Annotated in this window: 55 protein-coding genes and 1 tRNA gene (2 of these 56 only partly in view); 25 read left to right on the top strand and 31 right to left on the bottom strand. The window is 61.9% G+C overall.

The annotated features are described in order from the left end of the window. The 4 genes from ABM428_RS04060 to ABM428_RS04045 form a co-directional block, all read left to right on the top strand. Window positions 1-924: the 3' portion of an ABC transporter permease gene (locus ABM428_RS04060; protein WP_005851551.1), read on the top strand. It extends 207 nt beyond the left edge of the window; only the last 924 of its 1131 coding nucleotides appear in the window; its start codon lies beyond the left edge, outside the window; its stop codon occupies window positions 922-924. Further along, window positions 924-1892, top strand: coding sequence for an ABC transporter permease (locus ABM428_RS04055; protein ID WP_005851549.1), 969 nt, complete (start codon window positions 924-926; stop codon window positions 1890-1892). The genes ABM428_RS04060 and ABM428_RS04055 overlap by 1 nt, the downstream gene beginning before the upstream one ends. 79 nt (window positions 1893-1971) lie before the next feature. Then, a complete protein-coding gene (locus ABM428_RS04050; protein ID WP_005851548.1) occupies window positions 1972-2880 on the top strand; it encodes a sulfite exporter TauE/SafE family protein in 909 nt (302 codons plus the stop codon). Continuing rightward, window positions 2877-3647: a TIGR02186 family protein gene (locus ABM428_RS04045; RefSeq protein ID WP_132997150.1), complete on the top strand. Its 771-nt coding sequence runs from the start codon at window positions 2877-2879 to the stop codon at window positions 3645-3647. Before ABM428_RS04050 ends, ABM428_RS04045 begins: the two co-directional genes overlap by 4 nt. Here ABM428_RS04045 and ABM428_RS04040 read toward each other — a convergent pair. The 3 genes from ABM428_RS04040 to ABM428_RS04030 form a co-directional block, all read right to left on the bottom strand. Continuing rightward, window positions 3644-5179 (bottom strand): ATP-dependent RecD-like DNA helicase, encoded by a 1536-nt coding sequence (locus tag ABM428_RS04040; RefSeq protein ID WP_037964998.1) that lies wholly within the window; start codon window positions 5177-5179, stop codon window positions 3644-3646. The genes ABM428_RS04045 and ABM428_RS04040 overlap by 4 nt on opposite strands. A 178-nt stretch (window positions 5180-5357) precedes the next feature. Further along, window positions 5358-6638: a crotonyl-CoA carboxylase/reductase gene (ccrA, locus tag ABM428_RS04035; RefSeq protein ID WP_009826059.1), complete on the bottom strand. Its 1281-nt coding sequence runs from the start codon at window positions 6636-6638 to the stop codon at window positions 5358-5360. Between the two features lie 164 nt (window positions 6639-6802). Further along, entirely contained in the window at window positions 6803-8149 is a 1347-nt protein-coding gene (locus ABM428_RS04030; RefSeq protein WP_132997151.1) for a 1-acyl-sn-glycerol-3-phosphate acyltransferase, read from the bottom strand. Between the two features lie 181 nt (window positions 8150-8330). Between ABM428_RS04030 and ABM428_RS04025 the strand changes: the two genes are divergently transcribed. From ABM428_RS04025 to deoD, 3 genes are all read left to right on the top strand, one after another. Then, on the top strand, window positions 8331-10322 hold the full coding sequence (locus ABM428_RS04025; RefSeq protein WP_373276851.1) for a methylmalonyl-CoA mutase family protein: 1992 nt from the start codon (window positions 8331-8333) through the stop codon (window positions 10320-10322). Between the two features lie 85 nt (window positions 10323-10407). After that, entirely contained in the window at window positions 10408-10722 is a 315-nt protein-coding gene (locus ABM428_RS04020) for an H-NS family nucleoid-associated regulatory protein (RefSeq protein ID WP_132997153.1), read from the top strand. A gap of 82 nt (window positions 10723-10804) precedes the next feature. Further along, complete coding sequence (gene deoD / locus ABM428_RS04015) at window positions 10805-11515, top strand: purine-nucleoside phosphorylase (protein WP_132997154.1); 711 nt, start codon at window positions 10805-10807, stop codon at window positions 11513-11515. Between the two features lie 81 nt (window positions 11516-11596). On the opposite strand, the gene ABM428_RS04010 is transcribed toward deoD, so the two are convergent. The 11 genes from ABM428_RS04010 to ABM428_RS03960 form a co-directional block, all read right to left on the bottom strand. Then, on the bottom strand, window positions 11597-12439 hold the full coding sequence (locus tag ABM428_RS04010) for a DUF1989 domain-containing protein (RefSeq protein ID WP_132997155.1): 843 nt from the start codon (window positions 12437-12439) through the stop codon (window positions 11597-11599). 51 nt (window positions 12440-12490) lie between these two features. After that, complete coding sequence (locus ABM428_RS04005) at window positions 12491-12706, bottom strand: hypothetical protein (RefSeq protein WP_132997156.1); 216 nt, start codon at window positions 12704-12706, stop codon at window positions 12491-12493. Window positions 12707-12767: 61 nt separating this feature from the next. Then, the gene (locus tag ABM428_RS04000; protein WP_132997157.1) at window positions 12768-13547 is read right to left on the bottom strand and encodes a succinate dehydrogenase iron-sulfur subunit; all 780 of its coding nucleotides are present in this window, start codon (window positions 13545-13547) and stop codon (window positions 12768-12770) included. A gap of 53 nt (window positions 13548-13600) precedes the next feature. Further along, window positions 13601-14416 carry an FkbM family methyltransferase gene (locus ABM428_RS03995; protein ID WP_132997158.1) on the bottom strand — a complete coding sequence of 272 codons (816 nt, stop codon included), beginning with the start codon at window positions 14414-14416 and terminating at the stop codon, window positions 13601-13603. Then, window positions 14416-14751: a hypothetical protein gene (locus ABM428_RS03990; RefSeq protein WP_064216137.1), complete on the bottom strand. Its 336-nt coding sequence runs from the start codon at window positions 14749-14751 to the stop codon at window positions 14416-14418. Before ABM428_RS03990 ends, ABM428_RS03995 begins: the two co-directional genes overlap by 1 nt. Before the next feature lie 82 nt (window positions 14752-14833). After that, window positions 14834-16639, bottom strand: a complete 1806-nt coding sequence (gene sdhA, locus ABM428_RS03985; protein ID WP_005851527.1) for a succinate dehydrogenase flavoprotein subunit — start codon at window positions 16637-16639, stop codon at window positions 14834-14836. 31 nt (window positions 16640-16670) lie between these two features. Beyond that, complete coding sequence (sdhD, locus tag ABM428_RS03980) at window positions 16671-17042, bottom strand: succinate dehydrogenase, hydrophobic membrane anchor protein (RefSeq protein ID WP_037964988.1); 372 nt, start codon at window positions 17040-17042, stop codon at window positions 16671-16673. A gap of 11 nt (window positions 17043-17053) precedes the next feature. Beyond that, window positions 17054-17437, bottom strand: a complete 384-nt coding sequence (gene sdhC, locus ABM428_RS03975) for a succinate dehydrogenase, cytochrome b556 subunit (protein ID WP_353628194.1) — start codon at window positions 17435-17437, stop codon at window positions 17054-17056. 432 nt (window positions 17438-17869) lie between these two features. After that, the gene (gene mdh, locus ABM428_RS03970) at window positions 17870-18832 is read right to left on the bottom strand and encodes a malate dehydrogenase (RefSeq protein WP_037943261.1); all 963 of its coding nucleotides are present in this window, start codon (window positions 18830-18832) and stop codon (window positions 17870-17872) included. 189 nt (window positions 18833-19021) lie between these two features. After that, window positions 19022-20044: a PRC-barrel domain-containing protein gene (locus tag ABM428_RS03965; RefSeq protein ID WP_180828701.1), complete on the bottom strand. Its 1023-nt coding sequence runs from the start codon at window positions 20042-20044 to the stop codon at window positions 19022-19024. Between the two features lie 120 nt (window positions 20045-20164). Next, on the bottom strand, window positions 20165-20341 hold the full coding sequence (locus ABM428_RS03960) for a hypothetical protein (protein ID WP_005851518.1): 177 nt from the start codon (window positions 20339-20341) through the stop codon (window positions 20165-20167). Between the two features lie 174 nt (window positions 20342-20515). Here ABM428_RS03960 and ABM428_RS03955 point away from each other — a divergent pair, with 174 nt between their 5' ends. From ABM428_RS03955 to lpdA, 13 genes are all read left to right on the top strand, one after another. Next, window positions 20516-21373: a CoA ester lyase gene (locus tag ABM428_RS03955; protein ID WP_064216135.1), complete on the top strand. Its 858-nt coding sequence runs from the start codon at window positions 20516-20518 to the stop codon at window positions 21371-21373. A gap of 5 nt (window positions 21374-21378) precedes the next feature. Continuing rightward, on the top strand, window positions 21379-21936 hold the full coding sequence (locus tag ABM428_RS03950) for an NnrU family protein (RefSeq protein WP_009826045.1): 558 nt from the start codon (window positions 21379-21381) through the stop codon (window positions 21934-21936). 18 nt (window positions 21937-21954) lie between these two features. Then, window positions 21955-22158, top strand: a complete 204-nt coding sequence (locus ABM428_RS03945) for a DUF1737 domain-containing protein (protein ID WP_009826044.1) — start codon at window positions 21955-21957, stop codon at window positions 22156-22158. Beyond that, a complete protein-coding gene (locus ABM428_RS03940) occupies window positions 22158-23195 on the top strand; it encodes a MaoC family dehydratase (protein WP_353628193.1) in 1038 nt (345 codons plus the stop codon). The genes ABM428_RS03945 and ABM428_RS03940 overlap by 1 nt, the downstream gene beginning before the upstream one ends. A gap of 281 nt (window positions 23196-23476) precedes the next feature. Next, a complete protein-coding gene (sucC, locus tag ABM428_RS03935; protein ID WP_005851509.1) occupies window positions 23477-24670 on the top strand; it encodes an ADP-forming succinate--CoA ligase subunit beta in 1194 nt (397 codons plus the stop codon). Window positions 24671-24761: 91 nt separating this feature from the next. Continuing rightward, window positions 24762-25223: a succinyl-CoA synthetase subunit beta gene (locus tag ABM428_RS03930; RefSeq protein WP_132997162.1), complete on the top strand. Its 462-nt coding sequence runs from the start codon at window positions 24762-24764 to the stop codon at window positions 25221-25223. Further along, complete coding sequence (locus ABM428_RS03925; RefSeq protein ID WP_340244634.1) at window positions 25220-25906, top strand: hypothetical protein; 687 nt, start codon at window positions 25220-25222, stop codon at window positions 25904-25906. The genes ABM428_RS03930 and ABM428_RS03925 overlap by 4 nt, the downstream gene beginning before the upstream one ends. 43 nt (window positions 25907-25949) lie before the next feature. Then, window positions 25950-26837, top strand: coding sequence for a succinate--CoA ligase subunit alpha (sucD, locus tag ABM428_RS03920; RefSeq protein ID WP_009826038.1), 888 nt, complete (start codon window positions 25950-25952; stop codon window positions 26835-26837). Between the two features lie 76 nt (window positions 26838-26913). Further along, window positions 26914-29877, top strand: a complete 2964-nt coding sequence (locus ABM428_RS03915) for a 2-oxoglutarate dehydrogenase E1 component (RefSeq protein ID WP_353628192.1) — start codon at window positions 26914-26916, stop codon at window positions 29875-29877. A gap of 2 nt (window positions 29878-29879) precedes the next feature. Continuing rightward, on the top strand, window positions 29880-31409 hold the full coding sequence (gene odhB / locus ABM428_RS03910) for a 2-oxoglutarate dehydrogenase complex dihydrolipoyllysine-residue succinyltransferase (protein WP_005851503.1): 1530 nt from the start codon (window positions 29880-29882) through the stop codon (window positions 31407-31409). Window positions 31410-31439: 30 nt separating this feature from the next. After that, entirely contained in the window at window positions 31440-31826 is a 387-nt protein-coding gene (locus tag ABM428_RS03905) for an MAPEG family protein (protein WP_353628191.1), read from the top strand. A 12-nt stretch (window positions 31827-31838) separates the two neighbouring features. Continuing rightward, complete coding sequence (locus ABM428_RS03900; protein WP_005851499.1) at window positions 31839-32234, top strand: MAPEG family protein; 396 nt, start codon at window positions 31839-31841, stop codon at window positions 32232-32234. Window positions 32235-32381: 147 nt separating this feature from the next. Continuing rightward, the gene (lpdA, locus tag ABM428_RS03895) at window positions 32382-33770 is read left to right on the top strand and encodes a dihydrolipoyl dehydrogenase (protein WP_132997165.1); all 1389 of its coding nucleotides are present in this window, start codon (window positions 32382-32384) and stop codon (window positions 33768-33770) included. A 110-nt stretch (window positions 33771-33880) separates the two neighbouring features. Here lpdA and ABM428_RS03890 read toward each other — a convergent pair whose 3' ends face one another. From ABM428_RS03890 to ABM428_RS03880, 3 genes are read right to left on the bottom strand one after another with little or no spacing between them, the layout of a single operon-like run. Then, on the bottom strand, window positions 33881-34612 hold the full coding sequence (locus ABM428_RS03890; protein ID WP_132997166.1) for a 1-acyl-sn-glycerol-3-phosphate acyltransferase: 732 nt from the start codon (window positions 34610-34612) through the stop codon (window positions 33881-33883). Continuing rightward, complete coding sequence (locus ABM428_RS03885) at window positions 34612-35517, bottom strand: ABC transporter permease (RefSeq protein WP_005851493.1); 906 nt, start codon at window positions 35515-35517, stop codon at window positions 34612-34614. The genes ABM428_RS03890 and ABM428_RS03885 overlap by 1 nt, the downstream gene beginning before the upstream one ends. Beyond that, complete coding sequence (locus tag ABM428_RS03880) at window positions 35514-36191, bottom strand: cell division ATP-binding protein FtsE (RefSeq protein WP_037944903.1); 678 nt, start codon at window positions 36189-36191, stop codon at window positions 35514-35516. Before ABM428_RS03880 ends, ABM428_RS03885 begins: the two co-directional genes overlap by 4 nt. 165 nt (window positions 36192-36356) lie before the next feature. Here ABM428_RS03880 and ABM428_RS03875 point away from each other — a divergent pair, with 165 nt between their 5' ends. After that, the gene (locus ABM428_RS03875; protein ID WP_037943241.1) at window positions 36357-37265 is read left to right on the top strand and encodes a zinc-ribbon domain-containing protein; all 909 of its coding nucleotides are present in this window, start codon (window positions 36357-36359) and stop codon (window positions 37263-37265) included. A 52-nt stretch (window positions 37266-37317) separates the two neighbouring features. Here the strand turns inward: ABM428_RS03875 and ABM428_RS03870 are convergent, their stop codons facing one another. The 5 genes from ABM428_RS03870 to argH all read right to left on the bottom strand — a co-directional run bounded on the left by ABM428_RS03870 (window position 37318) and on the right by argH (window position 43130). Further along, the gene (locus ABM428_RS03870; RefSeq protein ID WP_353628190.1) at window positions 37318-39909 is read right to left on the bottom strand and encodes a TIGR02302 family protein; all 2592 of its coding nucleotides are present in this window, start codon (window positions 39907-39909) and stop codon (window positions 37318-37320) included. Window positions 39910-39948: 39 nt separating this feature from the next. Next, a complete protein-coding gene (lysA, locus tag ABM428_RS03865) occupies window positions 39949-41214 on the bottom strand; it encodes a diaminopimelate decarboxylase (RefSeq protein WP_132997168.1) in 1266 nt (421 codons plus the stop codon). Between the two features lie 148 nt (window positions 41215-41362). Then, window positions 41363-41566: a hypothetical protein gene (locus tag ABM428_RS03860; RefSeq protein WP_132997169.1), complete on the bottom strand. Its 204-nt coding sequence runs from the start codon at window positions 41564-41566 to the stop codon at window positions 41363-41365. After that, complete coding sequence (locus tag ABM428_RS03855) at window positions 41563-41742, bottom strand: hypothetical protein (RefSeq protein ID WP_005851482.1); 180 nt, start codon at window positions 41740-41742, stop codon at window positions 41563-41565. Before ABM428_RS03855 ends, ABM428_RS03860 begins: the two co-directional genes overlap by 4 nt. Continuing rightward, window positions 41739-43130, bottom strand: a complete 1392-nt coding sequence (argH, locus tag ABM428_RS03850) for an argininosuccinate lyase (RefSeq protein ID WP_005851479.1) — start codon at window positions 43128-43130, stop codon at window positions 41739-41741. Before argH ends, ABM428_RS03855 begins: the two co-directional genes overlap by 4 nt. A 22-nt stretch (window positions 43131-43152) precedes the next feature. Here argH and ABM428_RS03845 point away from each other — a divergent pair, with 22 nt between their 5' ends. Next, window positions 43153-43722, top strand: coding sequence for a TlpA disulfide reductase family protein (locus tag ABM428_RS03845; RefSeq protein ID WP_009826027.1), 570 nt, complete (start codon window positions 43153-43155; stop codon window positions 43720-43722). A 33-nt stretch (window positions 43723-43755) separates the two neighbouring features. On the opposite strand, the gene ABM428_RS03840 is transcribed toward ABM428_RS03845, so the two are convergent. Beyond that, window positions 43756-44829, bottom strand: a complete 1074-nt coding sequence (locus ABM428_RS03840) for a Hint domain-containing protein (protein ID WP_132997170.1) — start codon at window positions 44827-44829, stop codon at window positions 43756-43758. Window positions 44830-44922: 93 nt separating this feature from the next. Further along, on the bottom strand, window positions 44923-45840 hold the full coding sequence (locus ABM428_RS03835) for a lipid A-modifier LpxR family protein (protein WP_353628189.1): 918 nt from the start codon (window positions 45838-45840) through the stop codon (window positions 44923-44925). A gap of 184 nt (window positions 45841-46024) precedes the next feature. On the opposite strand from ABM428_RS03835, the gene ABM428_RS03830 reads away from it, so the two are divergent. Beyond that, window positions 46025-46549, top strand: a complete 525-nt coding sequence (locus ABM428_RS03830; RefSeq protein WP_174226595.1) for a winged helix DNA-binding protein — start codon at window positions 46025-46027, stop codon at window positions 46547-46549. Here ABM428_RS03830 and eda read toward each other — a convergent pair. Both eda and edd read right to left on the bottom strand, forming a co-directional pair. Beyond that, window positions 46546-47193: a bifunctional 4-hydroxy-2-oxoglutarate aldolase/2-dehydro-3-deoxy-phosphogluconate aldolase gene (gene eda / locus ABM428_RS03825; RefSeq protein WP_005851466.1), complete on the bottom strand. Its 648-nt coding sequence runs from the start codon at window positions 47191-47193 to the stop codon at window positions 46546-46548. The genes ABM428_RS03830 and eda overlap by 4 nt on opposite strands. 21 nt (window positions 47194-47214) lie before the next feature. Further along, complete coding sequence (edd, locus tag ABM428_RS03820; RefSeq protein ID WP_206338394.1) at window positions 47215-49017, bottom strand: phosphogluconate dehydratase; 1803 nt, start codon at window positions 49015-49017, stop codon at window positions 47215-47217. Window positions 49018-49186: 169 nt separating this feature from the next. Between edd and ABM428_RS03815 the strand changes: the two genes are divergently transcribed. Next, window positions 49187-50062 carry a BadF/BadG/BcrA/BcrD ATPase family protein gene (locus tag ABM428_RS03815; RefSeq protein WP_005851462.1) on the top strand — a complete coding sequence of 292 codons (876 nt, stop codon included), beginning with the start codon at window positions 49187-49189 and terminating at the stop codon, window positions 50060-50062. After that, window positions 50059-51189, top strand: coding sequence for an N-acetylglucosamine-6-phosphate deacetylase (gene nagA / locus ABM428_RS03810; RefSeq protein WP_353628188.1), 1131 nt, complete (start codon window positions 50059-50061; stop codon window positions 51187-51189). Before ABM428_RS03815 ends, nagA begins: the two co-directional genes overlap by 4 nt. 85 nt (window positions 51190-51274) lie before the next feature. Here the strand turns inward: nagA and ABM428_RS03805 are convergent, their stop codons facing one another. The 5 genes from ABM428_RS03805 to selA form a co-directional block, all read right to left on the bottom strand. Continuing rightward, window positions 51275-51796: a UGSC family (seleno)protein gene (locus ABM428_RS03805; RefSeq protein WP_258182285.1), complete on the bottom strand. Its 522-nt coding sequence runs from the start codon at window positions 51794-51796 to the stop codon at window positions 51275-51277. A gap of 24 nt (window positions 51797-51820) precedes the next feature. Continuing rightward, window positions 51821-53410, bottom strand: a complete 1590-nt coding sequence (locus tag ABM428_RS03800; RefSeq protein WP_353628187.1) for a TlpA disulfide reductase family protein — start codon at window positions 53408-53410, stop codon at window positions 51821-51823. A gap of 63 nt (window positions 53411-53473) precedes the next feature. Next, a tRNA-Sec gene (locus ABM428_RS03795) sits at window positions 53474-53568 on the bottom strand. Between the two features lie 41 nt (window positions 53569-53609). After that, window positions 53610-55481 (bottom strand): selenocysteine-specific translation elongation factor, encoded by a 1872-nt coding sequence (gene selB / locus ABM428_RS03790; RefSeq protein ID WP_353628186.1) that lies wholly within the window; start codon window positions 55479-55481, stop codon window positions 53610-53612. Next, on the bottom strand, window positions 55478-55565 hold the 3' portion of the coding sequence (selA, locus tag ABM428_RS03785; RefSeq protein ID WP_132997569.1) for an L-seryl-tRNA(Sec) selenium transferase. 1304 nt of this gene lie beyond the right edge of the window; only the last 88 of its 1392 coding nucleotides appear in the window; its start codon lies beyond the right edge, outside the window; the stop codon is at window positions 55478-55480. The genes selB and selA overlap by 4 nt, the downstream gene beginning before the upstream one ends.

The following is a 55565-nucleotide window of genomic DNA, read 5'->3' as shown; positions in this document are numbered from 1 at the left end:
TGCGTTGCCATCGCCTTTCACGCGCGGCTGTTCAATATCGGTGGTGAAGGCCAGGCGATGCTGGGCGGTTTGGGCGTAGCGCTGGCCTGTCTGTATATCCCGTGGCCCCATTGGTCGCTGGCCCTGATCGGTGCAGCTGCGATGGCTGCCGTGTTCGGTGCCGCCTGGGCCGCGATTCCCGCGTTCCTGCAGGCCAAACGGGGCAGCCATATCGTGATCACCACGATCATGTTCAACTTTATCGCGGCGGCAGTGCTGAACTATATTCTGGTCAACATGTTGCGCCCCCAAGGCAGCATGGACCCCGCAACGGCACGCTTTCCTGACGCGACCAAACTACCGACGCTGCATGATATTCTTGCCCCGCTGGGGATCGAGTTTTCCAAGGCAGCGCCCGCCAATATCTCGCTTCTGGTGGCGGTTGCGGCCTGTATCTTCCTGTGGGTGCTGATCTGGCGCACGCGGCTGGGGTATGAGATCCGCGCCTATGGCCATTCGGAATCGGCCGCGAAATACGCCGGTATCTCTCCGGTCAAGATCACAATGATCGCGATGATCATCTCGGGTGGTTTGGCGGGCATGATGGCGATCAACAACGTCATGGGCGAGGCTGAACGGCTGGTGCTGAACGCCACGGAAGGCGCGGGCTTTATCGGCATCGCTGTGGCGCTGATGGGGCGCAGCCATCCTCTGGGCGTTTTCCTTGCCGCGATCCTGTTCGGGTTCCTCTATCAGGGTGGTGCTGAACTGGCGCTCTGGACCTCGATCCCGCGCGAGCTGATCGTCGTCATTCAGGCGCTGGTGATCCTCTTTACCGGAGCGCTGGATAACATGGTGCGTATGCCGCTCGAGAAAATCTTTCTGGCGCTGCGCGCCGCACGGGCCCCCAAGCCCGAACGCAAACCGGTGGAGCCTGCTGAATAATGGATTATATCACGCTCATCCAACTGTTCGACAGCACCGTGCGCCTTGCCACACCGCTGCTACTGGCCTGCCTTGCCGGTCTGTTTTCCGAACGCGCCGGTATTTTTGACATCGGCCTTGATGGCAAGATGCTGGCGGCGGCGTTCTTTTCGGCGGCCGTGGCGTCGCTGACGGGGAACGTCTGGCTGGGGCTGCTGGCCGGCATCGCCGCGTCGATGGCGCTGAGCCTGCTACACGGGCTTGCCTCCATCACCTTCCGCGGCAACCAGCTGATTTCCGGCGTCGCGATCAACTTTCTTGCCGCCGGTCTGACGGTGCTGATCGCGCAGGACTGGTTCCAGCAAGGCGGGCGCACGCCGTCGCTGATCGGCGGGGCGCGGTTCAATCCGATCACCCTGCCCTTTGCCGATGACATCGCCCAGACCCCGATCATCGGCCCGCTCTATGCCGAGCTGATCTCGGGCCATTCGATCCTTGTCTACCTCGCCTTCCTCGCGGTCCCTGCGACATGGTGGCTGCTGTATCGGACGCGCTTTGGCCTGCGTCTGCGCGCTGTGGGCGAAAACCCCGCGGCGGTGGATACCGCAGGGGTTTCCGTTATCGGGCTGCGCTATGCCGCGGTGCTGATCTGTGGCGTGCTTTGCGGTATTGCCGGTGCCTACCTTAGCACGGCGCTGCAGGCTGGCTTCATCAAGGATATGTCCGCAGGCCGTGGCTATATCGCGCTGGCGGCACTGATCTTTGCCAAGTGGCGCCCGTGGTACGCGCTGTGGGCCACGCTGCTGTTCGGCCTGTTCGGCGCGCTGGAAACCCGCCCCGACGTGATCGAGGCATTGGTGAACTTCAAGGTTCAGGGCCAATTGCTGGCCGCACTGCCCTATGTGATGACCGTGATCATTCTCGCGGGTTTTGTCGGCAAGGCGATCCCGCCCCGTGCCGGTGGCGAACCCTACGTCAAAGAGCGTTAACGCTCCCCGCGCCGTCGCAAATTGCGGCGGCGCAGCATCCACGATTGATTTCAACCTTTGGATCGGTCTAACTGCTTCTATGCAAATTTACCTGCCCATTGCCGAGCTGTCGGTCAACGCGTTCCTCCTTTTGGGGTTGGGCGGGATTGTGGGCGTTCTATCCGGCATGTTCGGCGTCGGGGGCGGATTTCTGATCACGCCGCTGCTGTTCTTTATCGGCATTCCCCCTGCGGTCGCTGTGGCGACAGGCGCGAACCAGATCGTTGCCTCCTCCTTCTCGGCGCTGCTGGTGCATCTGAAACGCAAGACGGTGGATCTGCGCATGGGCAGCGTGCTGCTGGCGGGCGGGCTGGTCGGGGCCGCGGCGGGCGTCACCATCTTCAACTACCTCAAATCGCTGGGTCAGGTCGATCTGCTGGTCAACCTGTGCTATGTCGTTTTCCTTGGCATCATCGGTGGGCTGATGCTGATTGAATCGCTGAATGCGATGTACAAGACCCGCAGCGGCAAACGCCCCCCGCGTAAGAAACACACGTGGATCCAGAAGCTGCCGTTCAAGATGCGCTTTCGGGTCACGGGGCTTTATATCTCGGTCATTCCACCGCTGCTGGTCGGGGCCTTTGTCGGGCTTTTGGCCGCGATCATGGGCGTGGGCGGCGGCTTTATCATGGTACCGGCGATGATCTATCTGCTGGGGATGCCGACCAAGGTGGTTGTGGGGACATCGTTGTTCCAGATCATCTTTGTCGCCGCGTTTACCACGATGCTGCACGCCACCACCAACTATACCGTCGACATCGTACTGGCCGTGCTGCTGCTGATCGGCGGGGTGATCGGCGCGCAGTTCGGGACCAGCCTTGGCACCAAGCTCAAGGCGGAACAGCTGCGGATCCTGCTTGCACTTCTGGTGCTGGTCGTCTGCGGCAAGCTGGCGCTGGAACTGTTGCTGCAACCGGCAGAGCTCTATTCCGTCGGGTTCACATCATGATCCGTCTGCGTGCCCTTTTGATGTCAGCGCTGGCCTGCCTGTCATTCTCCGCCACTGCGGATGAGGCGATCGTGCTGGGCCTGAACCAAAGCGAAGTCTCTATCTCCACCAATTTCAACGGGTCCGAGATCATCATCTTCGGGGCCGTCAAACGCGAGACCCCGATCCCCGAAGGCCCCGAGCTTGAGGTCGTGGTGACCGTGTCCGGCCCGTCGGCCCCGGTCACGGTACGGCGCAAGGAAAAGACCTTTGGCATCTGGGTGAACACCGCTGCCGTCGAGGTCGACCGTGCCCCCAGCTTCTATGCCGTCGCCACCAGTGGCCCCTTGCAGGACGTGCTGAACCGCACCGAGGACCTGCGCTATAAGATCTCTGTCCCGCGGGCGATCCGGTCGGTCGGTGCGCCGATGAATATCGAGGATTCCGCCGCCTTCTCGGACGCGTTGGTGCGCATCCGCAGCAAGGCGAACCAGTATCAACTGGACGAGCAAGGCGTGACCGTGGACGAACAGACCCTGTTCCGCGCCACGGTGCAGCTGCCCGCCTCCTTGATCGAGGGCGATTACAACACCCGCATTTTCCTGACCCGTGGCGGGTCCGTCGTGGCGCAATACGGGACGTTGATCGACGTGCGCAAGGTCGGGCTGGAACGCTGGCTTTTCAACCTGTCGCGGGAAAATGCGCTGGTCTACGGTCTGCTATCGCTGGCCATCGCTATCGCGGCGGGCTGGGGGGCCTCTAGCCTTTTTGCGGCGCTGCGCCGCTAGGCCGGATCATCCGTCTGTGTCTCAAGGCTCAGCGGGGCGGCAGGGGCCGCGCGCAAATCATCCACCCGCAGCATTCCGGACGGTTTCGACAGGCGGTTGCGCACGACCCAGATCAGCCGCTCTTGCGCACGGGTGATCGCCACATAGGCCAGCCGCTTCCACAGCGGCTGCCCCGCCTCTGACCGGCCCATCCGCGCCGCTGCATAAAGGTCGGGCGCAAAGACCTGCACCGTGTCCCACTGGCTGCCCTGCGCCTTATGGATCGTAACCGCCGCCCCATGCAAAAACGTCGCCCCCATGCGCGCGGCAAAGGGGATAAAGGGTTCTTCCTCGTCCGGTTTTTCGATCTTCACGATCGACGCGGCAGAGATTTGCGGGTCTTCCGCTCCCATCACATGCAGGCGGCTAAAGCCCGGCTTGCGCCCTGCCCCCAGATAGACGACCTGCGCGCCCTTGATCAGGCCGCGCGCTTCAAGGTCGAGCCGTTTCTTGCGGTGTTTCAACGGCAGCTCGATCCCGTCGCAGATCAGCGGCTCCCCCTCCAGCAGCGCGTCTTCGGGCGCGCCATAGACCGACCGGAATGCGTTGATCAGCCGGATGCGCGTGGCATTGCGCCAGACCAGCACAGGCGACCGCGCCATCAAGTCCACTTCTACCCGCTGGCCCCAGACGACACGGTCGTCCTTCTTTGACGCGTCTTCGACCATACGCTCGAACTGTTCAAAGCTCAGGTCAGGGTCGGCAAGCGCATGGGCCAGATCAAGGATCGGGTTGTCGGCCTGCTGCCGGTGAATTCGGCTAAGGTTCAGCACCCGTTCCTTGGGCAGCTTTTCAAACACCATCGTGCCCGACTGCCCCACCGGGGCCAACTGCGCCGGATCGCCAAACAGCAGCAACGTCGGGAAGATCTCTTTCAGATCCTCGAACTGTTTGTCGTCCAGCATCGAACTTTCATCGACAAACCCGATATCCAGCGGTTCTTCGCGACGCTTCCATCCGGTGATGAAATCGCTGCCGCGCAGACCCGCAGCGGCCAAGGCACCGGGAATGGATTTGTTGTTCTCGTAGAACGCGAAGGCGCGGTCCAGCGAGACTTCGTTCATCCCCTCGATCACCGGGCGTTCACCGCTGCCCGCCAGCCATTCCGCGATGCGTTCGTATTCGGGGTCATAGACCGGCGTATAGAGAATGCGGTGGATCGTCGTCGCGGGCACACCGCGCAGCCGCAGGACTGATGCCGCCTTGTTCGTGGGGGCCAGAATGGCAAGGGTGCGCTTGTCTTTCTTCTTGCGCTCGTAATCGCCCGAAACGATGTCGACGCCGGCATTTTCCAGCGCCTTGTACAATTCTGCCAGCAGCAGTGTTTTGCCCGACCCCGCCTTGCCGGTCACCGCTAGCACTTGGTCCGCCCCGCCCGCAGGGGGCATCAGCAGATTGTCATCCAGATCGATGCCCGCATGGCGCAACATCTCGGTCACGCTGTCAAAGGCAGCCGCCTGATCGGCGGAATAGGTAAGGGCAGGTACTGTCATGGCGCGACCCTAATTCAGCGCGGCACCGGGGGCCAGATGGCATCGCCGCTATTCGCGCAATCAGCCCGTGCCAAACCGCCGCGTGATGCCGGATACGACAACACCCGCGCACCGATGGATTGGTGCGCGGGTGTCTGGTCAGCCGGTTGTCAGCACCCCCTGAACGGGGGCCACCGACTTATTTCTTCGCGTCCAGCGCGTCTTCGAGCGTGCGCAGGCCGGTCTTGGGCGATTGCACCAGTACCGACATGTTGCCCGGCTTATGCTCGTTCGCCATCATCTTCATATGCGCGTCGGGCAGATCGGCCCAGGTGAACACTTCGGACATGCACGGATCAAGACGGCGCTCCACCATCAGTTTGTTGGCGGCGGACGCCTGCTTGAGGTGGGCAAAGTGGCTGCCCTGCAAACGCTTCTGGTGCATCCACATATAGCGCACGTCGAACGTCAGGTTGAAACCCGAAGTCCCCGCGCAGATCACGACCATGCCGCCCTTTTTGCAGACGAAGGTGGAAACAGGGAACGTCGCCTCGCCGGGGTGCTCAAACACCATGTCGACGTTCACGCCCTTGCCTGTAATCTCCCAGATCGCGGCACCGAACTTGCGCGCCTCTTTGAACCAAGCCGCATATTCGGGCGTGTTCACGGTGGGCATCTGGCCCCAGCAATTGAAGTCCTTGCGGTTCAGAACGCCCTTGGCGCCCAGATCCATCACAAAGTCACGTTTGGATTCGTCCGAGATCACGCCAATCGCATTCGCGCCAGCGGTGTTGATCAGCTGAATCGCATAGGACCCCAGACCGCCCGAAGCGCCCCAGACCAGCACGTTCTGGCCCGGTTTCAGGTCATGAGGCTCGTGGCCGAACAGCATCCGGTAGGCGGTGGCCAGCGTCAGCGTGTAGCAAGCGGCCTCTTCCCATGTCAGGTGCTTGGGACGTGGCATCAGCTGCTGCGCCTGCACATTGGTGAACTGGGCGAAGGATCCGTCGGGGGTCTCGTAGCCCCAGATACGCTGGCTGGGGGAATACATCGGATCGCCGCCGTTGCACTCTTCGTCGTCGCCGTCATCCTGGTTGCAGTGGATCACGACTTCGTCGCCGACCTTCCAGCGTTTGACCTTGTCGCCAACCGCCCAGACGATGCCCGACGCGTCAGAGCCCGCAATGTGGAAGGGCTGCTTATGGCCGTCGAAGGGGCTGATGGGTTTGCCCAAGGCAGCCCAGACACCGTTATAGTTCACACCCGCCGCCATCACGAGGACAAGCACCTCGTGACTGTCGAGCGTCGGCACGTCCACGACCTCTTCGAGCATCGCGGTATTGGGGTTCCCGTGGCGTTCCTTGCGGATGGTCCATGCGTACATCTGCTTTGGAACGTAGCCCATCGGCGGGATTTCCCCGATCTCGTAAAGGTCTTTTTCCGGTGCGTCGTATTGCGCGATATTCGTGTCCAAGGCCATGTCGGTCTCCACAGTCAGAATAGGTTTGTGCCGCAGTGCAGAATCGCGGCGTCTACTGGTGGAATATGATCCTTCGCGCAACAATGCAACACCATTTGACCTGTAATTGTAATTTTATGACTTTGCAGTCGCAGCAATTTCGGCAGTAGTTTCGCTTGTGTGACCTATCTGTCAAAGAAATGGGCGATAGAGTTGGCGTAGAACCGCAAGGCGGGGCGTTGCCCGTCGGCGGGGGCATAGCCACGATCCGACGCCGTGATCATCCCGCGCTGCACCAGATGATCGCGTGCTCTGGCGACATTGGCGGCGAAGTCCTGCGCCACAACCGTAGCCTCGTCAGAGGCCCGCGCGGCCATGCCTTGCATTTCCTGTTCCAGCGCGACGCCATCCAGCGGCTTTTCCGCCAGCAACAGCACCCGCGCCAGCAAGGGCACGAACAACAGTGGCATCTCGTGTTCGATCCGCCCCATCAGATCCTGCGCCAGCCCGTCCACATTCGGCGCGTCGCCATAGTCGCGCAAATGTACCGGCGTGCCGAACACGACCACCGCCTCACCGAAGCGCAGGAATTTGCCGCGCAGACGCAGCCAGATCTTGCGAACAATGAATTTCAAAATGACCGAGATTTGGGCATCGAAGCGGCGGGTGCCTGCCTCGTCCGCAGCAATCAACACGCGGTCTTCCAGCACGCGGTCATAGTTGATCGCCACCGGTACAAAGACGACATCGCGGTCTTTCAACTCGGCCTCAAGCACATAGCCAAGCAGACCCATCTTGGGCGGCATCAACTTGCCGTTCAGGCTCAGCCCGCCCTCGGGGAAGATCGCCTGGGTCACCCCGCCTTCGGTCGCCATCTGCACATAGCGGGCCAAGACCTTGCGATACAGCGCGCCGCGCGATTTGCGCCGGATGAAATACGCCCCCATCGACCGTATCAACCGGCTGAGCGGCCAGACACGCGCCCATTCCCCCACGGCATAGCTAAGCGCCGACGCCTCCCCCGCGAGGTAGGTCACCAGCACGTAGTCCATGTTGCTGCGGTGGTTCATCACAAAGATGACCGTGGCGTCTGACGGGATACCTTCGATCACCGCGTCGTTTTGCGATCCGGTGCGCACATCATACAGCGCATTCGCCAGAAACCGCGCCAGCCGGATGCCAAAGCTGAAATAGGCAAAGGCGCTAAAACTCGGGACGATCTCGCGGGCATAGCGGCGCGCCTGTTCGGAGGCGACGTTCTCGGGGATACCTTCGGCGCGCGCGTGATCCACAATCGCCTGACTGATCTGCGGGTCATAGATCAGACGCTGGATCATATCGTGCCGCCGCGCCAGCTTGAACGGTTCAATCGGGCGGGTCAGCCGCGTGTTCAGCTGTGCGACAGCTTTCTCCAGCCGTCTGCGAAAGAACCACCGGACCGAGGGCAACAGGAAATGGCTAAGTGCGGTCACAGCCGCGAACAGCAGGATCACCGCGAAAAGCCAGACGGGAAGTTCAATCGTTTGCGTCATCGCCCAACCCTTGCAGGACCCGCGCTGTCTGGGCAACATAAAACAGTCAACCACACATAGGGCACCCCTAGACAAGGCACACGCGACCCTAACGCAGCGGCTTTCGCCCATGCCGCAATGCAGCGAATTGACAGAGCCTGATTATTTCACGTATCAATCGACCAGCGCAAGAATATTACCCATTCGATTCACGAAAGGCCGCCCCATGTCGCAACCGCAAAAAGACCGCCCCTGGCTGATCCGCACCTACGCCGGACACTCCACCGCCGAGGCATCCAATGCGCTGTACCGCGCGAACCTTTTGAAAGGGCAGACCGGCCTGTCGGTCGCCTTCGACCTGCCCACCCAGACCGGATATGACAGCGATCACATCCTGTCGCGCGGCGAAGTCGGCAAAGTGGGCGTGCCCGTGGCGCATCTGGGCGATATGCGCAGCCTGTTCAAGGATATCCCGCTTGAGCAGATGAACACCTCGATGACGATCAACGCCACGGCGCCGTGGCTGCTGGCGCTGTATATTGCTGTGGCCGAGGAACAGGGCGCGGATGTGTCCAAGCTGCAAGGCACCGTGCAGAACGACCTGATCAAGGAATACCTGTCGCGTGGCACCTATATCTGCCCGCCTGCCCCGTCTCTCAAGATGATCGCGGATGTGGCCGAGTATTGCTATACCAACGTGCCCAAGTGGAACCCGATGAACGTCTGTTCCTACCACCTGCAAGAGGCCGGTGCCACGCCCGAGCAAGAGCTGGCCTTTGCCCTTGCCACCGCCACCGCCGTGCTGGACGCCCTGCGCCCCCGCGTACCCGAAGAGGACTTCCCCACGCTGGTGGGGCGGATCTCTTTCTTTGTGAACGCGGGCATCCGCTTTGTCACCGAGATGTGCAAGATGCGCGCCTTTGGCGACCTTTGGGACGAAATCTGCCGCGACCGCTATGGCGTTGAAGACCCGAAGTATCGCCGCTTCCGCTATGGGGTGCAGGTAAACTCCCTCGGGCTGACCGAACAGCAGCCCGAAAATAACGTCTACCGCATCCTGATCGAGATGCTGGCAGTGACCCTGTCAAAGAACGCCCGCGCCCGCGCCGTGCAGCTGCCCGCGTGGAACGAAGCGCTTGGCCTGCCGCGCCCGTGGGACCAGCAATGGTCGATGCGGATGCAGCAGATCATGGCCTACGAGACCGACCTGCTGGAGTTTGACGACCTGTTCGATGGCAACCCCGCCGTGGACCGCAAGGTCGAAGCCCTGAAAGAGGGCGCACGGGCCGAGCTGGCGAACCTTGACGATATGGGCGGCGCGATTTCGGCGATTGACTATATGAAGTCCCGTCTGGTCGAAAGCAACGCCGACCGTCTGGGCCGGATCGAGGCCGGCGAGACCATCGTCGTGGGCGTGAACAAGTGGCAACAGGGCGAACCCTCGCCCCTGATGACGGGTGATGGCGGCATCATGGTCGTGGACCCGGCAGTCGAGGCCGACCAGATCAACCGTCTGAACGCATGGCGCGACAGCCGTGATCAGGCCGCCGTGGACAAGGCGCTGGCCGATCTGCGCGCCGCCGCTGCCGAAGGCCGCAATGTAATGGAGCCCTCTATCGCCGCCGCCAAGGCGGGGGTTACCACCGGCGAATGGGCCGAACAGATGCGCAGCGTGCACGGCGAATACCGTGGGCCAACAGGCGTTGCTTCGGGCCGGTCAAACAAGACCGAGGGGCTGGACGACCTGCGCGACGCCGTGGATGCCGTCAGCACCCGTCTGGGTCGACGGTTGAGTTTTCTTGTCGGGAAACCGGGGCTCGACGGGCATTCGAACGGCGCGGAACAGATCGCCGTCCGCGCCCGCGATTGCGGCATGGAAATTGCCTATGAGGGTATTCGCCTGACGCCGTCGGAAATTGTTTCCGCCGCCGCTGAAGGAGAACATCACGTTGTCGGGCTTTCGATTCTTTCGGGATCGCATATTCCATTGGTCGAGGATTTAATGAAACAAATGCGCGCCGCCGGATTGGATCACATTCCCGTAATCGTGGGTGGTATTATTCCAGAAGAAGACGCCAAAAGATTGCGCGCTATGGGAGTCGCCCGTGTTTACACGCCGAAAGACTTTGAATTGAATACAATTATGGCAGACATCGTCACACTCGCCGATCCCGAAACTGTGGCCGCCGAATAAAAAGCGGCCAATTCAAAAACTCTTTGTTTGTTCATTCTTTTGGCGTAAAGCATTAATTGGCTTTTCGACAAAGGAATGAGCGAGAATGAGTATTGATCTAAGCACAATGTCCCACAAACAGCTGGAACAGCATTTGGAAGACGTGAAGATGGCGATTAAAAACGCATATGAACGCGACCGCGTAGAAGCCCGCAAAGCCGCTGAAAAAGCAGCCGCCGAATACGGGTTCTCGCTGGATGAAGTATCCGGCGGTACGAAAAAGGGCAAAGCCGCGAAAGCTGCCGCGAAATACGCCAACCCCGAAGACCCCAGCCAGACATGGACCGGCAAGGGCCGCCAGCCCAACTGGTTCCGCGACCTGATCGCCAGCGGCACAGATCCGGAAACGTTGGAACTGTAAACCGGACTGACATGCGCACAGCGCGCGGTTATTGCGTCCCCTCGGCGCATCCTCTTGGCTTTGGAAATATAAAGAGCATCCTATGACAATTCATATTGGCGCAAAACCCGGCGATATTGCCGAAACAGTCCTTATGCCCGGCGACCCGTATCGCGCGAAATGGGCTGCTGAAACATTCCTTAAAGATGCAAAACTTGTAAATGAAGTGCGCGGCATGCTGGGTTTCACCGGCACATGGAATGGCAACCGCGTCACTATTCAAGGCTCTGGCATGGGGATGCCCTCGCTGTCGATTTATGCCAATGAATTGATTTCCGAATACAACGCGCAAACCCTTATTCGGATTGGATCTTGTGGCGGGATGCAGCCGCAGGTTGGTATTCGCGATGTCATTATTGCCATGACCGCCACGACAATTACCTCGCCTTCTTCCGGTATCTTCCGCGAGATGAATTACGCCCCCTGCGCCGATTGGTCCCTGCTGCGTGCTGCCGTGGACGCGGCAGAGGCGAAAGGCACGAAAACCCATGTCGGCGGGATCTATTCGTCGGATGTCTTTTATGCCGAACGCCCCGATCTGGACGAGCAGATGACCCGCCACGGCATTCTGGGTGTCGAGATGGAAGCGGCAGAGCTTTATACCCTCGCCGCGCGCCACAAACGCCGTGCGCTGGCGGTGCTGACGGTCAGCGACCACCTGCAAACCGGCGAAGCGCTGCCCGCGGAAGAGCGCGAGAAATCCTTTGGCGATATGGTCGAAATCGCGCTACAGGCGGCTTTCCCCAATAACTGATGCGCGATGATCCCCCGTCGGACGCTCCGCGGGGGATTTATATCCATTTGGAAGGTTTGGCCGGGCGCTATCCTCGATCCCTTAGCCCCCGTGGCTGCGGTCGTAGCCGTTGGGGGACGGGCTTTGCCACCCATCAAGCGCGCCTTTGGCGGGGGCGAACACCTCTACCAGCAGCGGATAGCAGGCGGCAACGTCCGAGGAGTGTTTGGCGGAGCAATCCCCCCCCGGACAGGCGCTGAGCGCGCCGAGCAGGTCGATCTCGGCGAAAAACTCGAGGTAGTCGCCGGGGCGCACGGGGCTGGCCTTCATGAAATACTGGCCGGTGTCGCGGGTAAAGCCGGTGCACATAAAGACGTTCAGCACGTCATGCACGAAAGGCTCTGCCTCGGTGCGCGTGATGCCCTGATGATCGGCCAAGGCCCGGATCAGGTTGGAGTGGCAGCAATGGTGGTATTGCCCGCCCGACAACAGTTGGTTGGTATAGGGATCACAGCGCGTGCCGATCACATCATGCACCGAGCCGCCGAAGGCATCCATGCCGTACCAGTCGAGCGTATCATGGGTCAGCGTCGCCATAGGGCGCAGCGTGGGAAAGCTGCTCCACATGCGCTGTCCGGTGGTGATATGCGTGCCATGCAGTGCGCGGGTTTTGCCGGAGTAGAACCGTTCGGACAGATCGTTTTGCGCCCAGAGGTTCAAGTCACCGACCTGTGGCCCGTCGACCGAGGTAATCCGAAAGAAATGCCCCGCAGGCACGGTAAAGCAGCTTGCGTCACGAGGGGCGACGGTGACCTCGTCCACTTTGGTCAGCGTTTCGCGCGCGCGTCCGTAAAGCGCCATGTCAGGCACGGGCAGCGTTTCGACGGGATAGCAGATCACGGGCGCAACAGCGCGGCGGGCGTCGGCATCATGGGGCGGTGTCATAGCGGAAACTCCTGACTGTCGGGTTCGATCCAGAGGCCATCGCACGCGGCGTCAGAGAGGCCGGCCGCCGACACTGGCCTTGCAGTCGCGGGGGGCCGATTGGGTGGCGGTATAGGCCTCTGCTCCGCAGGCGACACAGTGGTAGAACTGCAGGCTGCCTTTGTCGCGGGTACTGTCCTTGCGCCAGCGGCATCCACGCACCGCTTTATCACGGTAGGCAACATAGGCGACGATCGCAAAAGCGATGGCAAAGGCAATCAGGATCATAGGGGGCACATGTCACGCCCCCCGCGCCATAGGGCCGCGGGAGGCGCAGGTTGCGATGGGATCAAACGGTGCGTTCGACCATCATCTTCTTGATATTGGCGATGGCTGCGGCAGGGTTCAGGCCCTTGGGGCAGGTCTTGGCGCAGTTCATGATGGTGTGGCAGCGGTACAGTTTGAACGGGTCTTCCAGATCGTCCAGACGTTCGCCTGTGGCTTCATCGCGGCTGTCGATGATCCAGCGGTAGGCATGCAGCAGCGCGGCTGGCCCGAGGTAGCGGTCGCCGTTCCACCAGTAGCTGGGGCAGGATGTCGAGCAGCAGGCGCACATGATGCACTCGTAAAGCCCGTCAAGCTTGGCACGGTCGTCGATCGACTGTTTCCATTCTTTCGCGGGCTCTGCCGTTTTGGTTTCAAGCCACGGCTGGATGGAGGCGTGCTGCGCGTAGAAATGCGTGAGGTCGGGGATCAGATCCTTGACCACGGGCATATGTGGCAACGGATAAATCTTCACCGCGCCTTTCACCTCGTCCACGCCGTAGGTGCAGGCCAGCGTGTTGATCCCGTCGATGTTCATCGCGCAGGATCCGCAGATGCCTTCGCGGCAGGACCGGCGGAAGGTCAGGGTCGGGTCGATCTCGTTCTTGATCTTGATCAGCGCGTCCAGAATCATCGGGCCGCAGGTGTCCATATCGACGAAATACGTGTCGATGGCCGGGTTCTTGCCGTCATCCGGATTCCAGCGATAGACCTGAAACTGCCGCAGGTTATTGGCACCTTCGGGTTTGGGCCATGTTTTACCGGTCGTCATCCGGGAGTTCTTGGGGAGCGTGAGTTGAACCATATCGCTTCTCCTGGTCTGTCGGGCAGTTGCCCAGTTCGTTACAATTCTGGCGCTTACGTCTTTCGGATGTAAAGCGCATTTCCCTCGGCGCGCAGGGTTTGACGGTACCCGGCGGCCAGTATCTCTGCACAAAGGTCGCCGTCCCACTGATCCGCGTGGCGGACCTCTATCAAGATCGCATCCGGCAGCCAGCCGCCGGATTTGCCCTGCGCGAGGATGGGGTTCAGCACGACCTCCTCGGCCCCTTCGACATCGATCTTGAGGATCGTGCCGTCATGGTGCCGTGCGGCGTGTGTAAAGGCGGACAGGGGCCGTGTGGGCACCAGCACGCCGCCGTTTTGTTGCTTGCCTTCGATCGGGAGCAGCGATGCCTGACCGTAGTTGTGCCCGCGGAAGTTCAGCATCGCCTCGCCCTCGCGGTCGGACAGCGCGCAGCCTTCGATTCGCACACGGTCGGTCAGATTGTTCAGCGCGATGTTCATGCCAAGCCGGCCAATCATCAGCGGGTTGGGTTCGAATGCCACAACGCGCGACCCGTCGCCCGCGGCCATCGCCAGCGGGATCGAATAGGCCCCGCAGTTGGCACCGATGTCAAAGACCAGCATGTTGCGGTTTTCCACCAGTTCGACCAAAGCCACCAGCGATTTGATCTCGGGCGGGTATTCGTTCAGCCAAAGGCAGGTTTCGGTGTAGTTATCGCGCGGATCCACCACCATGCGGATGTCGGCGAACTCCACCTCTGTGGGGCCAAGCTGCGCCTTGATGCGGGTGCGTTCGCTGGTGTCGCCGTCACGGAATTGCGCGCGCAGATCGGCCATATGGCCTGCATCCTTGCCCTGCGTATCCGGCGTGACGTTCGGGTGACCCATTAGCCCAGCAACCCCGGGACGCTGCCAGCGGAACGCGACAGGCATTGAACGGTTTCGGGGCGCGACAGTACCGCGCGCACGGTGGCGACGGTGGTGTCATCCACCCCGATTACGGCGGATTTGGCGAAAACGCGCACCTGAGCCGCATCGGCATTGTCGACGATACAATCGGTGAAGGGCGTGATCAGCTGCTTGGGCACCTGCGGAAAGCGCGTGGCAAGGGTTTCGGTGATGACCCCCTTGGTGCCTTCGCGGGCGATGCTGTCGACCTGCTGCGTTGCTTGCGCACAAGCGGACGCGGCCAAAATCATGGTCAAAGCGATAAACTGTTTCATGTCGCCTGCCCTCCGCCTGCAGGACGAGGGCACGGCCCCCGGTTTGGTCCCCTGCCCCCAAAACCGGAGGCAGGGTTTCAGATCAATACACCCGTGCTTTGGGTGCGATCTTTTTCATGTCGATCCCGCCTTCGGATTCCTCGGTCAGCGGGTCAAGGTGCACACCACGGTAGCTGAGCGTTGCCGCGTTCCCGTCGAAATACGCGAGGCTGTGCTTGCGCCAGTTCTCGTCATCGCGATCAGGGTAATCTTCGTGGGCATGCGCCCCGCGGCTTTCCTTGCGAGCAGCAGCGGCGGTGATGGTGGCCACGGCGTTCGGCATCAGGTTGGTCAGCTCAAGCGTTTCCATCAGGTCAGAGTTCCAGACCAGCGATGTGTCGGTCACGTGCAGATCAGCGATCTTGCCGGCGACTTCGTCCATCTTGACCTTGCCTTCGTTCAGCGTCTTGTCGGTACGGAAAACCGCAGCATCGGCCTGCATGGTTTTCTGCATTTCAAGCCGCAGCTCGGCGGTCGGGATCTGGCCCTTGGCATAGCGCAGGCTGTCAAAGCGTTCAAAGGCGGCATCGACCGATTTCTGGTTCGGCGTCGGTACGGGGGCCTCTGCGTCGACGACCTCTTTCGCGCGGATCGCGGCGGCACGGCCAAAGACCACAAGATCGATCAGAGAGTTCGAGCCCAAACGGTTCGCCCCGTGTACCGAGGCACAGCCCGCTTCGCCCACGGCCATTAGGCCCGGTGCCACGCGGTCCGGCGCGTCTTCGGTCGGTGCCAGTACTTCGCCCCAATAGTTGGTGGGGATACCGCCCATGTTGTAGTGTACGGTCGGCAGAACCGGGATCGGTTCTTTGGTCAGGTCCACCCCTGCAAAGATGCGCGCGGATTCAGAGATACCGGGCAGGCGCAGATCAAGCGTTTCCTTGGGCAGGTGGTTCAGGTGCAGGTGGATGTGGTCTTTGTTCTCGCCCACGCCGCGGCCTTCGCGGATTTCCATCGTCATACAGCGCGAAACAACGTCACGGCTGGCAAGGTCTTTGTAGGTGGGGGCATACCGCTCCATAAAGCGTTCGCCTTCGGAGTTGGTCAGATACCCGCCTTCGCCACGCGCGCCTTCGGTGATCAGACAGCCCGCGCCATAGATGCCGGTGGGGTGGAATTGCACGAATTCCATATCCTGCAAAGGCAGGCCCGCGCGCGCCGCCATACCGCCGCCGTCGCCGGTGCAGGTATGCGCCGATGTCGCCGAGAAATAGGCACGGCCATAGCCACCTGTCGCCAGAACAACCATCTTGGCGCTGAACAGGTGCATGGTGCCGTCGTCCAGCTTCCAGCACAGCACACCCTGACACACACCATCATCCGACATGATCAGATCAATGGCGAAATACTCGATGTAGAATTCCGCGTTATGCTTCAGCGACTGACCGTAAAGCGTGTGCAGGATCGCGTGGCCGGTCCGGTCGGCGGCGGCACAGGTCCGCTGCACGGGGGGGCCTTCGCCGAATTCGGTGGTGTGGCCGCCGAAGGGACGCTGGTAGATCTTGCCCGCTTCGGTCCGCGAGAAAGGCACGCCGTAGTGTTCAAGCTCGTACACCGCTTTTGGGGCTTCGCGTGCGAGGTATTCCATCGCATCGGTGTCACCCAGCCAGTCAGAGCCCTTGACCGTGTCATACATATGCCACTGCCAGTTATCGGGGCCCATGTTGGACAGCGACGCCGCGATACCGCCCTGCGCCGCAACCGTGTGCGAACGGGTCGGGAAAACTTTGGTCACGCAGGCTGTTTTCAGCCCTTGCTCTGCCATGCCAAGTGTCGCACGCAGGCCAGCGCCGCCAGCCCCCACGACAACGACATCATATTCATGCGTTTCATATTCATATGCAGCCATGTCTCGGTCTCCGGTATAGCGTAGGCGTGTGTTAAAGCGCGATGCGGGCGATGGCGAAAACGCCAACCGCGGCCGCACCATAGCTGAGGCAGGTCATCAGGATGATCGCAACTTTCTGCGACAACCCGTGGACGTAATCCTCGATCAGCACTTGGACACCGTCGTTAAAATGTTTGAAGCCAACGATCAGCGTCAGGGCGGCGACGATCGCGGGGAAAGGCCTGCTGTAGTAGGCGATGATCTCTTCGTAGGTGCCCCCAAGGGCGGACCCGAAGGTAAAGACGAAAAGCGGGATCAGGATCAGCAGCGCAACAGAGCTGACTTTCATCGCCCAGAAATGTGCGGTGCCCGATTTGGCCGAGCCCATGCCCATAGCGCGTTTGCGGTCTGTCAAATAAGCCATGTGTCTATCCCTCAGATGATCAGCGCGGTGATGATGGTCAAAACGACTGAACCGATCAGCGCGGCCCAGCCCAGCTTTTCAGCCGTCGGGATATCCAGCGCATAGCCGTTGTCCCAGATCAGGTGCCGGATACCGGCCAGCGAGTGATACCACAGCCCCAGCAGCGACAGGAACATGACCAGATCACCGAACCAGCTGGTGATGAAACCGTTCGCGATATCAAAATATTCCGCCGACGTTGCTGCCGCGAGGAACCACCAGACGATCAGCAGCGCGGCGACCAGCATCGCGTTGCCGGTGATGCGCGTCAGGATCGACGTCATGGAGGTCAGTTGCGGGCGATAGATCGTCAGGTGGGGTGACAGCGGGCGATTGCCCCGGTTCACATCTGCCATGATGGATTCCTTTTCTCGTCAGGTTGCGGTCATAGATAACGGTATTTTTGGGACTGTCACGTCCAGAGGCGTGAATTTGAAGCGGTTTATTGGCGCAGTTGCCCAAACCCTTCGGTTAGCGCCGGACATTTCTGCAATTTGTGATCACTAATTTTCCAGCTGTGATCACAAGCGCCAAAGCCAACCAAATTCATCGGGCTTTTCAGCAGCCGTTTGGGCGAAACTCAGCCCCAAGTGTTCGTTTGCGCGCCGCATGATGCGCATGTCTTCAACTTGCAACGCGGCAGATTTGGCTACCTGCGGAGACTGATCTGAGCGGGGGGAGCAAGCGGCTTTGGCATCATCCCGCGGGATCGTCCAATAGCAAGTGCAGGTGCAGCGGGCGGGGTTTACCGTGATCTCGACCACACCCGCCCGCTGCGCCTTAGGGCATTACTTCAGCGATTCATCGATGCCTTTGCACGCATCGACCAAGCCTTTAACGGCGTTCACAGAGTTGTCGAACATGGACTGTTCGTCCTTGTTCATCGCAATCTCGACTACACGTTCGACGCCACCAGCACCGATCACGGTGGGCACGCCGACATAGAAGCCGTCCAGACCATAGGCACCGTCAACATAGGCGGCGCATGGCAGAACGCGTTTTTGGTCTTTCAGATAGGCTTCGGCCATTTCGATTGCCGATGTCGCAGGCGCGTAGAACGCCGAACCGGTTTTCAGCAGGCCAACGATTTCGGCACCGCCATCACGGGTCCGCTGAACGATCGCGTCCAGCTTATCCTGTGTGGTCCAGCCCATTTTCACCAGATCAGGCAGTGGGATACCCGCAACGGTGGAATAGCGCGTCAGGGGCACCATTGTATCGCCGTGGCCGCCCAGAACGAAGGCAGTGACGTCTTTCATGGAGACGTTGAATTCAGTCGCGAGGAAGTGACGGAAGCGTGCCGAATCAAGCACACCCGCCATGCCGCAGACCTTGTGGTGAGGCAGACCGGAGAATTCGCGCAGCGCCCAAACCATCGCGTCCAGCGGGTTGGTGATGCAGATAACGAATGCGTCTGGCGCGTGGGCAGCAATGCCTTCGCCAACGGATTTCATAACCTTCAGGTTGATTCCCAGCAGGTCATCACGGCTCATACCGGGCTTACGCGCAACACCGGCAGTCACGATGCATACGTCTGCGCCAGCGATTTCAGAGTAGTCGTTCGCGCCGGTCATGGTCGCGTCGAATTTGGCGGATGGGCCAGATTCTGCGATATCGAGGGCCTTACCCTGCGGGATACCTTCGGCGATGTCGAACAGGACAACGTCGCCCAGTTCCTTGATTGCTGCGAGATGGGCAAGCGTGCCCCCGATTTGCCCTGCGCCGATAAGCGCGATCTTGGGTCTGGCCATGTGGTATACTCCGACAGGGTTACATTTCGCTTCGGGATACCGAAATGAAGCGCACCGTGCAAGTTGCGCTTGGTCCGGCATCACGTCACATCGCGCAGAGCCATAAAAAACGGGACCGTTCCTTTCGAAACGATCCCGTCTTGGTCAGCTTTTCAGCAAGCTATTGCCGAATTTGACTGAGCGTGAAGCTTAGCCTTGGTATTCAGGCTGTGCTTCCAGCGCTTCTTCGCTGCTGTCGATGTAGATGCGGAAGTCGTCGCCTTCAGCGTTCTTCATGATTTGCAGCTCGTCCCATGTAACGGCTACTGGCTTTTCGCCAATGCCCAGGAAACCACCGACGTTGATCACAACTTGGCCAACTTCGCCGTTGTCACCCATAACAAGGGCACCGATTTCGCCGACGGTCTCGTCGTTGGCACCGTAAACATAGGACCCTTCAAGGTCTTCTGCTGTTAGCGCGGCAACTTCATCAGCTGTGGCGTTTGCATAGCCTTCACGCTCAACCGCTGGGGCTGTCAGCATGGGGCGTTCCATGTCTTGCTCAAGCTCGTTTGCCCCTTCCGCCATTTCGGTGGTCGCTTCATCAACGGCCTGCTCTGTTTCAGCGGCTGCTTCTTCGGCTTCCATTTCAGCTTCGTTTGCCAGTGCTTCGGCATCCGCTTCCATTTCGGTCTCTGCGTCGACCTCAGCTTCGGCGTTCATGTCGGTCGCTGCCATATCTGTGTCAGCGTTCATGTCGGCGTTGGCGTCCATGTTTGCTTCGGTTTCCATGTCAGCTTCGTCGTCCATACGTTCGAACGCTGGGGCTTTTTCAAGCATCTCTTTGCTTGTGTTCACCACGAGGAAACGGTCGTCGCTGTCACCTTCTTCGGTCACGATGCGAATCTCGTCCATGTTCACGCTTACGTCACGCTCACCCATGCCGAGGAAGCCACCAATGCCGAGGATTACGGCCTTAACGTTGCCTTCGGAATCCAGCAGGACGTCGTTGATCTCGCCGATGTCGTCCCATTCCTTTTCGCCGTCAGCGGCGATGGTGGAGTTTGCTTCAACTTCTGTCTCGGAATTGTAGATACGCATGCCGATCAGGTCGGAGGCGAAGAAGTCAGTTTCTTGCGCTGTCACGGTACCAAAACCAGCTGCATGTGCATCTGCAAATGCGGGACCAGTCAAGCTCAGGATGATTGCGGTTGTGCCAAGAATACGTTTCATTGTTGATACTCCTTTAGAAGTTCCGGGTGATAATCACTCGGTTGTGATATCAACGATGATGTGGCGATTGCGTTCCGGCGATCCGCGTCTTTTTTCGCCGCTTTTATAATCTATGACATATCAAATGGGGCCCGCCTCCTTAGTTTGTTGATCCTGCGGCGGGTGCGAAATTTTTGCGGAAATCTTGTGGCATCCGTCACAACCTGCGGTTCGCGTTCCCGCCGCAACATCCTGCGTCAGCGCCACCACCGCCGCCGCGGCAGTTGCCAGCCCGATCAGGTTAAACAGTTTTACCATTCTACACCTCTTACACTTACACACGCACCAAGACGCCTTTCCTTCTGGCAGCAAAACCTGAAGGCCGCGTTAAAGCCGCAAATTATCTGACGCTGCGCTGCGGCGCGTTTGCGCTTGAAGTTTTCGTCTAAAAATGCAGACCTGCACGCAACATTATTTCTTGGAGAGTCGCAAATGTCGAAAATCACCCGCCCCCTGCGTTCCGTTCTATATATCCCCGGCTCCAAGGACCGCGCGTTAGACAAAGCCCGCGGGCTGCCAGCCGATGCGATTATCTTTGACCTCGAAGACGCCGTGATCCCGGAAGAGAAAACCGCTGCACGTGAAACACTCGCCACGGCGCTGAAAGACGGCGGCTATGGCAGCCGGTATAAGGTGATCCGCATCAACGGGCTGGACACCGAATGGGGTGCCGACGATGCCCGCGCCGCGGCGAAGATGGACTGCGACGCCATTTTGCTGCCCAAAGTCGGCAACCCCGCCGATCTGGACGCACTGGCCGAAATCACGGGCGACATCCCGCTTTGGGCGATGATGGAAACCCCCGGTGCGATGCTGAATGCCGCCGCGATTGGCGCGCATCCCAAGCTGCAATGTATGGTGATGGGCACCAACGACCTGAATAAAGACCTGCAAACCCGCGTGCGCGCCGACCGCCTGCCCCTGATGACCGGGCTTGGCCTATGCGTTTTGGCCGCCAAAGCCAACGGCATCGCGATTGTCGACGGCGTTTACAATGCGTTCAAGGACGACGAAGGCCACCGCGTTGAATGTGATCAGGGCCGCGACATGGGCTTTGACGGCAAGACCTTGATCCACCCCGCGCAGCTGGACGTCGCGAACGAGGCATTCTCCCCCTCCGAGGCCGAAGCCGATCTGGCGCGCCGCCAGATCGAGGCGTTTGACGAAATGCAGGCGACAGGTCAGGGTGTGGCCGTTGTGGACGGGCGCATCGTTGAAAACCTGCATGTCGCCACCGCACGCGAAACATTGGCAAAGCTGGACGCGATCGCGGCCCTGCAAACGGAGTAAACCTGATGATGGCACTTTTGATCCTTGGTCTGATCTTATGGGTCGGTGCCCATTATTTCCGTCGCTTCATGCCGGACCAGCGCGCAGCTATGGGCCGACGGGGCAAAGGCATCATCGCCGTCGCCATCGTGGCGGCGCTGGTCATGATCATTATCGGATACCGCGGGGCCGAGTTTATCCCCGTCTGGACGCCCCCGCCCTTCCTGACGCATCTGAACAACCTGCTGATGGTGCTGGCATTCTGGGTCTACGGGTCCAGCGCGGCCAAGGGGGCCAAGGCCTGGCCCGCCTATAAAACCCGCCACCCGCAGCTGATGGCCGTTAAAATCTGGGCGGTCGCGCATTTACTGGTGAACGGGGATCTCGCCTCTATCCTGCTGTTTGGCTCCATGCTGGCTTGGGCGGTCGGTTCCGTGATCCTGATCAACCGCGCCGAACCCAACTGGACCCCCCCTGCCCCCGCGGGCAAGGCCACCTATATCCGCCTTGCGGTGATCACGCTGGTGATGCTGGTCGTTGTGACCGCGATCCATACCCTGCTTGGCGTCTCTCCCTTTTCCTGAGTTACTGAAAGAACCCCCATGAAACTCTATCGTTTCCTGTCCGAAGAGGACACTTCCGCCTTTTGCCACAAGGTCACCGACGCGCTGAACAAGGGGTGGGAGCTTTACGGCACGCCCACGCAGACATGGGATGCCAAGGCAAATGTCATGCGTTGCGGTCAGGCCGTGACCAAGGAAGTCGAAGGCACCTATACGCCCGACACCAAGCTGGGGGCGCATTGATGGCACAGGCAAAGACCAACAAGGGCCGCTTCTTCGAGGACTACAAAGTAGGCGAGACGCTGCATCATGCTGTGCCCCGCACGGTCAAGGATGGTGAACGCGCGCTGTACCACGCGCTGTATCCCGCACGTCATGCGCTTTATTCCTCTGACCAGTTTGCCCAAAGCTGCGGCCTGCCTGCCAGCCCGCTGGATGATATGATCACCTTTCACATCGTGTTCGGGAAAACCGTGCCGGATGTATCGCTGAACGCGGTCGCCAACCTTGGCTATGCACAGGGGCGTTGGCTGGCTCCGGTCTGGCCCGGCGATACGCTGCGATCTGAATCCGAGGTGATCGGGCTCAAGCAGAACTCGAACGGGAAAACCGGGGTCGTCTATGTACGCACCACCGGCTTCAACCAGAACGACACGAAAGTGTTGGAATATGTCCGCTGGGTGATGGTGCGCAAACGTGATGTCGATGCCCCCGCCCCCGAAACGGTCGTGCCCGATCTACCTGAGGCGCTGACGGTTGACGATCTGTCGATCCCCGAAACGCTCGACTTCAGCAATTATGACTTTACCCTCGCGGGCGAGGCGCATCGCTGGGGCGATTATACCGTGGGCGAGATGATCGACCACGTGGATGGCGTCACCGTCGAAGAGGCGGAGCATATGATGGCCACCCGCCTGTGGCAGAACACGGCAAAGGTGCACTTTGACACCTCTGCCCGCCCCGACGGGTCGCGGCTGATCTATGGCGGGCACGTGATCTCTATGGCGCGGGCGCTGTCGTTCAACGGGCTGGCCAATGCGCAGATGATCGTGGGGCTGAACGGCGGGGCGCATGCGAACCCCTGCCTGTCCGGCGACACAATCCGCGCCTGGACCGAGGTTCTGGACAAAGCCGATACCGACAAACCCGGCGTCGGCGCATTGCGCTTGCGCTTGGTTGCCACCAAAGGCGGTGAGCCGTTCAAGCTGAAGGCTGAAGACGGCAAATACCTGCCCGATGTCCTGCTCGACCTCGATTACTGGGCACTGATTCCCAAGTAAGGTGCCCCCTTGACGGCGGCTGACTGGTCGCAAAACAAACAACTATATGTCGCGTTCGGCCCTTAAAACGTGGGGTTTCCGAGCGCGACAGCCGCTGCGTCGGCAACATTCCGCAGATTTTCCACCGTTAGCGCTATTTTGTGATCACACGCGAAATTCGTGTGATCACAAATGTCGCTTTTATCTGGAAAACCCTGTATTTCTCCGAAAAACTGTTTACCGAGTATCAAGACTCAATCGTATACCGCGATTAGACTGGAACAAAGACGGGACCGTTTTTTATGAACATCCACGAATATCAGGCAAAAGCCCTTTTGCGTAGCTACGGCGCGCCAGTATCCGACGGCCGGGTCGTGCTGAAAGCTGAAGAAGCGAAAACAGCCGCAGGCGAGATGGACGGACCTCTTTGGGTCGTCAAGGCACAGATCCACGCAGGTGGCCGCGGCAAGGGTTCTTTCAAAGAAGCCGACGCTGGCGACAAAGGCGGTGTACGCCTGACCAAATCGGTTGAAGAAGCCGCCGAAGAAGCCAAGAAAATGCTGGGCCGCACCCTGGTCACGCACCAGACCGGCCCCGCGGGCAAACAGGTCAACCGGATCTATATCGAAGACGGTTCGGGCATCGAAACCGAATTGTACCTCGCGCTGCTGGTGGATCGCCAGACCTCGCGCATCGGGTTCGTCTGCTCTACCGAGGGCGGCATGGACATCGAAGAAGTGGCCGAGTCCACCCCCGAGAAAATCATCAGCTTCTCTGTTGACCCCGCCGCGGGCTTCCAGCCCTACCACGGCCGCCGCGTTGCTTTCGCCCTGGGGCTGGAAGGCAAGCAGGTCAAACAATGTGTGACCCTGATGGGCCAGCTGTTCAAAGCCTTCGTCGAAAAAGACATGGAAATGCTGGAAATCAACCCGCTGATCGTCACCGACAGCGGCGACCTCAAAGTGCTGGACGCCAAAGTCAGCTTTGACGGCAACGCGATGTACCGCCACGGCGATATTGCCGATCTGCGCGACACCACCGAAGAAGACCCCAAAGAGCTCGAGGCGTCCAAGTACGACCTGAACTACATCGCTCTGGACGGTGAAATCGGCTGCATGGTGAACGGTGCCGGTCTGGCGATGGCCACAATGGACATCATCAAGCTTTACGGTGCCGAGCCTGCGAACTTCCTTGATGTTGGTGGTGGTGCCACCAAAGAAAAAGTGACCGAAGCATTCAAGATCATCACCTCCGACCCGCAGGTCAAAGGTATTCTGGTCAACATCTTCGGCGGCATCATGCGCTGTGACGTCATCGCCGAAGGCGTGGTCGCAGCCGTGAAGGAAGTCGGCCTGCAGGTTCCGCTGGTTGTCCGTCTGGAAGGCACAAACGTTGAAGAGGGCAAAGCCATCATCAACAACTCCGGCCTGGACGTGATCGCTGCGGACGACCTGAAAGATGGCGCGCAAAAGATCGTGAAAGCGGTCAAAGGCTAAAACTGGCTGGAAAGCTTGGATGATGCATCGTCTCGCCTTTTGTTTTTCCATTGCCGCGCTGGCTGTCCCTTTCGGGGCGGCCAGTAACGCTATGGCACAGACAACGCGCGCGGCGGACATCGCACAGGCCTTTGCAGACCATTGTTTCAGCCCGCGTCTGACCGCACGGACAGCGCAGGAACAGCTTGGCAGCACCGGGGCACGGGTCGATTTCTATGATCTGCGTCCCTTTACCTCGGCACCACAGTCTCCGGTGACGGGCGCGGCAGCAACGGCGGGCACAGACCGCCGCTGCGAAGTGTCCTTTGACGGGGCGGCACCGCAGGTTGCGCGACAGGGGATCGCCACCGGATTGGCACAGGAAAACCTGACCGATCTGGTAGATGTCCCCGCGGGGTTTCCCATCACGACGGGGGCCACCTATCGCGCCGCCGTCATGCTGAACCCCAACCGCATGGCTGTGGTACAATCGGGGGTACGCGACGGGGCGCAGGGGGTTGAAACCTTTGCCCGCGTCGAACGCCTGATCCCGCTGAACGAGGCAAGCCAATGACTGCGTCCGCGCAAAACACCGTCACCGGTGGCAAGGCCATCGTCTTTGGGATGACCGTTCTGGTCTTCGCAATGATGGCTGTCGTCGCACAGCTGCCCATGCCGATGCAGGATTCCCTGCTGGCCGAAGGCGGCCCGTTCGAGACGCTGTCGGTCGTTGGCTATGGCCTATGCATCTTGCTGATGTTCGTGCTGTGGCCCGCGGCTTCGGCGGCGCGTCGGTGGTACTTTGCGGTGTTCATGGCCCTGTTCGCGGCCCGCGAACTGGACCTTGATAAAAAGCCGTTCACCGAAGGACTGCTGAAAGCGCGGCAATTTTCCAGCGATGGCGTCAGCCTGATGGAAAAGGGCGTTGCCGGCGTCATCCTGGTGGCGATCATCGCAACCGGTCTGATCCTGTTGCGCCGCGAGACATGGGGCTTCATCCGTGGGGTCGCCAAAGGCGCGGCACCGCAGCTTGCTGTCTTGATCGGGCTGCTGTTCATCATCGTCTACAAGCTGACCGACGGGCTGGCGCGCAAGCTGGAACCCTTTGGCATCACGCTAGGCCAGGATCAGATCGATCTGGCCTACGTCATCGAGGAAGTCGGCGAACTGGGCATCCCGCTGATGTTCGCTGTTGCAATCTATCTGACATACCGACTGCCGCGCCTTGCGGCGGCGGCACCTTCCACCGCGCCCTGAGACCGGCGCCACCTGAATTGAACTTGAGAAGAAAGCACATAACATGGCCGTACTCGTAAACGAAAACACCAAAGTGATCTGCCAGGGCCTCACCGGCTCGCAGGGCACGTTCCACACCGAACAGGCCATCGCCTATGGCACCAAAATGGTCGGCGGTGTGACCCCCGGCAAAGGCGGCCAGACGCATCTTGACCTGCCCGTGTTCAACTCTGTCCACGAAGCCCGTCACGTCACCGAAGCCAACGCCACCGTCATCTACGTGCCGCCCCCCTTCGCCGCGGATTCCATCCTCGAGGCGATCGACGCCGAGATGGAGCTGATCATCTGCATCACCGAAGGCATCCCGGTTCTGGACATGATGCGCGTCAAGCGCGCGCTCGAAGGGTCCAAATCCCGCCTGATCGGGCCGAACTGCCCCGGCGTGATCACGCCTGACGCCTGCAAAATCGGCATCATGCCCGGCCACATCCACAAGCGCGGCACCTGCGGGGTTGTCTCGCGCTCGGGCACGCTTACGTACGAAGCTGTGAAACAGACATCCGATCTTGGCCTCGGCCAATCCTCTGCGGTTGGTATCGGCGGCGACCCCATCAAAGGGTCCGAGCATATCGATATCCTCGAGATGTTCCTGGCCGATCCAGAAACACAGTCGATCATCATGATTGGTGAAATCGGCGGTTCTGCCGAAGAAGAAGCGGCACAATTCCTGGCCGACGAGAAGAAAAAAGGCCGTTGGAAGCCCACAGCCGGTTTCATCGCGGGCCGCACAGCCCCTCCCGGCCGTCGTATGGGCCACGCCGGTGCGATCGTCGCAGGCGGCAAAGGTGACGCGGAATCCAAGATCGCAGCTATGAAAGAAGCAGGCATCGTTGTTGCGGATAGCCCCGCAACGCTGGGTGAAGCTGTTCAAGAAGCTATCAACAAAGGCTAACGCCAGATGGTGGGGCCTGACTTTTCAGGCCCCGCCGCTCTTACTTAAACGTCGCGCTCTCATCAGAGGTATCGCCATGACAGACCAACCCAAAAACGACCAGTTCCACGATACCTCCTTTCTCGAGGGGCAGAACGGCGAATACCTAGAGGCAATGTATGCCCGCTATGCCAGCGATCCCAATGCGGTTGATGGCGCATGGCAGGCGTTCTTCGAAGCGATGGACGATGACCACGCCGATGTTCAGGCAGAGGCCGCAGGCCCATCCTGGGCGCGCAGCGATTGGCCCCCCGTCCCGCAGGACGATCTGACCTCTGCATTGACCGGCCAGTGGCCCGTCCCGACCGAAGCGAAAGCCGCCGGTCAGAAGATTACCGAAAAAGCCTCCTCCAAGGGGATCGAACTGTCTGACGCGCAGGTGCAACGTGCCGTGCTCGACAGTATCCGCGCGTTGATGCTGATCCGCGCCTACCGTATCCGTGGCCACCTTGCCGCCGATCTTGACCCGCTTGGCATGCGCGACAGCGACACCCATCCTGAACTGGACCCGGCCGCCTATGGCTTCGGGCCCAAGGACATGGATCGCCCGATCTTTATCGACAATGTGCTTGGCCTTGAGATCGCGACGATGAAACAGATCGTCGATATCGTCAAAAGCACCTACTGCGGCACCTTCGCGCTGCAATATATGCACATCTCTGATCCCGAACAGGCCGCGTGGCTGAAAGAGCGGATCGAGGGCTACGGCAAGGAAACTCAGTTCACCCGCAATGGCCGCAAAGCCATCCTGAACAAGCTGGTAGAGGCCGAAGGCTTCGAGAAATTCCTGCACGTCAAATACATGGGCACCAAGCGGTTCGGCCTTGATGGCGGCGAAAGCCTGATCCCCGCGATGGAGCAGATCATCAAGCGCGGCGGTCAGCTGGGCATTCAGGACATCGTGATCGGCATGCCGCACCGTGGCCGTCTGTCGGTGCTGGCAAACGTCATGCAGAAACCCTACCGCGCGATCTTCAACGAGTTTCAGGGCGGCAGCTTTAAACCCGATGACGTCGACGGCTCCGGCGATGTGAAATACCACCTCGGCGCGTCCTCCGACCGTGAATTCGACGGCAACACCGTCCACCTGTCGCTGACCGCCAACCCGTCCCACCTTGAAGCGGTGAACCCCGTTGTTCTGGGCAAGGTCCGCGCCAAGCAGGACCAGCTGAACGACAAGGAACGCACCTCCGTGATGCCGATCCTGCTGCACGGGGATGCGGCTTTCGCCGGTCAGGGTGTCGTGGCCGAATGCTTCGCCCTTTCGGGCCTGCGCGGGCACCGTACTGGCGGGACCATGCATATCGTGGTGAACAACCAGATCGGTTTCACCACAGCGCCGCACTTCAGCCGCTCCAGCCCCTATCCGACCGATAACGCGTTGGTCGTCGAGGCTCCGATCTTCCACGTCAACGGCGACGACCCCGAAGCGGTCGTGCACGCGGCCCGCGTGGCGACGGAATTCCGTCAGAAGTTCAAGAAAGACGTGGTCATCGACCTGATCTGCTACCGCCGCTTTGGTCACAACGAAGGCGACGAGCCGATGTTCACCAATCCGGTGATGTACAAGAAGATCAAAAAGCAAAAGACCACGCTGACGCTCTATACCGAGCGGCTGGTGAAAGACGGCCTGATCCCCGAGGGCGAGATCGAGGATATGAAAGCCGCCTTTCAGGAAAAGATGAACACCGAATTCGAGGCCGGCAAAGAATACCGCCCCAACAAGGCCGATTGGCTGGATGGCAAGTGGTCGCACCTCGATAAGGCCAAGGAAAAGAAATACCAGCGTGGCAAGACAGCCATCGCCGCCGAAACCATGGCGGATGTGGGCAAGGCGCTGACCGCCGCACCCGACGGCTTTCCGCTGCATAAAACCGTGGCGCGCCTGCTGGACGCCAAGGCCGAGATGTTCAAATCCGGCGAAGGCTTCGACTGGGCCACAGCCGAGGCGCTGGCCTTTGGCTCGCTCTTGACCGAAGGGTACAAGGTCCGCCTGTCCGGTCAGGACTCCGCCCGTGGCACCTTCTCGCAGCGTCACTCGGCCCTGATCAATCAGGAAAACGAAGACCGCTACTACCCGCTGAACCACATCCGCGAAGGTCAGGCAGAATACGAAGTCATCGACTCCATGCTGTCGGAATACGCGGTTCTGGGCTTTGAATACGGCTACTCGCTGGCGGAACCCAACGCGCTGACCCTGTGGGAAGCGCAGTTCGGCGACTTTGCCAACGGCGCGCAGATCATGTTCGACCAGTTCATTTCCTCGGGCGAAAGCAAATGGCTGCGCATGTCCGGCCTCGTCTGCCTGATGCCCCATGGCTATGAAGGGCAAGGGCCCGAACACTCCTCCGCGCGTCTGGAACGCTTCCTGACCATGTGCGGCGGCGACAACTGGATCGTGGCGAACTGCACCACGCCCGCGAACTACTTCCACCTGCTGCGCCGCCAGCTGCACCGCAGCTACCGCAAGCCGCTGATGCTGATGACGCCGAAATCCCTGCTGCGCCACAAGCTGGCCGTCAGCAAGGCCGAGGAATTCACCACCGGCTCCTCTTTCCACCGCGTCCTCTGGGACGATGCGGAACAGGGCAACTCGGACACCACATTGGCGGCGGACGACAAGATCAAGCGCGTCGTCATGTGTTCGGGCAAGGTCTATTACGACCTGCTGGAAGAACGCGACGCCCGTGGCATCGACGACATCTACCTGCTGCGTTTCGAACAATTCTACCCGTTCCCCGCGCAATCCGCTGTGAAAGAGCTGGAACGCTTCAAGAATGCGGAAATGGTATGGTGTCAGGAAGAGCCCAAGAACCAAGGGGCATGGTCCTTCATCGAACCCAATATCGAATGGGTTCTGGGCCGTATCGACGCCACCCACACCCGTCCGACCTATGTCGGTCGCGCCACCTCGGCCTCGCCTGCGACCGGCCTTGCCTCCCAACACAAAGCACAACAAGCAGCCCTCGTTGACGAAGCGCTGACCATCGAAGGAAAATAACCATGACAAGCGAAGTACGCGTCCCTACCTTGGGTGAATCCGTAACCGAAGCGACCGTGGCAACATGGTTCAAAAAGCCCGGCGATAGCGTCGCAGTCGACGAAATGCTCTGCGAGCTGGAAACCGATAAGGTCACCGTCGAAGTGCCCTCCCCCGTGGCGGGCACTCTGGCCGATATCGTCGCCGCCGAAGGCGAAACCGTCGGCGTTGACGCGCTGCTGGCCAATATCTCCGAAGGGGATGCGGCCCCGGCGAAATCCGAAGCCCCCAAGGCGGTCGATGCTGGTGCCGAAGACGTGAAACCCCGCGACGCTGCGGATGATGTCGACGTCATGGTCCCCACCTTGGGCGAATCCGTGTCCGAGGCGACCGTCAGCACGTGGTTCAAGACCGTCGGTGACCACGTCGAAGCAGATGAAATGCTGTGCGAGCTGGAAACCGACAAGGTCAGCGTCGAAGTGCCCGCGCCGACATCGGGAACGCTGACCCAGATCATCGCCGAAGAAGGCAGCACGGTCGAGGCCAACGGCAAGCTCGCCGTGATCAGCCAGGGCGAAGGCGGCAGCGCAAGCAAACCCGCCGATGATACCGCTGAACCCAAAGCGGGCGGTCAGGTCCCTGCCCCCGGCAACGCGCCCTCGGGCGATGTCGAAGACGCGCCGTCCGCCAAGAAAGCCATGGCCGAAGCCGGCATCAGCCGCGATCAGGTCACCGGCACAGGCCGTGACGGACGTGTAATGAAGGAAGACGTGGCCAAGGCTGTTGCCGCTGGCAAGAACGCGGCAAAACCTGCCGCAGCCGCGCCACGCGCCCCATCGGCCCCCCAGGACGCCGCCCGTGAGGAACGCGTCAAGATGACCCGTCTGCGCCAGACCATCGCGAAACGTCTGAAAGACAGCCAGAACACCGCCGCCATGCTGACGACCTATAACGAGGTCGACATGACAGAGATCATGGCCCTGCGGAACGAATACAAAGACCTGTTCCTGAAAAAGCACGGCGTCAAACTCGGCTTCATGTCCTTCTTCACCAAGGCCTGTATCCACGCCCTGAACGAAGTACCCGAAGTGAATGCCGAAATCGACGGCACCGATGTGGTCTACAAGAACTACGTCAACATGGGCATCGCGGCCGGCACACCCACCGGCCTGGTCGTGCCCGTGGTCAAGGACGCGCAAGCGATGTCCTTTGCCGACATCGAAAAGGAAATCGGTGAACTGGGGGCCAAGGCCCGCGACGGCAAACTCTCCATGGCGGAAATGCAGGGCGGCACGTTCACTATCTCTAACGGTGGTGTCTATGGCTCGCTGATGTCCTCGCCGATCCTGAACCCGCCACAATCGGGTATTCTCGGGATGCACAAGATTCAGGACCGCCCCATGGCGATCAATGGTCAGGTCGTGATCCGTCCGATGATGTATCTGGCGCTCAGCTATGACCACCGCATCGTGGACGGCAAAGGTGCCGTGACCTTCCTCGTCCGCGTGAAAGAAGCGCTCGAAGACCCACGCCGCCTGCTGATGGACCTGTAACCCACCACACCCACCGCCCAGAAAGGACAAATGATGACAGAGACCACGATACTCGCCGCCTATGGCCTGCTAGTTATGCTGACAATCTTGCTTCAGGTTCTGGGCGGTGCGCAACAACTCAGCCTGGGCTATCTGCTCTCGTCGCGCGACGAAGACCGGTCGATGACCGGCATGACGGCCCGGCTGAAACGCGCATTGGACAACTCCATCGTGGCAATGGCGCTCTTTGCCCCGGCGGTGCTGATCCTCGAAATGCTGGACCGCACCAATGCCACGTCCCTGCTGGCCTCACAGGTCTTCCTCATCGCGCGGATCATCTATCTGCCGGTCTATGCGCTTGGCGTGCCCGCGATCCGGACCCTCGCATGGCTGGCAGGCTTTGCCGCCACCGCCATTCTCTATTTCCTCGCGCTATAGCGGACCGCCAAGATGACACCCGAACTCACCGTTCTGACCCTCGCGGCGCTGCTTCAGGTCGTGACCTTTGTGGCCTATGCGATCCCTGCCAACCGCGAGGTCGGCCCCGGCTACACCATGTCCGCGCGTGACCGAGAACCGTCGAAATCGCTCTCTGACAGGACCGCCCGTCTGGGCCGCGCCTTCAACAATATGTTCGAAGCGCTGGCGCTTTTCGCCGTCGCAGTCGTGGTGCTGCAGATGTCCGGCCAGAACACGACCTACACCGCCATTCTCGCATGGATCTTCCTCGCGGCCCGCGTCGCCTATGTGCCAGCCTATGCGCTTGGCCTGCGGCCCGGACGCTCGCTGATCTGGGCCGTGGGCTTGGGTGCTACGGTGCTGATGCTGCTGGCCGCGCTGTTTTGATCTTCCAAATGGCATAGATCCCGGGGGCGTGCGCTTGCGCACGGGGGCAGCGCCCCCTAGCCTTGACCACAACACGCCCCGCCCCTTCATGCCTGAACACCACACTTTCTACTCTACCCCAATTCCCGACCACCAAGGAGACCTTCCATGTCCAGCTACGATGTCATCATCATCGGCTCCGGCCCCGGCGGCTATGTATCCGCCATCCGCTGCGCCCAACTGGGCCTCAAAACCGCCTGTGTCGAGGGCCGCGATACGTTGGGCGGCACCTGCCTGAACGTCGGCTGTATCCCGTCCAAGGCGCTGCTGCATGCCACGCATATGCTGCACGAAGCCGAACACAACTTTGCCGATATGGGCCTCAAGGGCAAAAGCCCTTCGGTCGATTGGGCGCAGATGCAGACCTACAAACAGAACACGATCGACACCAACACCAAGGGGATCGAGTTCCTGTTCAAGAAGAACAAGATTGACTGGATCAAAGGCTGGGCCACCATCCCCGAAGCTGGCAAGGTCAAGGTCGGTGACGAGGTTCACGAGGCCAAGAACATCATCATCGCCACAGGGTCCGAACCCTCTGCCCTTCCCGGTGTCGAGGTTGACGAAAAGGTCGTCGTCACCTCCACCGGCGCGTTGGCGCTGAACAAGATCCCGAAAAAGCTGGTCGTGATCGGCGCAGGCGTCATCGGGCTCGAACTCGGCTCTGTCTACGCGCGTCTGGGGGCCGAGGTGACCGTCATCGAATATCTCGATGCGATCACCCCCGGCATGGATGGCGAAGTGCAAAAGAACTTTATGCGCATCCTGAAAAAGCAGGGCGTCAACTTTGTCATGGGTGCCGCCGTACAAGGCACCGAAGCCTCCAAGACCAAAGCCAAGGTGACCTACAAGCTGCGCAAGGATGACAGCGAACACACGCTGGACGCCGATGTCGTTCTCGTCTCCACCGGCCGCAAGCCGTTCCACGACGGGCTGGGCCTTGAAGGTCTGGGGGTCGAATTGACCAAACGCGGCCAGATCGCGGTAAGCGACACCTGGGAAACCTCGGTCAAAGGCATCTACGCCATCGGCGACGTCATTGAAGGCCCGATGCTGGCGCATAAGGCCGAAGACGAAGGCATGGCCGCAGCAGAGGTCGTGGCGGGCAAACATGGCCACGTGAACTATGGCGTGATCCCCGGCGTGATCTACACCCACCCCGAGGTTGCCAATGTCGGCGCCACCGAAGAGCAGCTGAAAGAAGCAGGCCGCGCCTATAAGGTCGGCAAATTCAGCTTTATGGGCAACGCCCGTGCCAAGGCCGTCTTCGCGGGCGAAGGCTTCGTCAAGCTGATCGCCGACAAGGAAACCGACCGCATCCTCGGCGCGCATATCATCGGCCCCGGCGCAGGCGATCTGATCCACGAGGTCTGCGTTGCCATGGAATTCGGAGCCTCTGCCGAGGATCTGGCGATGACCTGCCATGCGCATCCGACCTACTCCGAAGCGGTCCGCGAAGCGGCGCTGGCCTGTGGCGATGGCCCGATCCACATGTAAGGCAGCCGACTGCATCGAAACGACAAAGGGTGGACCGTTTGGCCCACCCTTTTTTGTGTTCTAACCGTTGTGTCCTAACCGTCGTGCGCACCGATCGGTATGGGCGGCGCCTATCTCGGTTGAGGGGCTTTGAACCCCGCCTCGGCCAAGAGCGCGTCCGACCGTGTCTCGACCGTTTCCTCGAGCCGCTTCATGAAGGCGGCCCGCTCCAACCCCGGCGCGATGGGGGTTAGGAACTCGACCACTGCCACACCCGGACGCCGGTACAGCCCGCGCCGTGGCCAGAAGTAACCCGCGTTTGTGGCGACGGGGACGCAGGGCTGGTTCATCTGCTCGTAAAGTGCGGCAGTGCCTGCCTTATAGGGTACAGACAGCCCGGGCGCGACGCGTGTGCCCTGCGAATAGATGACAAGCTGGCCCGGTTCGGCCTCGCCCGCTTTGACATCGGCCAGCATCTTGGAAATCGCCGCGCCACGTTTGCCACGGTTCACCGCGACCATCTGCATGCGCTTGGCGTATTGCCCGATCACCGGGGTCATCAGGATCTCGCGTTTCATGATAAATTTCGCGCGCGGCAGAATGTGAAAGATCATCAGGATATCAAGGAAAGACTGGTGTTTGGCGGCAACCAACACGGCCCCGTCCGGCACGTCGCCCCGCACCTCGCACCGCAACCCGACGATGACCTTCGCCATCCACATGGTCCCCGCCGCATAGGCCTTGCACGCCGCATAGGCCCCCCGCCGCGAGAACATCGCCCAAGGCGCGTAAAGCAGCCCCAGAAGCGGCATATAGACCGTGGCCAGCACGATGAAGGTCAACGATCGTATCCACTGCAACATTATGCGAGTTCCTTTAATGTACGGCGCGCGGCCGCCCCTGTGGCCGCAAAGGCGACACCACCGGACAGAAACGGGATCACCAGCGGCACAACCCAGTGCCAGCCCTGAAAGCCCAAACCCGTCAGAAAGCCCCCCGCGTCAGCGGTGCTTGGCAACAGCAGTATCGCCAGCAGCCCGACCCCCGTGCCCGCCGCAGCGCCGGTCAGCGCACGCAGGGTGAAACGCCGGATAAAGGCCTGCGCGATATAGCTGTCGGTCGCGCCCACCAGACGCAAAACGGCAATGACCTGAGCGTTGGCCGACAGCGCCGCATTGGCGGCAAGTGTCACCATCGCGGCCAGCGTCGCGATGATCAGGATCATGGATACCCAGCCCAGAAGCTTCAGCCGCGACGCGGCCTTGACCAGCGGCGCGCGCCAGCGGCTGTGATTGTCCAGAACCGCCCCTGGCACCTCTGCCGCGAGGCGCAGGCGCAAGCCATCGGCGTCCATGCCGTCGTCCTCTTCGATGATCTCGATCAGGCGGGGCACCGGCAGGGCATCAATGGCCAGTTCCGGTCCGAACCAGGGGGCCAGCAGGGATTGCTGCTCTTCATCCGTGAGGGCGCGGGCTGTGGCGACGCCTTTGGTCGTCTCGAGGATGCGCAAGGCGGCCTCGGTCTGGGCGCTGCGCTGGTCGATGGGGGCCACAACACGGATCGTCGCGGTGCGTGCCAGCTCTTGCCCCCAGATATTCGCCAACCGTCCCGAGGCCAGCGACAGCGCCAGCGCAAAGACCGCCAGAAACGCCATCGTTCCCGCGGCAAACAGGGTCAACTGCGCCGTAAACCCCGACGGCGGCACCACACGGTCCGCCTGACGGTCGCCGTTCCACAGCGCGGTCAGCGCAATGCGCAACATCTTCATAGATCCGCCCCCGCCAGCTGGATGCGCCGGTTGGCGATGCGCAAGACACGCGCCTGCACCTGCGCCTTGGTGGCACGAATCAGCCCCAGATCGTGGGTCGCGATCAACACGGTCTTGCCCATGCGGTTCAGCTCTACCAGCAGGCGCAGCAGTCGCTGCGACATTTCCCAATCGACGTTGCCGGTGGGTTCGTCCGCAAGCACCACATCTGGCGACATGATCACCGCACGGGCCAGCGCCGCACGCTGGCGCTCACCGCCCGACAGCTCTGGCGGCAGGGCATCGGCGCGGCTGCTCAGCCCGACCCACGACAGCAGCTCAAGCAGGTCGTCGCCGCCGGTTTCCGCATGACGGCCCGACACGGTCAGCGGCAAACCGATGTTTTCGGCAACCGGCAAATGGTTCAGGAATTGGCAATCCTGGTGCACCACGCCCACACGTCGCCGGATCATCGCGATATCATCGCGGTCCATCGCACGCACGTCCTTGCCAAACAGCGACACATGCCCCGCCGTGGGCAGAAGCGCGCCATAGCAGAGCTTCATCAAAGTGGTCTTGCCAGAGCCGGACGGACCCGTCAGAAAATGGAACGACCCCGGTGCCAGCTTGACCGAGATATCGGACAAAAGCTCGCCCCCGCCATAGCTGTAGGCCACATTTTCAAACTCGATCACACGCATATCCCGCTTGGTTTGAACTGTTGTGCCCCAGCACCGCTTGGGTTTCAATGCACCCCGGCGCAGCCATTGCATGAAGATTGCACTTTTCCTACGGTTTTCTAGGACATAAGGTTGATCTGACGTGAAAACGAAGAGGTTTCCAATGGTTCGGGGCGCAACATGAGACTGATCTGTCCCAATTGCGATGCGCAGTACGAGGTCCCGGACGAGGTGATGCCCTCTTCCGGTCGCGATGTGCAATGTTCGAACTGTGGCCAGACCTGGTTCCAGCACCACCCCGATTTCCCCCCTCTCGATGACGAGGACGACAGCAGGATCAGCACGGTTTCCGCCGCTCTGTCCGCGCGCGAGGATGCGGATAATGGCGTCGTGCCCGAACGCGATGTAGATTCGCCCGCCCCAGCAAGCCCGCCCGAGCCCGACGAAGACGCAGCGGAAGCCCCCGACGCGGGCGAACCCGCGCATCCCGCCCCGCCACCGCGCAAGCAGCTTGACCCTTCGGTCGCCGATATTCTCCGGCAAGAGGCCGAGGCGGAACAAGAAGCCCGCCGTCGTCGTCAGGCTCAGACCCTTGAAAGCCAGCCTGATCTGGGGCTTGAAGAAGCAGACCAACCCAGCGAAAGCGATCGCGCGCAGCAGGCCAAGGCCCGCATGTCTCGTCTGCGCGGCGAAGAGCAGCACCGCGCTGCCGAGACCACAGCCGCCGCGGCGGCCGTTGCATCGCGCCGCGAATTGCTGCCCGATATCGAAGAGATCAACTCCACCCTGCGCACCGGATCAGAACGGCGCGTCATCCCGAACACGGGCGCAGACGCCGGGCGCGATACCCATGCGGACACGAAACAGCGTAGCGGGTTCAGCCGCGGGTTCGTGCTGATTGTCGCGCTCGCCTCTGTGCTGGTGCTGCTATACGTCTTTTCGCCGCAAATCTCGGAGGCGGTTCCCGCGCTGCGCCCCTATCTTGCGCTTTACGTCGCGCAGGTGGACAGCGCGCGCCAATGGCTGGACGAGATGTTGCAATCAACGCTGCAATGGCTGGATGCACGGGCGTCGCAGTCGGGCAGCTAAAACGGATCGGGCCCGTCCTTTTGGCGGCCCCGTCCTTGCGTCATCAATCCTATCAGAAGCGGTCCAGCAGACGGCGCAGGTAGTCGCGTTCGACCTCCGGCCGCGTCGCCTCGCCCGAGCGGCGACGGATCTCGTCCAGCAGTTCACGCGCGCGGCCATAGGCGTCATTGTCCAGCGCCAGATCACCCTCTGACCCCTGCGCGCCATTCGCCCCCTGCTCGCGCCCTAAAGGGTCCGTGTTTTCGGCACGGCGGTTGCCCTGCGCGGTGCCTTGCCCTGGCTCGGACGCCTGCTGGTCCTGTTCCATCGCCTCGCCCAAGGCGCGCATCCCCTCGCGCAGGGCTTCCATCGCCTGCGACTGGTTATCGATCGCTTCGGCCAGATCGTCGCGGCGCAAAGCCTCTTCGGCGCCGTCCATCGCGCGGCCGGCACGGTCCAGCGCATCGCGCGCGGCGTCACCTTCGGGGGTGCCACTACCGGGCAGACGCCCTTCCTGACGGCGCAGCTCATCGCGCAGCGCTTGCTGACGGTCAGCGATCGATCCCTGTCCCTGCCCCGGTTCGCCCTGGCCGTTGTTCTGGCCCGGCTGCTGCCCCGGTTGGCCGGGCTGGTTGCCCTCCTGTTGCGGGCCGGGTTGCTGGCCCTGGTCCTGCCCCTGTTGCTGGCCGTCATCGGCATTGGGGTTGAACCTGTCCTGCAAATCGCGGAACGCCTGATCGCTTAGCTCTTGCTGCTCACGCAGGCTGTCGGCCAGCCCCTCCATCGCCTGTTCACCCTCGGATTGCCCACCTTCGCCCGGCTGGCCTTGGGTAACGCGCATGTTCTCCATCATCTCTTGCAGCTCGCGCAGCGCCTGTTCGGCCTCTGCCATGCGGCCCTGCTCCATCAGTTCCTGAATCCGGTCCATCATGCGTTGCAGGTCGTCTTGCGTCATCTGCATGGTCTCGCCCTGCTGGCCTTGCTGCTGGTCGCCGTTCTCACCTTCTTGCGCCTGCTGGCGTTGCAACTGGCGCATATAGTCGTCGGTGGCGCGGCGCAGCTCTTCCATCAGCTCTGCGATCTCGGCGTCCGAGGCACCGTTCTTCATCGCCTCTTGCAAACGCTCCTGTGCGCGGCGCATCCGGTCCAGCGCATCGGCCAGCACGCCTTCCTCCAGCTCAATCGCCAGATCCCACAGATCATCCGCGATCTCGGCCTGCACCTCGTCGGACAAACCATAGCGGGCGCGAATTTCGATCCGTTCAATCAGCCGCCGCAAGCGCAGCGCCGCCGTGTCAGAGCGGAACACATCCCCCGGACGATAGGACACCGCCCGCAAGACCTGCGCGAGGGTGTCCGCGTTGCCCTTTGCCCACAGCAGATCGCGCCGCTGTTCAATGACGGCCGCCGCCAGCGGATCGAAAAAGCGTCGTCCCGGCAGGGTCATCTGCGTCGGCGGGGTGGTCGCCTGTTGTTCCGACGCATCCAGCACGCTCAGCGTGACGGTGACCGGCAGGTTGGCCCACGGATGTTTGGAAAAATCGTCGATCAGGTTCTCTTCGAAATCGCGGCGGTCCCCTGCAATGGGCAGCGACAGCGGCACGATCATCTCGGCCCGCGGGTCAGGGTCGATCGCCAGCCCATAGCGGCGGTCCACAGCGGCCAGATTGAGATCGATCCGCGCCTCGCCCGCCTCGACGCCATAGTCGTCCCGCGCCACAAAGGGCAGTTGCATCTCGCCAAGGGCGGTCACCTCGGGCGGGCCTGCAATCTCGACCTGCGGTTTGGCATCGGGTAGCATCGTCACGTCCCACGCGCGCCCGTTCGGCCCGTCGATGGCGATCTGCCCGCTTTGGCTGACTTTGAAATCCTGCACGATGGCGGGGGCGTCCCCCTCTGGCTGGGGCTGGCCCGAAACGGTCTCGGTCACCGACAGCGCGCCCACTTCGCCATACATGCGCAGGGTGATCAGCGTGCCCGCAGGCAGGTTCAACGGCCCTTCGGCAAGATCGGACAAATACAGCGTCGGCTTGCCGGTATAGCGCGGCGGCTCCGCCCAGCCTTCCCAAACCGGACCGGAGGCCAAAGCCCCGCCGCTCGCGGTCAGGCCCGCTACCGACCCGATGCGCAGCACCGACCCAAAGACCAGCGCCGTAACGAAAGCCAGCAGCGCGACATAGCGCAGGGCAAAGGGATCAGGGCGCGCCATGCGCAAGTCCGCAGGCACCGCCTGCGCAGCGGCGGCACGGGCGGCCATGCGGCGCTGATGCGCCTGCCACACCGCAGCAGAGGCATCATCCCCCGTGCCGATCGCCTGCACATCCATTAGCGCCTGAATGGGGCGTCCGGGTAGGCTGGCGTCAAGGCGGGTCAGCGCCTCTATCCGGCGGGGGATGCGTAAATGGCGCAGCGCATAGACCAGCGCCCCGACAGCGGCCAGCGTCACAGCAACGACAGCGCCCGTCACGACGGACATCGACACGGTATCGTGCAGCCCCAGCATCAGCACGGCCAGAACAGCCAGCACCAAGGCAATCAGCGGCCAGAACGCCTGCACCAACACCTCGGCCCAGATACCGGCCCAGGTCAGACGCAGGGGCCAACGGATCGACTTGAGACCCTGCTCGGGCGAGTGGTCGTCATCCTTGGCGGTGAAAAACGTCATGCTGGCCCTGCTTTCAAAAGCCGGACACGCAAGGCGCGGTCACAGCCATTCAGGAATGGTATCGCGATTTATCATTTCGTCAAAGGTCGGGCGTCGGCGGATAACCGCAAATTGATCGCCATGGACCAGCACCTCGGGGATCAGCGCACGAGAGTTGTATTCGCTGGCCATCACCGCGCCATAGGCACCGGCACTGCGGAAGGCCACCAGATCGCCCGCGGCCAGCTTTGGCATCATGCGCTGCTTGGCAAAGGTATCACCGGATTCGCAGACCGGCCCGACGATGTCATAGGGCTGCTGCTTGGCCCCTGCTTCGGCTTCGACGACGGGGATGATATCGTGATGGGCTTCGTACATGGCGGGGCGGATCAGGTCGTTCATCGCACCGTCGATGATCAGGAAATCGCGGCCCTCGCCAGATTTGACATAGATCACCTCGCTCACCATGAGGCCGGCGTTGCCCGCGATCAGGCGGCCCGGCTCGATCTCGATCTCGCAGCCCAGATGGCCAAGCGTCTTTTGCACCATCGCGCCGTAATCCGTGGGCAGCGGCGGAGCGGCATTGCTACGCTCATAGGGGATTCCCAGCCCGCCGCCCAAATCCAGACGACGGATGGTGTGCCCGTCGGCGCGCAGCTGTTCCGTCAGCTCCGCAACCTTCTGGTACGCCAGTTCGAACGGCGTCAGATCGGTCAACTGGCTGCCGATGTGCACGTCGATGCCCACGACTTCTAGACCCGGCATCGCGGCGGCCATGCGATAGACTTCGCGCGCGCGGGCGATGGGGATACCGAATTTATTCTCGGACTTGCCCGTCGCGATCTTGGCATGGGTTTTGGCGTCGACATCGGGGTTCACGCGGATGGTGATCGGCGCGACCTTGTCCATCGACCTTGCGACGGCGTCCAGCACCTCCATCTCGGGTTCGGATTCGACGTTGAACTGGCGGATGCCGCCCTCAAGCGCGAGCCGGATTTCAGAGACCGTCTTGCCCACACCCGAGAACACGATCTTGTCGCCGGGCACGCCTGCCGCCTTGGCACGCAGGTATTCCCCCGCCGACACCACATCCATGCCCGCCCCCGCCTGCGCGAGCGTTTTCAGCACCGCTTGGTTCGAGTTCGCTTTCATCGCGTAGCAGACCAGATGGTCCATCCCGTCCAGCGCATCGTCAAATGCCTTGAAGTGGCGCAACAGCGTGGCGGTTGAATAGACGTAAAAGGGCGTGCCGACCGCGGCTGCGATCTCGGAGATGGCGACATCCTCGGCGAACAGCGCGCCATCGCGGTACAGGAAATGATCCATAGTTTCAGGCTCCTAAGCTTTTCCCGCCGAAAGCTGCCGGCGATCGTTTACGGGCGGCGGACCGCAGGGACAGGCATCGCGGCAGACCACAGCTTACCCCAATACCAAAGGCGGCGGGAATGGCAATCAGCGCCACCCGCCCCGCCGGTCAGAATGTCTTGGAAACGCCCACATCCACATGCCCCGAGATATGCACACCGGGCTCATAGTTGCTGCGATGCTTGCGGGTGGCGGTATCCGTCGCGGGGGGATAGGCGCGGCTGTCATGGGCAGACGGCGCATGGCGTTGCGCGCTGTCACAGCCCGTCAGCACCGCCAATGCAACCACGGCCAGCACCGCCGCGCGGATCACAGCGCCGCCCCCAGACCCAGCCGGAACGGGCCGCGGCCAAGGGTGACGCCAGTGCCCACCGACATGCCCGACGACGACAGCGTCACCGTGCTATTGACCTGCGGCGGCACGGGTTCCCCGTCCACACCGCAGGCGGCGAGAGTCAGCAACAAGGCAATAGCAGCGACGGGTTTCATCCGATGATCCCTTTCCAGCGGGCCACCTGCGCGCGCACCTGTGCGGGCGCGGTGCCCCCGTAAGACATACGCGAATTGACGGAATTTTCCACGCCCAAAACGTCAAAGACATCTGCCGTGATGTCGCCATGGGCCGATTGCATCTGTTCCAGCGTCAGGTCCGGCAGGTCGCAGCCGTTCTGTTCGGCCAGCGCCACCAACGATCCGGTGATGTGATGCGCATCGCGGAACGGCAGTCCCAGCACGCGAACCAGCCAATCGGCCAGATCGGTCGCGGTGGAAAAGCCCGATCCCGCCGCTGCGGCAAGACTTTCGCGGTTGGCGGACATATCCTTGACCATGCCTTCCATCGCGGCCAACGCCAGCATCAGGTTGTCAGCGGCGTCAAAGACCTGTTCCTTGTCTTCCTGCATGTCCTTGGAATAGGCGAGCGGCAGCCCCTTCATCACCATCATCAGGGCCACATTGGCCCCCATGATCCGGCCGATCTTGGCGCGGATCAACTCTGCCGCGTCGGGGTTCTTCTTCTGTGGCATGATGCTCGACCCGGTCGAGAAACGGTCCGACAGGGTCACGAAACGGAACTGCGCCGAGGACCAGATCACCAGCTCTTCGGCGAAACGGCTCAGGTGCATGGCGCAGATCGACGCAGCGCTCAGGAATTCAAGCGCAAAGTCACGGTCGCTGACCGCGTCCAGCGAATTGGCGGCCGGACGGTCAAAGCCAAGCGCCTGTGCGGTCATGTCGCGGTCAATCGGAAAGGACGTGCCCGCAAGCGCAGCCGCGCCCAACGGCGATTCATTCATCCGCGCCCGTGCGTCGCGCATCCGGCTCAGATCGCGGCCAAACATCTCGACATAGGCCATCATGTGGTGGCCCCAAGTGACCGGCTGCGCGGTCTGCAAATGGGTGAAACCGGGCATGACCCAATCGGCTCCGGCCTCTGCCTGACCCAGCAAGGCCTTGATCAACGCCAACAATCCGCTTTCGGCGGCGTCGAACTGGTCGCGGGTCCACAGTTTGAAATCGGTCGCGACCTGATCGTTGCGCGACCGGCCCGTGTGCAGACGGCCTGCGGGTTCGCCGATCACCTCTTTCAGGCGCGCCTCGACGTTCATGTGGATGTCTTCCAGCGCGGTCGAATAGGCAAATGTCCCGCCCTCGATCTCTGACAACACCGTGAGCAACCCTTTCCGAATGGCGTCGGCATCGCTATCACTAATGATGTCTTGTGCAGCCAACATGGCAGCATGGGCACGCGACCCGGCAATGTCCTGGGCGGCCATACGCTGGTCAAACGAGATCGAGGCGTTGATCGCCTCCATGATCGCGTCTGGTCCGGCGGCAAAACGGCCACCCCACATTTTGTTCGAAGTCGTATCGGTCATCAGGCAACCCCTCGGAGGGAAAATGAAAAAGATTATGCTCGCGCTCGTTTATACGGCCCTTGCCCTTGGTGCAAACCCCAGCTTTGGGCAAAGCGCCGACATCAAGCCCCTGCGCGACGGTGATATGAAGAAACTGGTCGTGCACGATTCCCCCGTTGCCACCTCCTCTGTCGCGTTCCAGCTTGAGGATGACGGCGGCGAGACGACGCTTGAGGCATGGCAGGGCAAATATGTGCTGATCAACTTCTGGGCCACATGGTGCGCCCCCTGCCGCAAGGAAATGCCGCAGCTGAACGCGCTGCAAAAGGAATTCGGCGGCGATGATTTCGAGGTGCTGACCATCGCCACGGGTCGCAACACCCCCGACGGGATCAAACGGTTCTTTGCGGATGCGGGCGTCGATAGCCTGCCACGCCACCAGGACCCGAAACAGGCGCTGGCCAGTCAGATGGGCATTTTCGGCCTGCCGATCACCGTGATCATGGACCCCGAGGGACGTGAAATCGCACGCTTGCGCGGTGATGCGGATTGGTCGAGCGACAGCGCAAAAGCCATCGTGCAGGCATTGATCGCGGGCAAGGCAGACAGCTAGGCCCGCCCCAAGAAAGCAGGCGATCCGGCGGCGTCAGGCGGCGTGCGCGAGGATCGCCGCTTCGGACATCGACAGATTACGCCGCGCATAGCCGCCATAGGTATGCGGATCAAAGGCGATCTGTGGAAACTGGTCCAGCAGCCGCGCGCGGTCGGTCGCGTCCAATGTCTCTAGCGCGGCAGAGGCAGGGTGAAAGCTTTCCGTTTCTACGCCGTTGGCCCAAAGCACCTCGTGGAAATCGAGCAGGAGATGGATATAGGTCACCTCGCGCGCATGGGCATCGATGGTGACACTGCGCCCGTTCACCAGATCCCGCGCGGTGACAAGCACCTCGTCTGTGTTGAACAAGTCATGCGCGACGCGCCCCTTCACCAGCATCCGGTGGCTGGGCGACACCAGCAAATCCGCGTCAGGCTGCGCAGCCCCCAAAGCACCGGCGCGAAACCGGATGGGGCGCAGCTGCGGCATCGCGAACAATCGCGCCCCGCTCATCCGGCGGCTGCCGATCCAGCGCACGGGTTGCAGGCCGTTGTCTTTCGTCTGGACGTGATCGCCCTCGCGCAGCTGTTCGATCCGGCGCGCGCCATCGGCGGTGCGGATCATCGTGCCGGGGGTAAAGCAGATGACGCCGCTGCTGTATTGCGCCGCCCGATCCGCCGCGGCGGTATTCAATGTATGCGCGACGACCCACAGATCGGTATTGCGCGGCGGCAGCGCGTCAAGGAACATCAGCAGCGGCTGGCTGCCCTGACCGACCTCGATCACTGTCACCAGATAGGTCTGCGCGCCGTCGGTAACGGTAAAGCTGTTGTCCATCAAAGGGGTGTCGCGGTCACTGGCGAAAGACCGGTGCGGCGGCGTTGTGCCGTCCAGGGCAGCCCCGACCAAACGATGGACCATCCGCGCAGCCCGTCTGCGCAGATCCCCTGCCTCGTCCGCCTGATCCAGCCGCAACACGTCATTCGGCCCGTCAACGCGAATTGAATCGCCCCGCCACGCCCAGGCTGCCCCCACCTTGAGGGATTGCACCGGTGCGGCGTCCAGCCCGTCTATTTCTGTCTGCGACCAGCTTATGACAAACGTGCCTCGAAAGCCCGTTTTGACCACTGTTCGTGCCTCGTCGTATTATTATTGCCTCAAGGCTATCAAAACCGTTCCCCGCTGGAAAGAACGAATCACCCTATGCACGGGGCCTGCGCGTCAGAAGTCGATCTTGATGCGTACAGAGCCGACAAGCTGGTGATCGGGCTGCGTCTCGTATTCCTTGCCCAGCCACGTCAGACCATAGAACGCCGAGGCCCGCTTGCCCTGCCAATGCACCCCGGCACGCACACGATCGCGGCGCGGGGTCAGGTCATAGCCACGATCCGACGGCAGGAACACGCTGTCGCTGACGCGCGCCATATCGGCCCCAACGACAAAGCCAAAGCCAGATGCGTCGCGGTTCTGCACCACGCGGTAGCGCTGGCCGGTGGTGCTGTCGCGCACCAACATTTCCCCGCGTGTGATATCGCCAAAGGTCAGGTCGAAGCCCGCGCGAACGAATGTCTCTATCCCCGCCTGCCCCTCGACAAAGGGGCGCAGGCTTGTCCGCGCGCCAATCGGAAAGCTGCGCCCGATCTCGACCAGAACCGTAGGGTGAAAGCCGTCTTCGATCTGGTTATCCAACACCCGATCAGAGGGCGAGGTCGCGTCGATGATGTCATGAATGCCCCGTTGCAGATCATCCAGATGGGTCTGCGGACCGGTGGCATAGATCGCCGCCCCGACCGAATATTCCACAGCATCGCGTTCGAAATGGGTGTGCATTCCGACGGACAGGGCACCGGCCCAGGGGCGCGATCCGGCCTGCGGGCGACGCAGGTTCGCGGGGGAGAATACCTCTACCCCCAAACGCAGCTCGATCAACTGCCCAAAGCGGTCGGGCAAGCGCCCCGTCCACTGCGGCCCCCAGACGCGGGACGACACATAGGCGCCCGTGCGCTCGCGGTCGCGAAACTCTCCGATGGAATCATTGGAAATCAGACGGCCATAGCCAAGGCGTTCCCGCTCTGTCGCCTGCGCATCCACGGGCAAAAGCAAAAGCGCGGCAAATACCGGCACAAGAAATCGCAGCATCGTCACTCCTATCGCAATGGCTGTCAGGGTCGGCACCCGTTGCCCCTTTGCTACCGCGCCCTGCCGCGTCGCGCTATCCTTGGTACATTTTTCTCGGGCGGGCGTGTCCTTGGCGCACAGACGGATTGCGCGATACCGACAATTCGCTAACATAACGACAGTGAAAACCAGCCTTGAGGCACTGATGTCAGACCCAAAATCGCACCCGTCCCGCCGTATCGTCTCGTCCCGTCACCTTGCCGAGGGCGAAGGATGGGAAGCGTCCGAACTCGAATACGGGATGATCATCGCCTACAACGCCTTCTCGCGCTGGATGTCGCGCTGCATGGCGGCGGCGGGCAATGCCGACCTGACCCCGCTGGAAATTCTGGTCCTGCACAACACCAACCACCGCGACCGTGAAAAACGGCTGACGGACATCTGCTTTCTGCTGAACATCGAAGATACGCATACGGTGAACTACGCGCTGCGCAAACTGCTGAAATCCGGCCTGCTAGAGGCCGAGAAACGCGGAAAGGAGGTGTTCTATCGCACCTCCGCCAGCGGGGCCGAGCTGATAGAGACCTACCGCGCGGTGCGCAACACCTGCCTGATCGACAGCATGGGACGCACCGATATCAAAGGCGACGACCTGCGCGAGATCGCGGCGCAGCTACGCGCGATCTCGGGTCAGTATGATCAGGCCAGTCGCGCGGCGGCGTCGCTTTAGCCGCGGCTGCCTAGGGTACTGGCGGCGCGGGCCAGTTCGGTGATCGCCGCCCAATCGCCCTTGCGCATCAGATTGTCCGGCGCGACCCAACTGCCGCCCGCGCAAACCACATTGGGCAGCGACAGGTAGCTTTCCGCATTGGCAGGGCTCACGCCGCCCGTGGGGCAGAACCGCACCTGAGGCAGCGGCGAGGACAGCGATTTCAGGAAGGGTGCCCCACCCGCAGCTTCAGCGGGGAAGAACTTGAGCATATCATAGCCGCGTTCATAAAGACGCATCGCCTCTGACGCGGTGGCAGCACCGGGCAACATCGGCAGGCCCAGATCTTCGGCCGCTTGCAGCAGTTTATCCGTGGCACCGGGCGACACCCCAAAGGTCGCGCCCGCATCCACCGCACGTTTGACATCATCGGGGGTCAGCAACGTGCCCGCCCCGACAACGCCGCCTTCGACTTTGGCCATCTCGGCAATCACCTCTAGCGCGGCGTCGGTGCGCAGCGTCACCTCTAGCGCGGGCAATCCGCCTGCGACCAAAGCTTCGGCCAGGGGGCGGGCGTGCAGCGCGTCATGCACCACCAGGACCGGCACGATGGGGGCACGTTTACAGATGGCATAGGCAGCGGCGCTGGCGTCTTGCGGGGTCATCGGATCATCCTCTGGTCAGGTTCAAATGCTGCTGGCGCCGGTATCAGCCGCGCCAACCGTGTTGCGGAAAGTGGCAAACAGCTCGCGCCCCTGCCCGTATTCATTGCCCGACAGATCAGCCGTGGCGACCGGGCGCTCCATCGCGCCGGGGGTCAGGACCGTCAGCTGCCCGTCGCGGGCGTCGACGCGCACGATATCACCGTCTTGCAAACGTGCAATCGGCCCGCCGTCCACCGCTTCGGGACACACGTGGATCGCGCTCAATACCTTGCCCGAGGCACCGGACATGCGCCCGTCGGTGACCAGCGCCACCTTCAGCCCGCGCGCCTGCAGGTTCGCCAGCACGGGCGTCAGGCTGTGCAATTCGGGCATGCCGTTGGCCTTGGGCCCCTGAAAACGCACGACGACGATGACATCCTCGTTGAACTCGCCATTGCGATAGGCGTCTTTCACGCTTTCCTGGTCATGGAACACGCGGATCGGGGCTTCGACGATGTGATGCTCCGGCTTCACGGCAGAGACTTTTGTGACCGCATTGCCAAGGTTCCCCGCCAGACGTTTCAACCCGCCGGTGGGCTGGAAAGGATCGCCAATGGGGCGCACGATCTTTTCGTTCAGCGTCTCGGTCGGGCCTGCGACCCATTCGACAGTGCCATCCTTGAGCTTGGGGTCTTGGGTATAGCGCGACAGCCCGTCGCCCGCGATGGTCTTGACCTCGTCATGCAGCAAGCCGCCCGCCATGAGCTGACCGATCATAAATCCCAAGCCTCCCGCCGCGTGGAAGTGGTTCACATCGGCCAAGCCGTTCGGATAGACCCGCGCCAGCAGCGGCGTGACATCGGCAAGGTCCGAGAAATCCTGCCAGTCCAGCACGATCCCACCAGCCCGCGCCATCGCGACAAGGTGGATCAGCAGGTTGGTCGACCCGCCCGTCGCATGCAGGCCGACGATGCCGTTCACATAGGCTTTTTCGTCCAGCACATCGCAAACGGGTGTGTATTCATTGCCCAGATGGCTGATCGCCAGCGCCCGCTGCGTCCCCGCAACGGTCAGCGCATCACGCAGGGGCGTGTTGGGGTTCACAAAGGACGCGCCGGGCAGGTGTAGGCCCATGAACTCCATCAACATCTGGTTGGTGTTGGCGGTGCCATAGAAGGTGCAGGTGCCCGGCCCGTGGTAGGCCGCCATCTCTGACGCCATCAGCTCTTCGCGCGTGGCCTCGCCTGCGGCGAATTTCTGGCGCACGATCGCTTTCTCGTCGTTGGAGATGCCCGAGGTCATCGGCCCCGCAGGCAGGAACACCGCCGGCAGATGCCCGAAAGCCTGCGCCGCGATCACCAGACCGGGTACGATCTTGTCACAGACCCCCAGATAGATCGCGGAATCGAAAGTGTTGTGGCTAAGCCCGACGCCCGCCGCCATGGCGATGATGTCACGCGAAAACAGGCTCAGCTCCATCCCCGGGGTGCCCTGGGTCACGCCGTCACACATCGCAGGCACGCCGCCTGCAACCTGTGCCGTCCCGCCTGCCGCACGCGCGGTGTCGCGGATCAGGGTCGGAAAGCGTTCGAACGGCTGGTGCGCCGAAAGCATGTCATTATAAGTCGTGATAATCCCGATATTGCCCGCCGATTGCGTCGCCAGCGCGGCTTGGTCTTGCCCCGCACCGGCATAGGCGTGCGCCTGCCCGCTGCACGAAAGATGCGCCCGCGCCGGTCCTTCCTCGGCGGCGCGGCGCATCCGCGCCAGATAGGCCCCCCGGCTTGGCGCGCTGCGTTCGATGATCCGGTCGGTGACACGGGCTACGGTATCGTTCAACATCATGCTTTCCTTCGTGACGTGGGTGGGCCTAAGGGCCTTCCTACAAAGACGTGAGTATGTTAGCGCTAACTTATCACGCGCATGTGCCATTTGCAAACCCGTTGCGACCATGGGTAAAACGAATGGCGAAAATTGTCTTTCCCCGCCAAAACAGGTGCCCTAAACAATTCGGATGACACAAATAGACCCTCCTTTCCTGATCGGCGTTGACGGAGGCGGCACCGGTTGCCGCGCCGCTGTTGCCACCCCCGATGGCCGTATCCTTGCCGAAGGCAAAGGCGGGCGGGCGAATGTCAGCACCGATTGCGCCACCGCGATCGACAGCGTGCTGACCGCGACGCGCAACGCGATAGAGAGCGCCGGTCTGGATGTCGCCGACATGCCCCGTGCCGTGGCTCATCTGGGGCTTGCGGGATACACGGGGCCGGAAATGGGCCCGCGCGTGCAGGCGGGTCTGCCCTTTGCCAAATCCGTCGTAACCGAAGACACCACCACCACCATCGTCGGTGCCGTCGGAGAGCAGGACTGCCACCTGATCGCCCTTGGCACCGGCACCATCGTGGGCCGCCAAAAGGCCGGCGTGCAGACCTGTATCGGCGGCTGGTGTTATCAGGTCTCGGATCAGGCGTCGGGCGCGTGGCTGGGGCATGGCGTGCTAGAGCAGACCTTGCTCGTCGTTGACGGGATCACCCCCGCCAGCCCCCTGTCGCAGCAGATGCTGGATAAATTCGGCGGCGGCGCGGGCATCGTGCAGTTCAGCCTCAAGGCGCGGCCCGGCGATTTCGCCACCCTTGCCCCCGATGTGGTACAGGCCGCCGCGGCGGGCGACAGCATCGGACGGGCGCTGATGGCAAGCGGGGCCGATTACCTGACCCGCGCCCTGATCGCGCTCGACCACCAACCCGGCGGCCCGCTGTGCCTGACCGGCGGCGTCGGCCCCCATTACGCCGCCTATCTGCCCGACACGCAGACTGCCCATCTGGTCGAAACCAAAGGTCGCGCACTCGACGGGGCCGTCGCACTGGCCCTGCGCGCCGCGCGGGCATGACCGCCCCCCTCACCGCCTATACCGGCGCGCGCATTTTTGACGGGCACGATCTGCTGACCGGTCACGCGCTTGTGGTGCACCCCGACGGCATCCCGCGCATCACACCCCTGACCGCGCTGCCGACGAGGGCCAAAACCCAGACGCTTAGCGGGGGCATCCTCTCCCCCGGGTTTGTGGATCTGCAAGTGAACGGCGGGGGCGGCGTGATGCTCAATAGCGCGCCCGATCTGGACACGCTGCGCGCGATGGCTGCCGCGCACCGACGGCTTGGCACCCGCGCATTTCTTCCCACGTTGATCACCGATACCCCCGCCCATAGCCGCGCTGCCATCGCCGCCGTGGCAGAGGCGTTGCACCTGGGCATGCCGGGTATCGCGGGGCTCCACCTTGAAGGGCCGCATCTGAGCGTTGCCCGCAAAGGTGCCCATGACGGCAGCCTGATCCGCCCCCTGTCTGACGCTGATATGGCGATGCTGACCGATGCCGTGGCCCGGATCCCGAACCTAATGATGACCCTCGCCCCCGAAAACGCCACCCCCGATCAGATCGCGGCGCTGACGCAGGCGGGCGTGCTGGTATCGCTGGGCCATAGCGATTGCGACTATGACACCGCCATGCGCGCCTTTGACGCCGGTGCCCGCATGGCAACGCATCTGTTCAACGCCATGAGCCAGGCCAACGCGCGCAGTCCGGGGCTGGTGGGGGCGGCGCTTGATCACCCGCGCGTGGCATCCGGCCTGATTGCCGACGGGGTGCATGTCCATCCGGCCATGATCCGCGCCGCACTTGCCGCCAACCGCGGCGCGGCAGAGGTGTTTCTGGTGACCGACGCCATGGCGACTGGCGGCTCTGACATCACCAGCTTCACCCTGAACGACCGCGAGATCCTGCGCCGCGACGGACGGCTGACGCTGGCCGACGGAACGCTGGCCGGGGCCGACCTGACCCTGCTGCAAGCCGTGCGCTATATGCACAACACCGTGGGCGAGCCGTTAGAGCGGGCGCTGGCCCGTGCCACAGTAATCCCTGCGCAACTGCTGGCGCACCCCCCCGAAACGGACAGCGTCGATGCGATGATATGGATCAACGACGACCTGTCAGAGCTGCACTGGCTGACCGAGCTGTAACCCTCGCCACCCCATGCTCACGAAAAAGGCGGCGCAGGTTTCCCGCGCCGCCCTATGTCTTTTACGTCTATGTCTTTCACGTCACTCACGCGTCGCGCAACGCCCCGATGATCTGGTCGAACGCCTCACGCGCCTTGGCGCGCATTTCGTCGTCCGTGGCATCCTGAATAGGATGCGGCACCAGCACATAGCGCGCGCCCTCCATGCCTAAGGCCTTGCGCTGCGTTTCAGCGGCTTGGCCAAACACGCTTGAAGCGATGGAAACAGACGGGATCCCCTGGATTTCAAACCAGACTGTATCGTGCATACTGCACGTGGTACATGATCCTCAGTCCGCCAGCCCTTCGACCAGAAAGTCGCATTCATCGCGGATCTGGTGGCGCAGCGTGTCGGGGCACGGTTTGGCGAAAGTCGGCTTGGTATAATGCCGGATCTCAACGCCGGGTGCGTTTTCGGTCAACAACCTGTCCAGTTCATCCAGCAGGATATTGCCGCGCGGCTTGCTGATGTTCAGCAGCCCGACAACCCCCTGCACCGAACCGGACCGTTCGCTGATCTGACGCGCGACGGGGACACGTTCGTCCGTCGGGTCAAGAATTATTGTCATTCACGTCCTCCTCTGCTGTGAAAGCTAGCCTAGATCGATCTTTCTGGAAACGGAAATCGACCCCACCTCCCCCGTGGCCCACCCGTGGAACGCGGACGAGAATTTGCCCGCATCGCCACCGGCCACGACAATATGGATATATTCCTTGCCCGCAAATTTAGGGGCCAACTGCGCCAGTTTTTCCGGCCCCATCCGTTCCGCGTCCGCCACGGGGATACCCGCGCCCGAATGGTCATCCTGCACCATCTCCGACAAGGGGCGCGCCGTGACCTCTTGGATACGGTCGCGCAGCCTGTCCTTGGAATAGGGGCCATCGACGGTCAGCGTCTGGATATGCTCGGGACAGACCACCAGCAGCGCGTCAATCGGCAGGTTGTGCATCTTCGGCAGGAACACCCCTTCAAGCCCCTGCCCCAACGACCCCGCGATCTGGTCCGGCCTGCGCGAGGTCTGGTCCACCAGATGCACCGGCCCGCCCGTCATGGCAAAGACGGTCACGACCGAATCTTCCGCCTCGAACCCGCGTTCCACATGCAGCGGCTCCCATGGCGAGGCCGCCTCGTTCTCCGCAAAGCACATGGTGTATTTCATCGGATTGCCCAGGACAGACCGTTCGACCCCGCCCGTGGTCGCCCCGCCGACATTGCGGATGATCAGCCGCAGCGCGCGCCCGATGGTGGCATTGGCACGGTTCCCCGCACCCAAAGCGCCCAAGCCGCCGTTCAGCCCGATCTTGTCCACGATCGGCCCGTTCACCACCATGACCGTCGCCGCGCCCATGGTTGTCGCGGTGACCCCGTGGACGTTGAATTCATCCGTGCAGACGGCTTCGACCGCTGCGATCACCACAGGCAGATATTCGGGTTTACACCCCGCCATCACCGCGTTGATCGCGATCTTTTCGACCGTGGCGATGCCCATATTCGGCGGCACTGTGGCGATGACATCCTGCGGATCACGATGCGTCCCTTCCAACATGCGGATCACCCGTTCGGGCGTCGGCGGCACCAAGGGCAACCCGTCCGAGAACCCCTGATCGAACATGAATTCCGCCATGTCATCGCCGCTGGCGACCTCGACCTTGCGGGCGCGCAGACGGCTGCCTTCGGCTTCTGCCCGCAGCGCGTCGTAGACCTCGGGGTCAAAGTGTTTCGACCCGCATCCCGGACGCCAGGCGGGCAGGCTGTCCCAATCGATCTGCGCGGCAGCCTTGCCCGTCGCACGGGCCATCTGGTCGGACAATGCCTGCCAGTCATCGCGCACGAAGCCTTCAAAGTGGGTCACGACAGCGCCGCTTTCATCAATCCAGTAGAGCGCGGGCACGATCTCGAAATCCCAGTCGAACGAGGTCTTGCAGCCCGCATCCTCAAGCACCGGCATGGTCAGCCCGTGGCGCTGCGCGAAATCGCCGTTCTTCTCGCCGGATTGCCCCGGCACCAGAAACCGCACCGCATCGCCATAGGCCTGCGACAGCGCTTGCAGCACCGGCCCCGCAATATTGCAGGTCTCGCAATCCTCTTTCACGAAACAGACCAGCGCAGGGCCGGTTCCGTCAAAATGATGGGCCGCGCCTTGCAGATCCTTCAGGGTAAATTCCGGTTTCCGATCACTCATGTCGCCCCCTCCCAAGTATGCCGCTGCATACTGTGGGGGATCGTCAGGCATGTCCAGACAGCTTGGCGGAGACGGATGGGAATCGAACCCACCACACGCCGTATCGACGCGTCCATGGTTTTGAAGACCAGGGAAGCCACCAGACTCCGGTCGTCTCCGCGTTGCCACACCGTAGCCCTGCCGCAGGGCAAGCGAAAGCCTAATGCGCCTGCGGCGCGATCTGCCGCGTGTCACCATCGCGCAGCGTCATACCAAGCGCATCCAGATGCTCAAGCAGTGGCACGATGAACTTGCGGGTGGTGCCCAAGGCGGTGCGCGCTGCGCTGGTGGTAAAGGCCGTGGGCGGGGGGAAGCTTGCCGCAAGGCTCCGCTGCGCTTGGCCGATGGTCGCCGCGTGAAACACGACCTGCTGTTTCAACGCGATATTCGCCAAGGACACCAACCGCCCCTGCGCCACCAGCAGCGCGATCAGATCCGCGTCATCAGGCGCATCGAACTGCCGCACATCAGGGGGGGAGGTGCCGCCCGCGCGCATCCTCTCTTCGATCTCGGTCAGGCGGGCAAGCTGTTGCGGGGCCAGGGCTGCAAAGGGGTCATGCCGTGCGAGACTGACCAAACCGTCGCGCAAAACAACCTCTCCACCCCTGTGCAACTCAGCTTGGGCAAAGGGCACCAAACCCCGCAGTGGTGTCACCTGTTGCAGCATCGAAAGCGCCGCCCCCTGCTTGATCGGGTGGTCAGCGTGAAAGCGCTGCAAAGCCGCCACCACCGCCGTCTGCACCGTGGCGAGGTCGTCGGCCAGCGCGACATGTTCCGGCGCTAGCCGCACAACGCCCGTGGGCAGCGCAGCCGTCGCATCGCAGCGCGCCAACCGGACAAGATCAGACCACAGCGCCACCCCGCGCCCCTGCGCACAAAGCGCTGCGGCAAGGGCGGTACCGTCCTGCTGCTGTGCCGCCTGCATCACCGCCAACCGCCGTCTGTCGCCCGCCCCGACTGCCGTGGCCTGCGGGTCAAGGATCACCGCACCCGCCAACGTCGCCGCAGGGGAAAGCTGGCGCAATACCGCCGCCTGCCCCGCGAACCCCACCACGGGGCGTTTGAAGCGCAGCTGCCCCAGCCCCGCGTCCCCCGGCGCGATCTGGCCACCGCCCATCAGCCGCAGGGTCGCGACCTCATGCGCCGTGCCCCACAGCACGCGCAAATCCTGCATGTGTTTGACCGGTCGCGGTGCCGTGTCAGAGACGGTCAACCACACATCCATACAAAGCGTCGCCCCCTGCCCGCCCGTACAGATCACATCGCCGCGCGCAATATCCTCTAACGCGATACCGCGCAGGTTCACCGCGACCCGCTCGCCCGCCGCGACCCTCTCCCGCGCCGCGCCGCGTGCTTGCAGGCCACGGACCACCGTGGCCGCACCGCTTGGCTGCACGGTCAACGCCTTGCCAACCGCCAACGCGCCGCCAAGCAAAGTGCCCGTCACCACCGTTCCGCGTCCCGCCAGTGTGAACGCGCGGTCCACCGGCAGGAACGCCCCCATCGGCGCGGCCCGCGCGGGCAAAGCGTTGAACCGCCGCGCCAAGACCTGCCGCAGATGGTCCGTCCCGCCAGCGGTTGTGGCCGAACAGGGCACCGGTTCGGCCCCGGTAACGCCTTGCGCGGCAAGGGCATCCGCAATTTCCGCCAGACGGGCGGGCAATGTCGCCTCGGGGATCAAATCCACCTTGGTGACCGCGACCACCGCCACGGGCACCTGCAACAGTCTTGCGATCTGCACATGCTCGCGCGTTTGCGCCGCGACGCCCTCCACCGCCGAGACGACCAGCATCGCGCCCTGCGCGCCGCTCGCACCCGACACCATGGTGCGGATGAAATCCTCGTGCCCCGGCGCGTCAATCAGGTCAAGCGTCCCACCCGCCATCTCGCAATGGGCAAAGCCCAGCGCGATCGACAGGCCACGGGCTTTTTCCTCGGCCAGCCGGTCCGTCTCCATCCCCGTGAGCGCGCGCACCAGCGCCGTCTTGCCATGATCCACATGGCCGATCACGATCACACAGGCCGATGTCATGTGGCGGCGATCGCGCCCAGCGCCGCGACGATATCGGGCAGCTCGTCATCCGTTACAGTGCGCATGTCCAGCCACAGCTTGCCC

The sequence above is a fragment of the Sulfitobacter sp. TCYB15 genome (genome assembly GCF_040435955.1).
In the GTDB taxonomy this organism is placed as follows: Bacteria; Pseudomonadota; Alphaproteobacteria; order Rhodobacterales; family Rhodobacteraceae; genus Sulfitobacter; species Sulfitobacter pontiacus.
The sequence above is the reverse complement of the archived record's forward strand: the minus strand, read 5'-3'. Positions and strand labels throughout refer to the sequence as shown.

What these genes read in the sequence shown, in the direction of transcription:
- ABM428_RS04045 (WP_132997150.1), top strand. Translation starts at nt 2,877, where the DNA reads ATGATCCGTCTGCGTGCCCTTTTGATGTCAGCGCTGGCCTGCCTGTCA.
- ABM428_RS04050 (WP_005851548.1), top strand. Translation starts at nt 1,972, where the DNA reads ATGCAAATTTACCTGCCCATTGCCGAGCTGTCGGTCAACGCGTTCCTC.
- ABM428_RS03885 (WP_005851493.1), bottom strand. Translation starts at nt 35,517, where the DNA reads ATGAAGATGTTGCGCATTGCGCTGACCGCGCTGTGGAACGGCGACCGT.
- ABM428_RS03855 (WP_005851482.1), bottom strand. Translation starts at nt 41,742, where the DNA reads ATGAAACCCGTCGCTGCTATTGCCTTGTTGCTGACTCTCGCCGCCTGC.
- sdhA (WP_005851527.1), bottom strand. Translation starts at nt 16,639, where the DNA reads ATGGCTGCATATGAATATGAAACGCATGAATATGATGTCGTTGTCGTG.
- ABM428_RS04055 (WP_005851549.1), top strand. Translation starts at nt 924, where the DNA reads ATGGATTATATCACGCTCATCCAACTGTTCGACAGCACCGTGCGCCTT.
- selB (WP_353628186.1), bottom strand. Translation starts at nt 55,481, where the DNA reads ATGACATCGGCCTGTGTGATCGTGATCGGCCATGTGGATCATGGCAAG.
- lysA (WP_132997168.1), bottom strand. Translation starts at nt 41,214, where the DNA reads ATGGATCATTTCCTGTACCGCGATGGCGCGCTGTTCGCCGAGGATGTC.
- deoD (WP_132997154.1), top strand. Translation starts at nt 10,805, where the DNA reads ATGACAATTCATATTGGCGCAAAACCCGGCGATATTGCCGAAACAGTC.
- sdhC (WP_353628194.1), bottom strand. Translation starts at nt 17,437, where the DNA reads ATGGCAGATGTGAACCGGGGCAATCGCCCGCTGTCACCCCACCTGACG.
- sucD (WP_009826038.1), top strand. Translation starts at nt 25,950, where the DNA reads ATGGCCGTACTCGTAAACGAAAACACCAAAGTGATCTGCCAGGGCCTC.
- ABM428_RS03930 (WP_132997162.1), top strand. Translation starts at nt 24,762, where the DNA reads ATGGCACAGACAACGCGCGCGGCGGACATCGCACAGGCCTTTGCAGAC.
- ABM428_RS04000 (WP_132997157.1), bottom strand. Translation starts at nt 13,547, where the DNA reads ATGGTTCAACTCACGCTCCCCAAGAACTCCCGGATGACGACCGGTAAA.
- ABM428_RS03835 (WP_353628189.1), bottom strand. Translation starts at nt 45,840, where the DNA reads ATGCTGCGATTTCTTGTGCCGGTATTTGCCGCGCTTTTGCTTTTGCCC.
- ABM428_RS03900 (WP_005851499.1), top strand. Translation starts at nt 31,839, where the DNA reads ATGACACCCGAACTCACCGTTCTGACCCTCGCGGCGCTGCTTCAGGTC.
- ABM428_RS04005 (WP_132997156.1), bottom strand. Translation starts at nt 12,706, where the DNA reads ATGATCCTGATTGCCTTTGCCATCGCTTTTGCGATCGTCGCCTATGTT.
- mdh (WP_037943261.1), bottom strand. Translation starts at nt 18,832, where the DNA reads ATGGCCAGACCCAAGATCGCGCTTATCGGCGCAGGGCAAATCGGGGGC.
- ABM428_RS04010 (WP_132997155.1), bottom strand. Translation starts at nt 12,439, where the DNA reads ATGACACCGCCCCATGATGCCGACGCCCGCCGCGCTGTTGCGCCCGTG.
- ABM428_RS03955 (WP_064216135.1), top strand. Translation starts at nt 20,516, where the DNA reads ATGTCGAAAATCACCCGCCCCCTGCGTTCCGTTCTATATATCCCCGGC.
- ABM428_RS03845 (WP_009826027.1), top strand. Translation starts at nt 43,153, where the DNA reads ATGAAAAAGATTATGCTCGCGCTCGTTTATACGGCCCTTGCCCTTGGT.
- ABM428_RS04040 (WP_037964998.1), bottom strand. Translation starts at nt 5,179, where the DNA reads ATGACAGTACCTGCCCTTACCTATTCCGCCGATCAGGCGGCTGCCTTT.
- ABM428_RS03800 (WP_353628187.1), bottom strand. Translation starts at nt 53,410, where the DNA reads ATGAGTGATCGGAAACCGGAATTTACCCTGAAGGATCTGCAAGGCGCG.
- ABM428_RS03870 (WP_353628190.1), bottom strand. Translation starts at nt 39,909, where the DNA reads ATGACGTTTTTCACCGCCAAGGATGACGACCACTCGCCCGAGCAGGGT.
- ABM428_RS03990 (WP_064216137.1), bottom strand. Translation starts at nt 14,751, where the DNA reads ATGAAACAGTTTATCGCTTTGACCATGATTTTGGCCGCGTCCGCTTGT.
- ABM428_RS04030 (WP_132997151.1), bottom strand. Translation starts at nt 8,149, where the DNA reads ATGACGCAAACGATTGAACTTCCCGTCTGGCTTTTCGCGGTGATCCTG.
- ABM428_RS03950 (WP_009826045.1), top strand. Translation starts at nt 21,379, where the DNA reads ATGATGGCACTTTTGATCCTTGGTCTGATCTTATGGGTCGGTGCCCAT.
- ABM428_RS03905 (WP_353628191.1), top strand. Translation starts at nt 31,440, where the DNA reads ATGATGACAGAGACCACGATACTCGCCGCCTATGGCCTGCTAGTTATG.
- ABM428_RS03875 (WP_037943241.1), top strand. Translation starts at nt 36,357, where the DNA reads ATGAGACTGATCTGTCCCAATTGCGATGCGCAGTACGAGGTCCCGGAC.
- ABM428_RS03940 (WP_353628193.1), top strand. Translation starts at nt 22,158, where the DNA reads ATGGCACAGGCAAAGACCAACAAGGGCCGCTTCTTCGAGGACTACAAA.
- ABM428_RS03915 (WP_353628192.1), top strand. Translation starts at nt 26,914, where the DNA reads ATGACAGACCAACCCAAAAACGACCAGTTCCACGATACCTCCTTTCTC.
- eda (WP_005851466.1), bottom strand. Translation starts at nt 47,193, where the DNA reads ATGACCCCGCAAGACGCCAGCGCCGCTGCCTATGCCATCTGTAAACGT.
- edd (WP_206338394.1), bottom strand. Translation starts at nt 49,017, where the DNA reads ATGATGTTGAACGATACCGTAGCCCGTGTCACCGACCGGATCATCGAA.
- odhB (WP_005851503.1), top strand. Translation starts at nt 29,880, where the DNA reads ATGACAAGCGAAGTACGCGTCCCTACCTTGGGTGAATCCGTAACCGAA.
- ABM428_RS03960 (WP_005851518.1), bottom strand. Translation starts at nt 20,341, where the DNA reads ATGGTAAAACTGTTTAACCTGATCGGGCTGGCAACTGCCGCGGCGGCG.
- ABM428_RS04020 (WP_132997153.1), top strand. Translation starts at nt 10,408, where the DNA reads ATGAGTATTGATCTAAGCACAATGTCCCACAAACAGCTGGAACAGCAT.
- sucC (WP_005851509.1), top strand. Translation starts at nt 23,477, where the DNA reads ATGAACATCCACGAATATCAGGCAAAAGCCCTTTTGCGTAGCTACGGC.
- ABM428_RS03815 (WP_005851462.1), top strand. Translation starts at nt 49,187, where the DNA reads ATGACACAAATAGACCCTCCTTTCCTGATCGGCGTTGACGGAGGCGGC.
- ccrA (WP_009826059.1), bottom strand. Translation starts at nt 6,638, where the DNA reads ATGGCCTTGGACACGAATATCGCGCAATACGACGCACCGGAAAAAGAC.
- ABM428_RS03830 (WP_174226595.1), top strand. Translation starts at nt 46,025, where the DNA reads ATGTCAGACCCAAAATCGCACCCGTCCCGCCGTATCGTCTCGTCCCGT.
- lpdA (WP_132997165.1), top strand. Translation starts at nt 32,382, where the DNA reads ATGTCCAGCTACGATGTCATCATCATCGGCTCCGGCCCCGGCGGCTAT.
- ABM428_RS03925 (WP_340244634.1), top strand. Translation starts at nt 25,220, where the DNA reads ATGACTGCGTCCGCGCAAAACACCGTCACCGGTGGCAAGGCCATCGTC.
- argH (WP_005851479.1), bottom strand. Translation starts at nt 43,130, where the DNA reads ATGACCGATACGACTTCGAACAAAATGTGGGGTGGCCGTTTTGCCGCC.
- ABM428_RS03965 (WP_180828701.1), bottom strand. Translation starts at nt 20,044, where the DNA reads ATGAAACGTATTCTTGGCACAACCGCAATCATCCTGAGCTTGACTGGT.
- ABM428_RS03890 (WP_132997166.1), bottom strand. Translation starts at nt 34,612, where the DNA reads ATGTTGCAGTGGATACGATCGTTGACCTTCATCGTGCTGGCCACGGTC.
- sdhD (WP_037964988.1), bottom strand. Translation starts at nt 17,042, where the DNA reads ATGGCTTATTTGACAGACCGCAAACGCGCTATGGGCATGGGCTCGGCC.
- ABM428_RS03995 (WP_132997158.1), bottom strand. Translation starts at nt 14,416, where the DNA reads ATGGGTCACCCGAACGTCACGCCGGATACGCAGGGCAAGGATGCAGGC.
- ABM428_RS03945 (WP_009826044.1), top strand. Translation starts at nt 21,955, where the DNA reads ATGAAACTCTATCGTTTCCTGTCCGAAGAGGACACTTCCGCCTTTTGC.
- nagA (WP_353628188.1), top strand. Translation starts at nt 50,059, where the DNA reads ATGACCGCCCCCCTCACCGCCTATACCGGCGCGCGCATTTTTGACGGG.